63 protein-coding genes, 4 tRNA genes, 2 rRNA genes and 1 pseudogene (1 of these 70 only partly in view) are annotated in these 55,473 nt (G+C 63.5%); all 70 read left to right on the forward strand.

Features of this window, described 5'->3' with window-relative positions:
* Nucleotides 1–973: ribosomal RNA gene (locus AC3LB0_RS00005) — 23S ribosomal RNA — on the forward strand; the annotation flags it as partial.
* A 103-nt stretch (nt 974–1,076) separates the two neighbouring features.
* Nucleotides 1,077–1,193, forward strand: a 5S ribosomal RNA gene (gene rrf, locus AC3LB0_RS00010).
* Between the two features lie 41 nt (nt 1,194–1,234).
* Complete coding sequence (locus AC3LB0_RS00015) at nt 1,235–1,930, forward strand: LysM peptidoglycan-binding domain-containing protein (protein ID WP_488649146.1); 696 nt, start codon at nt 1,235–1,237, stop codon at nt 1,928–1,930.
* A gap of 126 nt (nt 1,931–2,056) precedes the next feature.
* Nucleotides 2,057–3,844 (forward strand): 30S ribosomal protein S1, encoded by a 1,788-nt coding sequence (locus AC3LB0_RS00020; protein ID WP_488649147.1) that lies wholly within the window; start codon nt 2,057–2,059, stop codon nt 3,842–3,844.
* 110 nt (nt 3,845–3,954) lie between these two features.
* A complete protein-coding gene (locus tag AC3LB0_RS00025; protein WP_488649148.1) occupies nt 3,955–6,570 on the forward strand; it encodes an ATP-dependent Clp protease ATP-binding subunit in 2,616 nt (871 codons plus the stop codon).
* 13 nt (nt 6,571–6,583) lie between these two features.
* Nucleotides 6,584–7,978 carry a DNA repair protein RadA gene (gene radA, locus AC3LB0_RS00030; RefSeq protein ID WP_488649149.1) on the forward strand — a complete coding sequence of 465 codons (1,395 nt, stop codon included), beginning with the start codon at nt 6,584–6,586 and terminating at the stop codon, nt 7,976–7,978.
* A complete protein-coding gene (gene ispF, locus AC3LB0_RS00035) occupies nt 7,971–9,218 on the forward strand; it encodes a 2-C-methyl-D-erythritol 2,4-cyclodiphosphate synthase (RefSeq protein WP_488649150.1) in 1,248 nt (415 codons plus the stop codon). Before radA ends, ispF begins: the two co-directional genes overlap by 8 nt.
* Nucleotides 9,215–10,627 carry a cysteine--tRNA ligase gene (gene cysS / locus AC3LB0_RS00040; protein ID WP_488649151.1) on the forward strand — a complete coding sequence of 471 codons (1,413 nt, stop codon included), beginning with the start codon at nt 9,215–9,217 and terminating at the stop codon, nt 10,625–10,627. The genes ispF and cysS overlap by 4 nt, the downstream gene beginning before the upstream one ends.
* Entirely contained in the window at nt 10,624–11,673 is a 1,050-nt protein-coding gene (gene rlmB, locus AC3LB0_RS00045) for a 23S rRNA (guanosine(2251)-2'-O)-methyltransferase RlmB (RefSeq protein ID WP_488649152.1), read from the forward strand. The genes cysS and rlmB overlap by 4 nt, the downstream gene beginning before the upstream one ends.
* Nucleotides 11,674–11,739: 66 nt before the next feature.
* Nucleotides 11,740–11,815, forward strand: a tRNA-Thr gene (locus AC3LB0_RS00050).
* 13 nt (nt 11,816–11,828) lie between these two features.
* Nucleotides 11,829–11,913: transfer RNA gene (locus tag AC3LB0_RS00055), tRNA-Tyr, on the forward strand.
* Nucleotides 11,914–11,957: 44 nt separating this feature from the next.
* Nucleotides 11,958–12,033 (forward strand) — tRNA-Thr (locus AC3LB0_RS00060).
* Nucleotides 12,034–12,114: 81 nt separating this feature from the next.
* A complete protein-coding gene (gene tuf, locus AC3LB0_RS00065; RefSeq protein ID WP_488649153.1) occupies nt 12,115–13,311 on the forward strand; it encodes an elongation factor Tu in 1,197 nt (398 codons plus the stop codon).
* Between the two features lie 3 nt (nt 13,312–13,314).
* Nucleotides 13,315–13,479 carry a 50S ribosomal protein L33 gene (gene rpmG / locus AC3LB0_RS00070; RefSeq protein ID WP_445844801.1) on the forward strand — a complete coding sequence of 55 codons (165 nt, stop codon included), beginning with the start codon at nt 13,315–13,317 and terminating at the stop codon, nt 13,477–13,479.
* 23 nt (nt 13,480–13,502) lie between these two features.
* Nucleotides 13,503–13,578, forward strand: a tRNA-Trp gene (locus AC3LB0_RS00075).
* Between the two features lie 54 nt (nt 13,579–13,632).
* Nucleotides 13,633–13,818: a preprotein translocase subunit SecE gene (gene secE / locus AC3LB0_RS00080; RefSeq protein WP_488649154.1), complete on the forward strand. Its 186-nt coding sequence runs from the start codon at nt 13,633–13,635 to the stop codon at nt 13,816–13,818.
* 37 nt (nt 13,819–13,855) lie between these two features.
* On the forward strand, nt 13,856–14,449 hold the full coding sequence (gene nusG / locus AC3LB0_RS00085; RefSeq protein WP_445844802.1) for a transcription termination/antitermination protein NusG: 594 nt from the start codon (nt 13,856–13,858) through the stop codon (nt 14,447–14,449).
* A 24-nt stretch (nt 14,450–14,473) separates the two neighbouring features.
* Entirely contained in the window at nt 14,474–14,899 is a 426-nt protein-coding gene (gene rplK, locus AC3LB0_RS00090) for a 50S ribosomal protein L11 (RefSeq protein ID WP_488649155.1), read from the forward strand.
* 62 nt (nt 14,900–14,961) lie between these two features.
* Entirely contained in the window at nt 14,962–15,666 is a 705-nt protein-coding gene (gene rplA / locus AC3LB0_RS00095; protein WP_488649156.1) for a 50S ribosomal protein L1, read from the forward strand.
* A 287-nt stretch (nt 15,667–15,953) separates the two neighbouring features.
* The gene (gene rplJ / locus AC3LB0_RS00100; RefSeq protein ID WP_488649157.1) at nt 15,954–16,481 is read left to right on the forward strand and encodes a 50S ribosomal protein L10; all 528 of its coding nucleotides are present in this window, start codon (nt 15,954–15,956) and stop codon (nt 16,479–16,481) included.
* Between the two features lie 63 nt (nt 16,482–16,544).
* Nucleotides 16,545–16,937 (forward strand): 50S ribosomal protein L7/L12, encoded by a 393-nt coding sequence (rplL, locus tag AC3LB0_RS00105; RefSeq protein ID WP_488649158.1) that lies wholly within the window; start codon nt 16,545–16,547, stop codon nt 16,935–16,937.
* A gap of 185 nt (nt 16,938–17,122) precedes the next feature.
* Nucleotides 17,123–20,470: a DNA-directed RNA polymerase subunit beta gene (gene rpoB, locus AC3LB0_RS00110; RefSeq protein ID WP_488649159.1), complete on the forward strand. Its 3,348-nt coding sequence runs from the start codon at nt 17,123–17,125 to the stop codon at nt 20,468–20,470.
* Between the two features lie 26 nt (nt 20,471–20,496).
* Nucleotides 20,497–24,999 (forward strand): DNA-directed RNA polymerase subunit beta', encoded by a 4,503-nt coding sequence (gene rpoC / locus AC3LB0_RS00115; protein ID WP_488649160.1) that lies wholly within the window; start codon nt 20,497–20,499, stop codon nt 24,997–24,999.
* A gap of 145 nt (nt 25,000–25,144) precedes the next feature.
* Entirely contained in the window at nt 25,145–25,576 is a 432-nt protein-coding gene (gene rpsL / locus AC3LB0_RS00120) for a 30S ribosomal protein S12 (protein ID WP_488649027.1), read from the forward strand.
* A 3-nt stretch (nt 25,577–25,579) separates the two neighbouring features.
* Nucleotides 25,580–26,047 (forward strand): 30S ribosomal protein S7, encoded by a 468-nt coding sequence (rpsG, locus tag AC3LB0_RS00125; RefSeq protein WP_488649161.1) that lies wholly within the window; start codon nt 25,580–25,582, stop codon nt 26,045–26,047.
* 9 nt (nt 26,048–26,056) lie between these two features.
* Entirely contained in the window at nt 26,057–28,147 is a 2,091-nt protein-coding gene (gene fusA, locus AC3LB0_RS00130) for an elongation factor G (protein WP_488649162.1), read from the forward strand.
* 53 nt (nt 28,148–28,200) lie between these two features.
* Nucleotides 28,201–29,397, forward strand: a complete 1,197-nt coding sequence (tuf, locus tag AC3LB0_RS00135; protein WP_488649153.1) for an elongation factor Tu — start codon at nt 28,201–28,203, stop codon at nt 29,395–29,397.
* 3 nt (nt 29,398–29,400) lie between these two features.
* Nucleotides 29,401–29,709: a 30S ribosomal protein S10 gene (gene rpsJ / locus AC3LB0_RS00140; RefSeq protein WP_445823293.1), complete on the forward strand. Its 309-nt coding sequence runs from the start codon at nt 29,401–29,403 to the stop codon at nt 29,707–29,709.
* 9 nt (nt 29,710–29,718) lie between these two features.
* Complete coding sequence (rplC, locus tag AC3LB0_RS00145; RefSeq protein WP_488649163.1) at nt 29,719–30,342, forward strand: 50S ribosomal protein L3; 624 nt, start codon at nt 29,719–29,721, stop codon at nt 30,340–30,342.
* Complete coding sequence (gene rplD / locus AC3LB0_RS00150; RefSeq protein ID WP_488649164.1) at nt 30,342–30,956, forward strand: 50S ribosomal protein L4; 615 nt, start codon at nt 30,342–30,344, stop codon at nt 30,954–30,956. Before rplC ends, rplD begins: the two co-directional genes overlap by 1 nt.
* Nucleotides 30,953–31,255, forward strand: a complete 303-nt coding sequence (gene rplW / locus AC3LB0_RS00155) for a 50S ribosomal protein L23 (protein ID WP_445844453.1) — start codon at nt 30,953–30,955, stop codon at nt 31,253–31,255. Before rplD ends, rplW begins: the two co-directional genes overlap by 4 nt.
* A 2-nt stretch (nt 31,256–31,257) precedes the next feature.
* Nucleotides 31,258–32,085 carry a 50S ribosomal protein L2 gene (gene rplB / locus AC3LB0_RS00160; protein ID WP_488649165.1) on the forward strand — a complete coding sequence of 276 codons (828 nt, stop codon included), beginning with the start codon at nt 31,258–31,260 and terminating at the stop codon, nt 32,083–32,085.
* Between the two features lie 16 nt (nt 32,086–32,101).
* Nucleotides 32,102–32,386: a 30S ribosomal protein S19 gene (gene rpsS, locus AC3LB0_RS00165; protein WP_488649054.1), complete on the forward strand. Its 285-nt coding sequence runs from the start codon at nt 32,102–32,104 to the stop codon at nt 32,384–32,386.
* A complete protein-coding gene (gene rplV, locus AC3LB0_RS00170) occupies nt 32,383–32,727 on the forward strand; it encodes a 50S ribosomal protein L22 (RefSeq protein ID WP_488649055.1) in 345 nt (114 codons plus the stop codon). Before rpsS ends, rplV begins: the two co-directional genes overlap by 4 nt.
* Nucleotides 32,728–32,729: 2 nt before the next feature.
* The gene (gene rpsC, locus AC3LB0_RS00175; RefSeq protein WP_488649166.1) at nt 32,730–33,404 is read left to right on the forward strand and encodes a 30S ribosomal protein S3; all 675 of its coding nucleotides are present in this window, start codon (nt 32,730–32,732) and stop codon (nt 33,402–33,404) included.
* A 2-nt stretch (nt 33,405–33,406) separates the two neighbouring features.
* Nucleotides 33,407–33,817, forward strand: a pseudogene (gene rplP / locus AC3LB0_RS00180) (50S ribosomal protein L16); the annotation flags it as partial.
* Nucleotides 33,818–33,963: 146 nt separating this feature from the next.
* The gene (rpmC, locus tag AC3LB0_RS00185) at nt 33,964–34,167 is read left to right on the forward strand and encodes a 50S ribosomal protein L29 (RefSeq protein ID WP_488649056.1); all 204 of its coding nucleotides are present in this window, start codon (nt 33,964–33,966) and stop codon (nt 34,165–34,167) included.
* Between the two features lie 8 nt (nt 34,168–34,175).
* Nucleotides 34,176–34,457 carry a 30S ribosomal protein S17 gene (gene rpsQ, locus AC3LB0_RS00190; RefSeq protein ID WP_488649167.1) on the forward strand — a complete coding sequence of 94 codons (282 nt, stop codon included), beginning with the start codon at nt 34,176–34,178 and terminating at the stop codon, nt 34,455–34,457.
* Nucleotides 34,454–34,822 carry a 50S ribosomal protein L14 gene (rplN, locus tag AC3LB0_RS00195; RefSeq protein ID WP_445844446.1) on the forward strand — a complete coding sequence of 123 codons (369 nt, stop codon included), beginning with the start codon at nt 34,454–34,456 and terminating at the stop codon, nt 34,820–34,822. Before rpsQ ends, rplN begins: the two co-directional genes overlap by 4 nt.
* On the forward strand, nt 34,822–35,202 hold the full coding sequence (rplX, locus tag AC3LB0_RS00200; RefSeq protein ID WP_488649058.1) for a 50S ribosomal protein L24: 381 nt from the start codon (nt 34,822–34,824) through the stop codon (nt 35,200–35,202). Before rplN ends, rplX begins: the two co-directional genes overlap by 1 nt.
* Entirely contained in the window at nt 35,199–35,738 is a 540-nt protein-coding gene (gene rplE / locus AC3LB0_RS00205; RefSeq protein WP_488649168.1) for a 50S ribosomal protein L5, read from the forward strand. Before rplX ends, rplE begins: the two co-directional genes overlap by 4 nt.
* A gap of 10 nt (nt 35,739–35,748) precedes the next feature.
* Complete coding sequence (locus tag AC3LB0_RS00210) at nt 35,749–35,934, forward strand: type Z 30S ribosomal protein S14 (RefSeq protein WP_488649060.1); 186 nt, start codon at nt 35,749–35,751, stop codon at nt 35,932–35,934.
* A gap of 4 nt (nt 35,935–35,938) precedes the next feature.
* On the forward strand, nt 35,939–36,337 hold the full coding sequence (gene rpsH / locus AC3LB0_RS00215; RefSeq protein WP_488649169.1) for a 30S ribosomal protein S8: 399 nt from the start codon (nt 35,939–35,941) through the stop codon (nt 36,335–36,337).
* A 12-nt stretch (nt 36,338–36,349) separates the two neighbouring features.
* The gene (gene rplF / locus AC3LB0_RS00220) at nt 36,350–36,898 is read left to right on the forward strand and encodes a 50S ribosomal protein L6 (RefSeq protein ID WP_488649170.1); all 549 of its coding nucleotides are present in this window, start codon (nt 36,350–36,352) and stop codon (nt 36,896–36,898) included.
* Complete coding sequence (gene rplR / locus AC3LB0_RS00225; protein WP_488649171.1) at nt 36,895–37,260, forward strand: 50S ribosomal protein L18; 366 nt, start codon at nt 36,895–36,897, stop codon at nt 37,258–37,260. The genes rplF and rplR overlap by 4 nt, the downstream gene beginning before the upstream one ends.
* A gap of 12 nt (nt 37,261–37,272) precedes the next feature.
* On the forward strand, nt 37,273–37,806 hold the full coding sequence (gene rpsE / locus AC3LB0_RS00230) for a 30S ribosomal protein S5 (protein ID WP_488649172.1): 534 nt from the start codon (nt 37,273–37,275) through the stop codon (nt 37,804–37,806).
* Entirely contained in the window at nt 37,799–38,083 is a 285-nt protein-coding gene (rpmD, locus tag AC3LB0_RS00235) for a 50S ribosomal protein L30 (RefSeq protein ID WP_488649173.1), read from the forward strand. The genes rpsE and rpmD overlap by 8 nt, the downstream gene beginning before the upstream one ends.
* On the forward strand, nt 38,080–38,673 hold the full coding sequence (gene rplO / locus AC3LB0_RS00240) for a 50S ribosomal protein L15 (protein WP_488649174.1): 594 nt from the start codon (nt 38,080–38,082) through the stop codon (nt 38,671–38,673). The genes rpmD and rplO overlap by 4 nt, the downstream gene beginning before the upstream one ends.
* A gap of 56 nt (nt 38,674–38,729) precedes the next feature.
* Nucleotides 38,730–40,019, forward strand: a complete 1,290-nt coding sequence (gene secY, locus AC3LB0_RS00245) for a preprotein translocase subunit SecY (RefSeq protein WP_488649175.1) — start codon at nt 38,730–38,732, stop codon at nt 40,017–40,019.
* The gene (locus AC3LB0_RS00250) at nt 40,016–40,672 is read left to right on the forward strand and encodes an adenylate kinase family protein (protein WP_488649176.1); all 657 of its coding nucleotides are present in this window, start codon (nt 40,016–40,018) and stop codon (nt 40,670–40,672) included. Before secY ends, AC3LB0_RS00250 begins: the two co-directional genes overlap by 4 nt.
* A 2-nt stretch (nt 40,673–40,674) precedes the next feature.
* Nucleotides 40,675–41,430, forward strand: a complete 756-nt coding sequence (gene map, locus AC3LB0_RS00255; protein WP_488649177.1) for a type I methionyl aminopeptidase — start codon at nt 40,675–40,677, stop codon at nt 41,428–41,430.
* Between the two features lie 121 nt (nt 41,431–41,551).
* Nucleotides 41,552–41,770: a translation initiation factor IF-1 gene (gene infA / locus AC3LB0_RS00260; protein WP_488648522.1), complete on the forward strand. Its 219-nt coding sequence runs from the start codon at nt 41,552–41,554 to the stop codon at nt 41,768–41,770.
* A 37-nt stretch (nt 41,771–41,807) separates the two neighbouring features.
* Complete coding sequence (rpmJ, locus tag AC3LB0_RS00265) at nt 41,808–41,921, forward strand: 50S ribosomal protein L36 (RefSeq protein WP_445823272.1); 114 nt, start codon at nt 41,808–41,810, stop codon at nt 41,919–41,921.
* A 3-nt stretch (nt 41,922–41,924) separates the two neighbouring features.
* Nucleotides 41,925–42,302, forward strand: a complete 378-nt coding sequence (gene rpsM / locus AC3LB0_RS00270; protein ID WP_488649178.1) for a 30S ribosomal protein S13 — start codon at nt 41,925–41,927, stop codon at nt 42,300–42,302.
* Nucleotides 42,303–42,310: 8 nt separating this feature from the next.
* Nucleotides 42,311–42,712 (forward strand): 30S ribosomal protein S11, encoded by a 402-nt coding sequence (gene rpsK / locus AC3LB0_RS00275; RefSeq protein ID WP_488649179.1) that lies wholly within the window; start codon nt 42,311–42,313, stop codon nt 42,710–42,712.
* A gap of 12 nt (nt 42,713–42,724) precedes the next feature.
* Nucleotides 42,725–43,351 (forward strand): 30S ribosomal protein S4, encoded by a 627-nt coding sequence (rpsD, locus tag AC3LB0_RS00280; RefSeq protein WP_488649180.1) that lies wholly within the window; start codon nt 42,725–42,727, stop codon nt 43,349–43,351.
* A 12-nt stretch (nt 43,352–43,363) separates the two neighbouring features.
* Complete coding sequence (locus AC3LB0_RS00285; RefSeq protein ID WP_488649181.1) at nt 43,364–44,371, forward strand: DNA-directed RNA polymerase subunit alpha; 1,008 nt, start codon at nt 43,364–43,366, stop codon at nt 44,369–44,371.
* Nucleotides 44,372–44,385: 14 nt separating this feature from the next.
* Nucleotides 44,386–44,727, forward strand: coding sequence for a 50S ribosomal protein L17 (gene rplQ, locus AC3LB0_RS00290; RefSeq protein WP_445844457.1), 342 nt, complete (start codon nt 44,386–44,388; stop codon nt 44,725–44,727).
* Between the two features lie 9 nt (nt 44,728–44,736).
* Nucleotides 44,737–45,168: a 50S ribosomal protein L13 gene (gene rplM, locus AC3LB0_RS00295; protein WP_445844429.1), complete on the forward strand. Its 432-nt coding sequence runs from the start codon at nt 44,737–44,739 to the stop codon at nt 45,166–45,168.
* Nucleotides 45,169–45,185: 17 nt separating this feature from the next.
* Nucleotides 45,186–45,584 carry a 30S ribosomal protein S9 gene (gene rpsI, locus AC3LB0_RS00300; RefSeq protein ID WP_488648528.1) on the forward strand — a complete coding sequence of 133 codons (399 nt, stop codon included), beginning with the start codon at nt 45,186–45,188 and terminating at the stop codon, nt 45,582–45,584.
* 18 nt (nt 45,585–45,602) lie between these two features.
* Nucleotides 45,603–46,949 carry a phosphohexomutase domain-containing protein gene (locus AC3LB0_RS00305; protein ID WP_488649182.1) on the forward strand — a complete coding sequence of 449 codons (1,347 nt, stop codon included), beginning with the start codon at nt 45,603–45,605 and terminating at the stop codon, nt 46,947–46,949.
* 9 nt (nt 46,950–46,958) lie between these two features.
* On the forward strand, nt 46,959–48,782 hold the full coding sequence (gene glmS / locus AC3LB0_RS00310; protein ID WP_488649183.1) for a glutamine--fructose-6-phosphate transaminase (isomerizing): 1,824 nt from the start codon (nt 46,959–46,961) through the stop codon (nt 48,780–48,782).
* The gene (gene acpS, locus AC3LB0_RS00315; RefSeq protein WP_488649184.1) at nt 48,782–49,321 is read left to right on the forward strand and encodes a holo-ACP synthase; all 540 of its coding nucleotides are present in this window, start codon (nt 48,782–48,784) and stop codon (nt 49,319–49,321) included. Before glmS ends, acpS begins: the two co-directional genes overlap by 1 nt.
* Complete coding sequence (alr, locus tag AC3LB0_RS00320; RefSeq protein WP_488649185.1) at nt 49,318–50,529, forward strand: alanine racemase; 1,212 nt, start codon at nt 49,318–49,320, stop codon at nt 50,527–50,529. The genes acpS and alr overlap by 4 nt, the downstream gene beginning before the upstream one ends.
* Nucleotides 50,526–52,196 (forward strand): hypothetical protein, encoded by a 1,671-nt coding sequence (locus tag AC3LB0_RS00325; protein ID WP_488649186.1) that lies wholly within the window; start codon nt 50,526–50,528, stop codon nt 52,194–52,196. Before alr ends, AC3LB0_RS00325 begins: the two co-directional genes overlap by 4 nt.
* Nucleotides 52,193–52,699 (forward strand): tRNA (adenosine(37)-N6)-threonylcarbamoyltransferase complex ATPase subunit type 1 TsaE, encoded by a 507-nt coding sequence (gene tsaE, locus AC3LB0_RS00330; RefSeq protein WP_488649187.1) that lies wholly within the window; start codon nt 52,193–52,195, stop codon nt 52,697–52,699. The genes AC3LB0_RS00325 and tsaE overlap by 4 nt, the downstream gene beginning before the upstream one ends.
* Nucleotides 52,692–53,219: a hypothetical protein gene (locus AC3LB0_RS00335; protein ID WP_488649188.1), complete on the forward strand. Its 528-nt coding sequence runs from the start codon at nt 52,692–52,694 to the stop codon at nt 53,217–53,219. Before tsaE ends, AC3LB0_RS00335 begins: the two co-directional genes overlap by 8 nt.
* Nucleotides 53,219–53,737: a ribosomal protein S18-alanine N-acetyltransferase gene (gene rimI, locus AC3LB0_RS00340; RefSeq protein ID WP_488649189.1), complete on the forward strand. Its 519-nt coding sequence runs from the start codon at nt 53,219–53,221 to the stop codon at nt 53,735–53,737. The genes AC3LB0_RS00335 and rimI overlap by 1 nt, the downstream gene beginning before the upstream one ends.
* A complete protein-coding gene (tsaD, locus tag AC3LB0_RS00345; RefSeq protein WP_488649190.1) occupies nt 53,730–54,848 on the forward strand; it encodes a tRNA (adenosine(37)-N6)-threonylcarbamoyltransferase complex transferase subunit TsaD in 1,119 nt (372 codons plus the stop codon). The genes rimI and tsaD overlap by 8 nt, the downstream gene beginning before the upstream one ends.
* Nucleotides 54,845–55,473: the beginning of a 16S rRNA (adenine(1518)-N(6)/adenine(1519)-N(6))-dimethyltransferase RsmA gene (gene rsmA / locus AC3LB0_RS00350; RefSeq protein WP_488649191.1), read on the forward strand. Its footprint extends 1,288 nt past the window's final position; 629 of the gene's 1,917 nt are visible here — the first part of the coding sequence; its start codon is at nt 54,845–54,847; its stop codon lies beyond the right edge, outside the window. The genes tsaD and rsmA overlap by 4 nt, the downstream gene beginning before the upstream one ends.

Below are 55,473 nucleotides of genomic sequence, written 5' to 3' on the forward strand. Positions count from 1 at the left end.
AAGGTAGCGAAATTCCTTGTCGGGTAAGTTCCGACCCGCACGAATGGCGTAACGATCTGGGCACTGTCTCAACGAGGGATCCGGCGAAATTGAAATACCAGTGAAGATGCTGGTTACGCGCGCTGGGGCAAAAAGACCCCGTGGAGCTTTACTACACCCTGATATTGAATTGAGGCTCGACCTGTGTAGGATAGGTGGGAGGCTTTGAAACTGGGGCGCTAGCCTCGGTGGAGCCGTCGTTGAAATACCACCCTTGTTGTGTTTCGTTTCTAACCCCGTGCCGTTATCCGGCCGGGGAACAGTGTCAGGCGGGTAGTTTGACTGGGGCGGTCGCCTCCTAAAGAGTAACGGAGGCGCCCAAAGGTCCTCTCAGGCTGGATGGAAATCAGCCATAGAGTGCAAAGGCATAAGAGGGCTTGACTGCGAGACCTACAAGTCGAGCAGGTGCGAAAGCAGGGCTTAGTGATCTGATAACTCCGAGTGGAAGGGTTATCACTCAACGGATAAAAGCTACCCCGGGGATAACAGGCTGATGGTGCCCAAGAGTTCATATCGACGGCACCGTTTGGCACCTCGATGTCGGCTCGTCGCATCCTGGGGCGGAAGTACGTCCCAAGGGTTTGGCTGTTCGCCAATTAAAGCGGTACGTGAGCTGGGTTCAGAACGTCGTGAGACAGTTCGGTCTCTATCCAGCGTGCGCGAAGGGAACTTGAAGGGAGCTGCTCCTAGTACGAGAGGACCGGAGTGGACGAGCCTATGGTGTGCCTGTTGTCCTTCCAAGGGCATCGCAGGGTAGCTAAGCTCGGCAGGGATAAGCGCTGAAAGCATATAAGCGCGAAGCTCGCCCTAAGATGAGGTTCCCCACCGGGTTAACCGGGTAAGACCGCAGGGAGACTACCTGTTTGATAGGGCGCATGTGGAAGGCCAGTGATGGCTGCAGCAAAGCGCTACTAACGGTCGAGGGCTTGACCTCCACGACGCCTCTTCGGCGCCCGTGGTCGTTTTGGATACACCCCCGATGAAACAGATAACTTCTCGATGTTTTCAGTCATGGATTCGGACTTCGCCAAGCGGAGCCCGGTGACATTTGCGGAGAGGCCATACCCGTTCCCATCCCGAACACGGAAGTCAAGCTCTCCAGCGCCGAAAATACTGAGGGGGCAGCTCCTCGGCAAAATAGGTCGTCGCCGGGCTCTTTGGCGTCCTGGGGGGTTTCGTCGGCTATCCTGCGAACGTGGAACCTGTGAACGCAACTCCCTGCCCCTGGCTCCTCGACCCACGCGGAGCGATCACCCTTGCACCATCTCGCACCCTCAGCCGCTGCGGCGCTGAACCCGCGCGCCCCGAGTTAGCCAAGGCTATTCGTGCTGAGCGCTGCATCGTGGGCGGCGCTTGCCAGATTCGCCAGGCGCGTGAGGCGCAGCTCGGCGCCCTCGCCCCAAGCCTCGCCCCGCGCCAGCCGATTGGCGACGCTGCAGTCATCACCAACGCCGCACTGCCGCGCCCATCGAACGGTTCGCCGTGGCTCCGCGTGCTGCTCGTGTTCGTGCTGGCTGGCGTCATCACCGTCGCAAGCGGCCCCGTGGCTGGCGTTGTCGGCCCAATCCTGACCTCCGTCATTGGGTCGCTCACCGCGCCGAGCGACGCCACGCCAACCCCCTCGGTCGAGGCCACCCCAACGGCGAGCCCAAGCGAGTCGCCCTCCCCGAGCCCATCACCAAGCGAGTCGTCGAGCCCATCTCCGTCCCCATCCCCTTCGGCGAGTGCCGCGGCACCAAAGACGTATCTGGTGCGGTCGGGTGACACGCTCTATGACATCGCGATGTCGCTCGGGTTGGGCCCAGAGGGCTATAAGGAGATCGCCGCCCTCAACAACATTGCAGGGCCGGCCTATACGATCTCGCCCGGGCAGGTGCTCAAGCTCCCATAGGCGCCAAGTCGAGTGTGGGGGGGGGCTGTGGTAGGCTCGCCGAACGCGATCGCGAGGTTGCGCCACCTGCTTCCGCTGGCGGCGTCACCTCCTGAGCGCGAATACGTCGTAAGGAGAACTACAAACTTGAACGAAGAACTTACCCCTGGCGCCGCCGATATCGAGGCGGGTGCCGACGCTGGAGCAGTTGCTCCAGTCCGCAAGGCGAAAGCCCCTGCAAAGCCGAAGAGCGTCAAGGTGAAGGCAGCAGATTCGACGGAGGCCCCTGTGGTCGACCTCGCTGATGTCGCACCTGCCGAATCGGCACCAGTAGCTACCGAGGCACCAGTAGCTACCGAAGCACCAGTAGCTACCGAGGCACCAGTCGCAGCGCCAGCCGCTGCGCCAACGCCACGTGTGTGGACCGGCCCTGAGCCAACCACCATGGAAGAGTTGCTTGCCGGTGCAGGTATGCCAATCAAGAATCTGAAGCAGGGCGACGTCCTCGACGGCATCGTTGTCCGCGTCGATAAGGACGAGGTCCTCGTTGACATTGGCGCGAAGAGTGAAGGTGTTGTTTCGAGTCGCGAACTTCACGGCCGTAACGGCGAAGAGGGCCCAGCCCTCACCGTCGGCGACACCGTACTCGTCTACGTCATGCAGCCAGAGTCGGAAGATGGGCACGTTGTGCTCTCAATCCGCCGCGCCGGCATGGAGCGCAAGTGGCGCACGATGCAGGAGCAGCTCGACGCAGGCACCATCATCGAGGCCGCCGTTATCGATCACAACAAGGGCGGACTCATTGTTGACTGTGGCATTCGCGGCTTCGTGCCGATCAGCCAGATCGTCGACTTCCCGCGCCGCCCAGCTGGCGACGCACCGCGTGACGCCATTCAGGAGATTGCCGAGAAGCTACAGCCGTATGTTGGCCGCAAGCTGCGCATGAAGATCTTGGAGGTGAACCGCAAGGGGAACCGCCTGATCCTCTCCGAGAAGGTTGCGCACTATGAGGAGCGCCGCGGTAAGCGCGACGAACTCTTCAGCACCCTTTCGGTTGGCCAGCGCGTAGCCGGTGTGGTGCGCTCGATCGCGCCATTCGGACTCTTCGTTGACCTCGGCGGCATCGACGGCCTCATTCATAAGAGTGAGATCAGCTGGTCGAAGGTCGCGAATCCAGAAGCCGGCTACAACGTTGGTGACTCGGTTGATGCCGAAGTCATCGACATCAACACGGAGCGCGGGCGCATTAGCCTCTCGATCCGCAAGTTGCAGCCAGACCCATGGAACGCCGCAATCGCCGACATCAAGATTGGCGATTTCGTTGAGGGAACTATCACCAAGCTGGTGAACTTCGGTGCCTTCGTGCGCGTGCGCGACGGTCTCGAGGGACTCATCCACATCAGCGAGCTCTCACACAATCGCGTCACCCATCCGGGCGACGTGGTGAAGGACGAGCAGACCCTGAAGCTCAAGGTGATCAGCCTCGACTCAGAGCGTCACCGCCTCGGCCTCAGCCTCAAGCAGGCGGAAGAGGCTCCAGTGCGCGAAACGCCAGCCGCCGAGCCGAAGCGCGAGACGCGTCGAGCTCGACCAGAGCGAAGCTTCTCCATGGATGACGCTGTGCAGGAGCCAGAGGGTGGCATTGACACCACGCTCGCCGCAGCCTTTGCTGGCATCCGCGAGAAGATCGCCGAGACGGCCGATGACGCTGCAGGGAGCGACGGCGAGACGAAGAAGAAGCGTGCCCCGAAGAGGGCCGATGACGGCGAGAGCGCGTCGGAGGCCATTGAAGAGGCCCTCGCCGAAGCCGCCCCAGAGGCCGCTGCCGAGGTTGCTGTAGAGTCCCCTGCCGAAGCCGCCCCAGAGGCCCCCGCCGATGTCGCCCCAGAGGCCCCTGCCGAAGCCGCCCCAGAGGCCCCCGCCGATCAGGCCTAGCCCCGCGGGGGCGCTTGGCCCCCTCGTGAAGCGACGGAGCGGAGTGGTAGACTTACGGTCCGCGAAGTTAGCTGGCGACAAACGCCTGGCAGCGGGGATCGGAGGAGCGCATGGCCACGGCTGACCGCTTCGATCGCTTCACGGACCGCGCCCGCAAGGTGTTGACGCTCGCCCAAGACGAGGCTCAGCGCTTCAACCACAACTACATCGGCACAGAGCACCTGCTGCTCGGCCTTGTCCGCGAGGGCGAGGGCGTTGCGGCGAAAGTCCTCGAGAACCTCAACGTAGAGCTGGCCAAGGTCCGCCAGGCGGTTGAGTTCATCATCGGGCGTGGCGAACGCCCCGTCGTTGGCGAGATCGGTCTCACGCCCCGCGCCAAGAAGGTGATCGAGCTCGCCATCGATGAGGCACGACGCTTGGGCCACAACTACATCGGCACTGAGCACCTCCTGCTCGGCCTCGTTCGCGAAGAGGGCGGGATCGCCTCCGGCGTGCTGGAGTCGCTCGGGGTGAGCCTCGAGAAGGTGCGCCACGAGGTGGTGCGCGTCCTCAGCCAGTCATCGACGCCGACCGCCCAGCCGACCGAGCGCCGCAGCGGCTCAAAGACCCCAACCCTCGACGCCCTCGGCATCGACCTCACCGAAGCGGCGCGCTCCGGTCGCCTCGATCCGGTCATCGGGCGCGAGCGCGAGATTGAGCGCGTCATTCAGGTGCTGGCGCGCCGCACCAAGAACAACCCAGCACTCATCGGCGAGCCGGGCGTCGGCAAGACGGCGATCGCCGAGGGGCTCGCCCAGCGCATCGTTAAGGGCGATGTTCCTGCGCCGCTGCTCGACAAGCGCGTCGTCACCCTTGATATGGGCTCACTTGTTGCCGGCACAAAGTACCGCGGCGAGTTCGAGGAGCGACTGAAGAAGGTGCTCGAAGAGCTGCGCGCCTCGCGCGACGCGATCCTCTTCGTTGACGAGCTGCACACGCTGGTCGGCGCGGGCGCTGCCGAGGGCGCGATTGATGCCGCAAACATTTTGAAGCCGCCACTCGCTCGCGGCGAGATCCAGTGCATCGGCGCAACCACCCTTGATGAGTATCGCAAGCACATCGAGAAGGACCCAGCGCTTGAGCGCCGCTTCGCGAAGGTGTTGGTGGCCGAGCCTTCGGCCGATGAGACGATTGAGATCCTGAAGGGGCTACGCCCGCGATACGAGGCGCACCATAAGGTCCGCATCTCTGACGAGGCACTCGCCTCGGCCGTGGAGCTCTCCGTTCGCTACATCAGCGATCGACAGCTGCCAGATAAGGCGATTGATGTGATTGATGAAGCCTCAAGCCGCGTGATGTTGCGACACTCATCGCCGCCTGCAGACTTGCGTTCGGCGCGCCGCGAGGCGGACGCCGTAGAGCGAGATCAGCGCGACGCCGAAGCCGCTGGCGCCTTTGATCGCGCCCTCGCACTGCGCAACCAGGGCGAAGGACTGAAGAGCCGCATTGAAGAGCTCGATCGCGCCTGGCGCCTGAGCCTGAACCTTCCGCCAGCACCAGGATCAACGGCACCCGCCGCCGCGCCTGCGGTCGCGCCTGATGCGCCACTTGCGATTGCCGCCCCAGCTGCACCTGAGTCGCGCGAAGACACGCGGCCCGTGGTCACCGAAGAGGAGGTGGCCGCTGTCGTCTCTATGTGGACCGGCATCCCAGTGATGCGCTTGGCTGAAGCCGAAACTGTACGACTCCTGAAGATGGAGGAGACGCTGGGCGCTCGTGTCGTAGGGCAGGAGCAGGCGATCACAACGCTGAGCCGCGCCGTGCGACGCGCCCGTGCTGGGCTGAAGGATCCGAAGCGCCCAATCGGCAGCTTCCTCTTCCTTGGGCCAACCGGCGTCGGAAAGACCGAACTCGCGAAGGCGCTCGCCGAGTTCATGTTTGGCACAGAAGATGCGCTGGTCAAGATCGACATGAGCGAATTCATGGAGCGCCACAACACCAGCCGCCTCGTTGGGGCGCCTCCAGGCTACGTGGGCTTTGACGATGGTGGGCAGCTCACCGAGGCAATTCGACGTCGCCCATACTCCGTCGTGCTTCTTGATGAGATCGAGAAGGCGCACAGCGAGGTCTTCAACATCTTGCTTCAGATCCTGGAGGACGGGCAGCTCACCGACGCGAAGGGGCGACGCGTGGACTTCCGCAACGTCATCTTGATCATGACCTCGAATCTCGGGGCTCGACAGATCCAGACCCCGTCGTCGCTCGGCTTCCGCTCGCGCGGCGAGGGCGAGGCGGCCCGCGCTGCCGACGAGTACACGCTGATTAGCGAGAAGGTCGATGAGGAGCTGAAGAAGGCGTTCCGCCCAGAGTTCCTCAATCGCGTCGACTCCCGCATCGTCTTCCGACCGCTCAGCCAAGAGGAGATGCGTCGCATCGTTGACCTGCTCGTGAAGCGGGTGGTGGGGCAGCTGCGCACGCAGGGGCACGACCTTGTCATCACCGACGCGGCGAAGGATCACCTCATCAAGGTTGGGTACGACGTCTCGTATGGCGCACGTCCGCTGCGCCGGACGATCCAGTCGCTCATCGAAGATCCACTCGCCGAGCGCCTCCTACAAGGGGCGGATCTAGCCGGCGCATCGTATGTGGTGGATCTTGTTGACGGCGCGATCGCGGTGATGATTCGCGAAGAGGGGGTAGCTTCGCCCGCCGCTGTGCCGGCTGAGCCGGTCGGCGCAGTCGACTAGGTCCGTTCGCCGCATGGCGAAGAGCAAGAGCGTCTGGCTCTGTCAAACCTGTGCCTTTGAGGCACCCGCCCTCGAGAATCCCTGCCGTAGCTGCGGCTCCTGGAACTCTCTGGTGGAGACCGTGCGAGATCGACCCTCTGCGCGTGTTCGTGCCGCCGGCGGGCGGACTGCTGCCGCCCCCGTGCAGCCACAGCCACTTCGAGCGGCCAGCGCGGATCGCGCACCGCGCCTCCCGCTCGGCGTTCCAGAGCTTGATCGCGTCCTCGGTGGTGGCGCCGTGCCTGGCTCCATCATCTTGCTCGGCGGTGAACCGGGGATCGGCAAGAGCACGCTCTTGCTGCAGGCCGCTGCGGGCATCGCACTCGCCGGCGGGCGCGTCCTCTATGCGTCGGGCGAAGAGTCGGCGGCGCAGATTGCCGATCGCGCCGAACGCCTCGGCCTTATGGCGACCGTTGCAGCCGACACCGTAGAGATTCTCGCCGAGAGCGAAGTCGGCGCAATTGCCGAGGCGGCGCATCGCGACCGCCCGACACTCCTGATCGTCGACTCTATTCAAACCGCAACGCTCGCTGAGCTCGAAGGGCCAGCAGGAAGCGTGGGCCAGGTCCGCGGCAGCGCGGAGGTACTCGCCAGCGTTGCGCGAGCGACTGGGGCCGCAGTGATCCTTGTCGGCCACGTCACGAAAGAGGGGAGCATCGCCGGGCCAAAGACGCTCGAACATCTTGTTGACGCGGTGATCATGCTTGATGGCGACCGCCACGGCACCCTGCGCACCCTGCGTGCCGCAAAGAATCGCTTCGGCTCTACCGATGAGCTCGGGTTGCTTGAGATGGGCGAGAAGGGCCTCGCCGGTATCGATGACCCAGGGCGCGCCTTTATTGATGATCGCGATGAGCGTGCGCCAGGGGCGGTCGTTGCCCCACTCCTGGAGGGGAGTCGCCCCATGTTGGTTGAGGTGCAGGCGCTAGTTGCTGGAACGGCATTCGGCACACCACGCCGCACCGGTCGCGGGCTCGATACCGCGCGCCTCTCTCTCTTGTGTGCCGTGCTCGCGCGTCGCGCAGGGATTGCGTTGAGCGACCGCGATATTTACGCCAACCTGGTCGGCGGCATTGTTCTTGACGAGCCCGCCCTCGATCTGCCGCTCGCCCTCGCGCTCGCCTCATCGCAGAGCGACCGCCCAATCAGTCGCGCGCTCGTCGCTGTCGGTGAGGTCGGACTCCTCGGTGAGCTCCGCCCCGTCTCTGGTCTCGCTCGACGACTTCGTGAGGCTGCGCGCCACGGATTCACCACGGCGATCGTTCCTGCCCCGCGACGTGGCGCCGCGAGCGAGCCGATGCCCGAGGGGATGAAGGTCATTGCCGTGCGCACCTTACGTGAAGCGATCACCGAGGCGCTCGGTGAGTAGCGGCCCAACGTTTGATGTCATTGTCGTAGCGGCAGGCTCTGGCCTCCGCATGGGCGGCGTCGACAAGTCACTCATCCCCATTGCCGGCAAACCGGCGCTGCGCTGGTCGCTCGAGTCGTTCGCAGCAACCACTGGCGTTCGGCGCATCGTTGTGGTCACCGCGCAGGATCGTGTCGCCAATTACGCCGCACTCCCGTGGATCCCAACGGCTGTCGTTGCCGTTGTTCCCGGTGGCGAGACGCGGTCCGCATCGGTCGCTGCTGGCCTGCACGCGTTGGAGCGTGCCCCAGGCGAGGCGGGTGCAGTTCTACTGATTCATGATGCCGCACGCCCTGGCGTTGATGCCGACGTCACGCTTCGCGTGGTGGCTGCCGCCCTGCAGCACGGAGCGGCAGCGCCGGTCATGCCGATCGCCGACACGCTGAAGCGCGTCGCACCAAACGCCACAGGTGCTTCAACAGCACACAGCTCAGGGAGCGTTGATCGCGCTAGCGTTGTCTCGGCGCAAACACCGCAAGGGATCGCCGCGCAACACGTCCCCGCTTTTGCCACCGCGCTTGCCAGCGACACTGCGGCAACCGACGACACGAGTGTTCTTGAATCGATCGGCGTCGCCGTTGAGCTGGTGCAAGGCTCGGCACGCCTACGCAAGTTGACCGAGCCTGATGACATCCTCTCTGTTGGGGCGATGCTGCGACCGTCGGACCCGACGGTCTCCTTTAGCGAGATCCTCTCCTCGCTCCCAGGGAGCCGCATTCGCGTTGGATGGGGGGATGATGCACATCCAGTTGGTACGAGTGGCACGCTGCATCTCGGCGGCCGTGCCTTCCCCGAGAGCCCTGCGCTGGTCGGGCACTCCGATGGCGATGTGGTGCTCCATGCCGTGGCAGATGCCCTCATCGGCGCCGCAGGACTCGGCGACCTGGGGCGGCTCTTCCCCGCAACAGGTGCGACGCCGAAGGGGATTGCGAGTGGAGCCCTTCTCGCCGAGAGCGTTGAGCGTGCCGCCGCCGTCGGCGTGCAGCCGCTCTGGGTCGATCTGCTGATCACCGCCAGCGCCCCAAAACTTGCGCCGTACCTCGACGAGATCGGTGCGAATGTCGCCGGCCTTCTTGGCATTCCCGTCGATCGGGTCAGCGCCAAGGCTTCGAGCGGTAATCTGGTCGGCGACGAGGGTGCCGGCAAGGCGATTCGCTGCGCCGCCATCCTTGTAGCGCAGCGAAGGGGTACCTCGGAGTGAGCCTGCAGTTCCGCGACACGCTGAGCGGGGAGACCCGACCCTTCACGCCCGTCGACCCAAAACAGGTCGGCGTGTATTCCTGCGGACCGACGATTTATGGTCCGGCCCATATCGGCAACTTCCGCAGCTTCCTCTTCGCCGACACGCTGGTGCGTTGGCTCCGAGCGAGTGGCCGCACGGTGCGATGGGTGGTGAACCTGACCGACATCGACGACAAGATCATCCGCACCGCAGCGGCAGAGGGCGTAGAGATTCGCGCGCTCACCGATCGCTGGGAGGCGGTCTTCCGCGCCGACATGACGGCGCTGCGCATGGTGATTCCCGACGAGATGCCCCGCGCGACGGAGCACATTCCTGAGCAGATCGCCCTCGTGCAGCAGCTCCTCGACAAGGGGCACGCCTATCGCACGGAGGACGGATCGATCTTCTTCAAGATCTCCTCATGGCCCGCGTACGGACGCCTCGCGCGCCTTGATCCCGAAGCGATGCGCGTCGGCGAGCGCGTGGAGGCCGACGAGTACAGCAAGGACGACGTGCGCGACTTTGTCTTGTGGAAGGCGGCGAAGCCTGGCGAGCCATCGTGGGACGGACCGCTCGGCGCAGGGCGACCGGGATGGCACCTCGAGTGCTCGGCGATGAGCATGCGCTACCTCGGCGAGTCGTTCGATCTACACACTGGTGGCATCGACCTCATCTTCCCGCATCATGAAGACGAGATCGCGCAGTCTGAGGCGGCGACGGGGAAGCCATTCGTCGGCACTTGGATGCACTGCGCACACTTGCACGTCTCGGGCGACAAGATGTCGAAGTCGCTCGGGAACATCTCGCGTGTGAGCGATCTACTCGCTGGCGGCGCGGAGCCTCGCGCCCTGCGCCTCGCGCTGATCTCCGCGCACTACCGCACGAATCTCAACTACAACGACGACTCGCTCACCGCAGCCGCATCGGCCATCGCGCGCATCGATGCCTTCGTCGCCGCACTGACCACACGTAGCGCGATCACAACCGGTGATGCGGACGCCGACCAGCGTGCAGCGACACTCGCCGATACGAGCTGGAGCAGGTTCGCCGCTGCGATGGATGACGACCTTGCCGTCCCCGAAGCCCTCGCAACGCTCTTTGATCTAGTGCGCGACGGGAATCGCCTCCTCGACGCCAACTGCAGCGGCGCAGGCGCGCAGTCGCTGATCGCCGTTCTCGAGAAGATCAACGCTGTGCTGGCCGTGCTGCCAGATCGCGCGGTGCTCCCAGCGGGTGCCGAGGCGCTGCTTGCGGAGCGCATCGCCGCACGCGCCGCCAAGGATTGGGCGCGCTCCGACGCACTGCGCGACGAGTTGGCGAGCCTCGGCGTGCTGATTGATGACGGTCGCGATGGGCAGCGTTGGCGACTGGCTGGGCCGCAGGCATGAACGACGACCAGCGACCGCGACCACCACGCCCTGCTGGATTCCGCCCCGGCGGTCCGCGACCAGGTGGTCCCGGTGGACCGGTCGGACCACGCCCTGGCATGGCGCGCCCAACCTTTAGTGCAGGTGGTGCCCGGCAGTGGGCATCGCGACGCGCTATCTCCCTCCAGGTTGCGGGCATGGTCGGCCCTGAGCACGAGGTCGTCGCTGGGCGTCGGCCGGTAGAGGAGGCGTTCGCCGCCCGCCGTGAGGCGGTTCGCCTCCTGGTGGTGCCGCAGCGACGTGACGCCCTGCAGCAGATGGTCCTGCACGCCACCGCCCTGCGCATCCCGATTATTGAGGTCGAGGGTGCCCTTATCGGCCAGCTGTCAGGGTTCGATGGACACCAGGGGGTCGCCCTGGTCGTGAAGCGGCGCCCCGAGGCCGCCCCCGAGGACCTCCTCGCCCGCGCCGTGGCGCGCGGGGAGCCCCCATTCCTCCTCGCCCTCGACGGGGTAGAGGACCCCCAGAACTTCGGCAGCCTGATCCGGAGCGCCGAGGCGGTGGGGGTGCATGGCCTCCTGATCGGCAGCAAGGGGGCCGCCCCCCTCTCGCCAGCCGCCATTAAGGCCAGCGCCGGAGCGGTCGAGCACCTGCTGGTCGCCCGCGTCGAGAACCTCGCCGACGAGCTCACCGCCCTGCGCCTGCGGGGCATTCGGGTGGTCGGCGCCGAGGCCGAGGCGGCCCAGGGGTATCGCGAGGCGGCCCTGCGCGGGCCACTCTGCATCGTGATTGGGGCCGAGGGGCGGGGGCTTTCGCCCGCCGTGCGTCGGCGGGTCGACCTCTTCGTCCGCATCCCCATGGCTGGCAAGGTCGCCAGCCTGAACGCCGCGGTGGCCGGCTCCATCCTGCTCTTCGAGGCGCTCGGTCAACGCCCAGCAGCGGCACAGCCTGTGCCAGCCCCTGAGGCCCCGCTGGTCGCGCCAAGCGAGCCTGTCGCGCCAGTCTCAGCCGACACCGAAGCGCCAGCCGCCCCTGAAATTGACGATCTTCCGCACGTAGGCGGTTGACCCCCACGCCCGTAGGGGGCTATGATCACGCCTCACCGACGGACCGCAAGGTATCCCGACGTGGGCGCCGACATAGCTCAATTGGTAGAGCAACGGTTTTGTAAACCGTAGGTTCCGGGTTCGAGTCCCGTTGTCGGCTCCAGCACTGGACACAAGGGTAGGTTGAGCAGGTGGTGAGCTCCGCTGACTGTAGATCAGCCGTCTTCGACTGTGGGGGTTCGATTCCCTTCCTGCCCACCAGAACTGGAGCAAAAAGAGAAGCAACAGGATCGGAAATAGGACTGGCCCACGTAGCTCAGTTGGTAGAGCACGTCATTGGTAATGACGAGGTCACCGGTTCAAGTCCGGTCGTGGGCTCCACCTTCGGGTGGGAGTAAAAAAGCGGTAACCGTCAACGCTATTAACAAGTGACGGTAGTAAGAAATCGGAGAGAGAATCGAGATGGCAAAGGCAAAGTTCGAGCGGTCCAAGCCGCACGTCAATATCGGCACGATCGGGCACATCGACCACGGCAAGACGAGCCTGACCGCCGCGATCTCGAAGTACCTCGCCCTGAAGGGGAGCGCGGAGTATCGCGCCTTCGACTCGATCGACAACGCCCCAGAAGAGCGCGAGCGCGGCATCACGATCGCGATCTCGCACGTCGAGTACGAGACCGAGGCGCGACACTATGCGCACGTCGACTGCCCAGGGCACGCCGACTACATCAAGAACATGATCACCGGCGCGGCCCAGATGGACGGCGGCATCCTCGTGGTCGCCGCCACCGACGGCCCGATGCCCCAGACGAAGGAGCACGTCCTGCTCGCCAAGCAGGTCGATGTGCCGTTCATCGTCGTCTTCCTCAACAAGTGCGACATGGTCGATGACCCGGAGCTCTTGGATCTCGTCGAGCTCGAGGTGCGCGAGCTCCTCAGCAAGTACGACTTCCCCGGCGACAAGATTCCGGTCGTGCGCGGCTCCGCACTGAAGGCCATCGAGGCCCCAGACGATGCCAGCAACCCAGCCTACGCGCCGATCCAGGCGCTGATGGATGCGGTCGACTCGTACATCCCAACGCCGGTCCGCGAGATCGATAAGCCGTTCCTGATGCCGGTCGAAGACGTCTTCGGCATCAAGGGTCGCGGCACCGTCGCCACGGGCCGCATCGAGCGCGGCATCGTCAAGGTCGGCGACGAGGTCGAGCTGGTCGGCATTACCGCCACCCGCAAGATCGTCGTCACCGGCGTCGAGATGTTCAAGAAGCTCTTGGACGAGGGTCGTGCCGGCGATAACACGGGGCTCCTGCTCCGCGGCATCGAGCGCGAGGAGATCCAGCGCGGCCAGGTCTTGGCCAAGTCGGGCTCCCTGACCCCGCACACCAAGTTCAACGCCGAGGTCTACGTCCTCACCAAGGACGAGGGCGGCCGTCACACGCCGTTCTACAACGGCTACCGTCCGCAGTTCTACCTGCGCACGACCGACGTCACCGGCTCGATCGGCCTCCCAGCGGGCGCCGAGATGATCATGCCGGGCGACAACGTCGAGATGACGGTTGAGCTCATCACCCCGATCGCCATCGAGGTTGGTCAGCGCTTCGCGATTCGCGAAGGCGGCCGCACCGTTGGCGCCGGCTCGATCACGAAGATCACCGAGTAGCAGATGGCGAAGGCAGAGAACCGACCGACGCTGCAACTCGCGTGCACGGAGTGCAAGGAGCGCACGTACACGACGCGTAAGAACAAGCGCAATGACCCGAATCGTCTCGAGTTGATGAAGTACTGCCCGCGATGTCGCGTGCAGCGCATGCATCGCGAGACGAAGTAGGTTAGGAGCAAGGAGTCATCAGTAGGGGCGTAGCTCAATTGGTAGAGTCCCGGTCTCCAAAACCGGTTGTTGTCGGTTCGAGTCCGGCCGCCCCTGCCAGCCTCTCGGCTACGGCCGCAGAGGGAGTGAAGTGAAGCGAAGGAGCAAACGAGCGTGAAGCGAATCCGAAAGTTCTTCTCGGAGGCGATCTCGGAACTGCGCAAGGTGGCATGGCCAACGAGCGCACAGGTCCGCGTGCTTACCGTGCTCGTCTTCATCGCCTCGCTGGTCGTGGGCTTCTACATCGCCTTCTGGGACCTGCTCTTTACCGAAGTCCTCAAGCTGATCAACCCCGCCTGAGTATCTGGACGACGAGGAGAAACCTGTGACTGATGCACTGAGCCCCGAGACCGGAAGCGCCGCCGCTGAGAAGCCGGCGCCAACGGCGAAGCGACACTGGTACGCCATCCACACCTACTCAGGATTTGAGAACAAGGTGAAGGCGAACCTCGAGCACCGCATTGAGTCGATGGATATGTCGGACCGCATCTTCCAGGTCGTTGTGCCGATGGAAGACGAGATCGTCATTCGCAGCGGCGTTCGTACGACCGTGCAGAAGAAGATCTATCCGGGCTACGTGCTCGTCGACATGATCATGGAGCCGGAGAGCTGGTACGTCGTGCGCAACACGCCGGGCGTCACAAGCTTTGTCGGCGGTTCCGCAATCCCAGGCATGAAGGCCGACCCAGTGCCGCTCACCGAGACTGAGGTGAAGCAGATCCTGCGACAGCTCGGCGTCGGTCAGGCGCCAACGGTCAAGGTTGCCTTCGTCAAGGGTCAGTCGGTCCGCGTGAACGACGGCCCATTCTCAGACTTCGTTGGCACGGTCGAGGATATCGACCCAGAGCGAAGCAAGGTCAAGGTGTTGGTCTCGATCTTCGGGCGCGAAACGCCTGTGGAACTCGACCTGCTCCAAGTATCGAAGCTGTAATCCGAGAGTAGAGAGGAGCGCACCATGGCACAGAAGATTCGCGCAACCGTCACGCTGCAGCTCCCCGCGGGCGGGGCAACTCCAGCGCCACCTGTCGGCACGGCCCTCGGGCCTCACGGCATCAACATCGTCGAGTTCACGAAGTCGTATAACGAGAAGACCGCCGACCGCAAGGGCGAGGTTATTCCTGCCGTTATTACGATCTTTGAGGATCGTTCGTTCACCTTCGTTCTTAAGACGCCACCGGCTGCGGACATGATCCGCAAGGCGGCGGGCATTGAGAAGGGTGCTGGCGATCACAAGGCCGGCAACGTTGGCAAGATCACGCGCGCACAGGTGCAAGAGATTGCAACCAAGAAGATGACGGACCTCAACGCCCCAACGATTGAGGCGGCCTGCAAGATGATTGAAGGATCAGCAAAGTCAATGGGAGTAGAGGTCGTCGCCTGACGATCGCCGCAACCCCGCGGTGAAGGGGGAGGCCGACGAACGGCCGACAAGGAGGAAACACGATGGCAAAGCACGGTAAGCGTTACATCGAAGCGGCAAAGCTGGTTGATCCAGAGAAGCAGTACGAGCCAACCGAGGCCGCTGCCCTGGTGAAGAAGACCGCGACCGCGAAGTTTGACCAGACGATCGAGGTACACATTCGCCTCGGCGTCGACCCACGACAGTCCGATGAGATGGTGCGTGGCACCATCGGCCTCCCGCACGGCACTGGTAAGCGCGTGCGCATCGCCGTCTTCGCCCAGGGCGAGAAGGCGAACGAGGCGACCAAGGCCGGCGCAGATGAGGTCGGCGCTGCCGATCTAATCGCCAAGGTTGACGGTGGCTGGATCGACTTCGACGTTGCTATTGCTACGCCAGACATGATGGGTCAGGTCGGTAAGCTCGGTAAGGTGCTCGGCCGCAAGGGCCTGATGCCGAACCCGAAGGCTGGCACGATTACCAACGACCTCGAGCGCACCATCGCTGAGTTGAAGTCGGGCCGCGTGGAGTTCAAGGTCGATAAGGCCGCGATCATCCACCTCGGCTTCGCCAAGGCGAGCTTCACCGAAGCGCAGATAGTCGGAAACCTGGCGACCCTGCTTGACGCGGTGAACCGCTCCAAGCCAACGGGGCTCAAGGGCACCTTCATCAAGGGCGTCAGCATCTCAGCCTCCATGGGGCCTGGTGTTGCCGTTGACGTGCCAGCACTACTGGCGGTCGCGGGGTAGACTCCCCATCCGCGTCGGGCCGGTTGGCCGACCGAAACAGAAGCGCCCGAGTGGAGACGCTCGGGAGACGAAATACGACGATTCGCCGAAGAGGGCCTGTGACCCCCGCCGTGAGGCAGGGGACTTAAGCCACTCAGAGGTCAACCGCAAGGTCGACCAACGAGTGGGCATGCTGAGGCAGAGGGTTTCTCGCGGAACGCGCGACCCCCTGTGACGCGAAGAGTTGCAGGGGTGCCAGCTGCATCCGCCGAGACGCACCGGCCTGTGCGTCCAGAGAAGGAGGAACCGTGCCAACGCAGAAGAAGCGCAGCACGATCGATTCGCTCGCGAATGAGCTGTCGAAGAGCCGCGGGCTCATCCTTACCTCGTACCGAGGACTTACGGTGTCGGATTTCGCCGCCATCCGTAACACGCTTCGGCCGTTGGGGATCACGTACCGGGTGGTGAAGAACCGCCTGATGCGTGTCGCCGCAAGCGAGGCGGGGAACGCCACCCTTCCGTCACAGCTCGTAGGGCCGACGGCAATTGCCTTCGGCACTGGGGATGAGGCGGTTCTGGCCAAGACGGTACTGGCGGCCCTGAAGGCCTACCCATCCGCTGAGGTCAGGGGGGCCATCCTGGGGACGTCGATTCTCGACCTCGCCCAGTTGACGGCGCTCTCGAAGCTCCCAAGCCGCGAAGTGCTCTTGGCCACGGTGGCTGGGGCATTCCAGGCACCGGTCCAGAAGCTCGCTATCCTCTTCAACGCTCCGCTGCAGAAGCTGGGCTACGCCCTCGGTGGGCTGAAGACGAAGCGCGAGTCCGAAGGGGCCTAACCGCCGGTAGTCCGGTCCATTTTGTAACAATACAGCCCGCTTGGGCTGAAGAAGGAGAGAACCATGTCGAAGCTCACTACCGATCAGCTGCTCGAGGCCGTCAGCGAGATGACCGTCCTAGAGCTTTCCGAGTTCGTGAAGGCGTTCGAGGAGAAGTTCGGCGTTAGCGCCGCCGCTCCAGTCGCCGTTGCCGCCGCTCCAGCCGCCGGTGGCGCCGCAGCAGGTGGAGACGCCGCAGCAGGCAGCGACTCCGTCTCGGCCGTCCTTACAGAGGTCGGCGCGAACAAGATCCAGGTCATCAAGGTGGTGCGTGAGCTCACCGGTCTCGGCCTCAAGGAGGCGAAGGACCTGGTGGACGCCGCTCCAAAGCCGGTCAAGGAGGGGATCTCCCAGGCCGACGCCGAGAAGATCGTCGCCGCGCTCGCCGAGGTTGGCGCCAAGGTCGAGATCAAGTAACAATCCGGCGAATACCCCCCGCCCCAGCTTGGGGCGGGGGGAGCGCCACCCGCTCCCGGGAGGGGCTCCAGGGTGCCCCGCTTGCCAGGTTTGGCTCTGGGGTCTAGTATTTCCTTTCGCCCTCGGGCGACCACTTAACAGCGTCAATATCGCCGAGCGTCCAGGATCGACGAAGGAGCTGCCGCATGCCGACTCGCACCGCCGCTAGCGCCAGCGCCACCGGAGGCCGCAAGTTCTATTCGCGCATCCCTGAGATCCTCGAAATTCCAAATCTTATCGATCTGCAGACCAACTCATTCGCCGCATTTGTCGGCCCTGAGTGGATCCCTGGCGCGTCACCGCTGCCAAAGGGGACAAAGACCTTCCTCGCCGAACTCCTTGAAGAGATCAGCCCAATCCGTGACTTCACCGGCAAGCGCTTGGAGCTGAACTTCCTCGATTACGAGTTCAAGGATGAGAAGGTCACCGAAGATGACGCCCGCGCAAAGGACCTCACGTACGCTCGCCCACTGATGGTGAATGCGGAGCTGAAGGTTCTTGAGACCGGTGAGATCCGTCGTCAGCAGATCTACATGGGCGACTTCCCATGGATGACCACACAGGGCACGTTCATCATCAACGGCGCAGAGCGCGTTGTTGTATCGCAGCTCGTGCGCTCGCCTGGCGTCTTCTACACCGACACCGTAGATCCTGTTTCGGGTCGCGGTCTCTGGTCGGCGAAGGTTATTCCGAACCGCGGCGCATGGCTCGAGTTTGAGACGAGCGGCAAGGATCAGCTCTACGTCAAGGTTGATCGCAAGCGCAAGATTGCTGCCACGTCGCTGCTTCGCGCCGTTGGCTACGAGACCAACGATGAGATCGCCGGGCTCTTCTCGCGACTAACAAGCAATCCTGAGCATCCGTATCTTGCAAACACGCTCGAGAAGGATGGCACCGCAACGCGCAGCGAGGCACTCGTTGAGGTGTACAAGCGACTGCGACCTGGCGATCCACCAACGGGCGACAACGCACGATCACTCGTCGAGAACCTCTTCTTCAATGGTCGGCGCTATGACTTGGGTCGCGTCGGTCGCTACAAGTTCACCCAGCGCCTCAGCGAGACAGCAGAGCGCATGGGCATCGAGCTTCCAGGCCCAGAGGTGCGCACGCTCACGCGCGAAGACCTCGCAGCAATTGTTGGCCACCTGATCCTGGCGAACGAGGGTGGCGCACATCGTGACGTTACCGACCACCTTGGTAACCGCCGCGTGCGCGCCAACGGCGAGTTGATCATGAACGCCTTCCGCGTCGGCCTCCTGCGCATGGAGCGCGTCATCAAGGAGCGCATGACCATTCAGGAAGACGACAAGGCAACGCCAAGCGCCCTCGTCAACGTGCGCCCAGTTGTGGCCGCAATGAAGGAGTTCTTCGGCGGCTCGCAGTTGAGCCAGTTCATGGATCAGACGAACCCACTCGCCGAACTCACCAGTAAGCGACGCCTCTCGGCCCTCGGGCCAGGCGGACTCTCGCGAGAGCGCGCCGGCTTCGACGTTCGCGACGTCCACCACAGCCACTACGGCCGCATCTGCCCAATTGAGACTCCAGAAGGCCCGAACATCGGCCTGATCGGATCGCTCGCAACCTTCGGCCGGGTCAACGAGCTCGGCTTCATTGAGTCGCCGTATCGCCGCGTCAAGGAGGGTCGCGTCACGACCGACGTCATCTATCTCGCCGCCGACGAAGAGGAGCGCTACGCGATCGCCCAGGCAAACGCCGAACTCGATAGCAACTCCCACCTCGTTGGCGAGCGCATCTACTGCCGTAAGGGCGATGGCTTCGAGCTTGTTGAGCCGACCCGCGTCGACTTCATGGACGTATCGCCAAAGCAGGTGGTTTCAGTAGCCACCGCGCTCATTCCGTTCCTTGAGCATGACGACGCAAACCGCGCCCTAATGGGTTCGAACATGATGCGTCAGGCGGTTCCGCTCCTACAGCCACATGCTCCAGTTGTTGGCACCGGTGTTGAGGGTCGCGCCGCGCGCGACTCCGGCCAGGTGGTCATCGCGCGCCGCCCAGGCGTTGTCACATCCGTTGCCGCCGACCTGATCGTGGTTGAGCCAGACGACGCTGCAAACAAGAAGGACATTGATCACTACCCACTCCTGAAGTTCGTGCGATCGAACCAAGGGACCTGCTTGAACCACCGCCCAGCCGTTGAGGTTGGCGACCGAGTGACTCCCGGCCAGGTGATCGCCGACTCCATGTCGACCGAAGGGGGCGAACTCGCCCTCGGCCAGAACATCGTCGTTGCGTACATGTCGTGGGAGGGGGCGAACTACGAGGACGCCATCATCATCAGCGAGCGACTCGTGCGCGAGGACGTATTCACCTCAATCCACATTGAGAAGCACGAGATCGAGGCGCGCGACACCAAGCTCGGGCCAGAAGAGATCACGCGCGACATCGCCAATGTTCCTGAGGAGCTCCTCGCGAGCCTCGACGAGCGCGGCATCATCAGTGTGGGCGCCGATGTGCGCCCTGGCGACATCCTGGTCGGCAAGATCACGCCGAAGGGTGAGACCGAAGTCACCGCTGAAGAGCGACTCCTCCGCGCGATCTTCGGCGAGAAGGCGCGCGAGGTGAAGGACTCCTCGCTGCGACTCCCTCACGGCGAGCGCGGCACCGTTGTGGAAGTGCGCGAGTTTAATCGTCAAGAGGTTGACCTGGCCCCAGGCGTGAACCAGTTGGTGCGCGTCTCTATTGCGCAGAAGCGCAAGATCTCGGTCGGCGACAAGATGGCCGGTCGACACGGCAACAAGGGCGTCGTTTCGCGCATCCTGCCGGTCGAAGACATGCCCTATCTGCCGGACGGCACCCCCGTCGACATCATCCTCAACCCGCTCGGCGTGCCGAGCCGCATGAACATCGGCCAGCTCCTCGAGACGCATCTTGGCTGGGCGCTCGCGAAGCAGAACCTGAAGGGGGCGACCCCAGTCTTCGACGGCGCCACCGAGGATAACATCATCGCCGAGCTTCAGGCTGCAGGCCTGCCAACTGACGGCAAGATCACGTTGCGTGACGGTAAGAGTGGCAAGGAGTTCGATCGCCCGATTACGGTGGGCGTGACCTACATGCTCAAGCTGCACCACCTTGTTGAGGACAAGATCCACGCGCGCTCAACCGGCCCATACAGCTTGATTACACAGCAGCCACTCGGCGGCAAGGCCCAGTTTGGCGGCCAGCGTTTCGGCGAGATGGAGGTCTGGGCTCTCTATGCCTATGGCGCCGCAAACATTCTGCAGGAAATTCTCACGGTGAAGTCCGACGACGTTGTCGGCCGCGTGCAGGCATACGAGGCGATCGTCAAGGGCGAGCGCATTCAGGCGCCAGGTGTGCCTGAGTCGTTCAAGGTTCTCGTGAAGGAGTTCCAGAGCCTTGGCATCAATGTCGACATCTTGAATAAAGACGATGGGACCATTGATTTGCTCGAGGATCCGGCTGGCTATGCCACGCCGAACCTCGGGATCAACCTCTCTGGCTTCGAAGACAATTGAGCGCGGCGTAGGGGCGAGGAGAGACCATGATTGAAGTAAACAATTTTGATTCGATCCGCGTAGCGCTGGCGAGCCCTGAGCAGATTCGCGGCTGGTCGAAGGGCGAGGTCACGAAGCCCGAGACGATCAACTACCGCACGCTGAAGCCAGAGAAGGACGGCCTCTTCGACGAGCGCATCTTCGGGCCAACGCGCGACTGGGAGTGCTACTGCGGTAAGTACAAGCGCATTCGCTATAAGGGCATCATCTGCGATAAGTGCGGCGTTGAAGTCACACGCAGCAAGGTGCGCCGCGAGCGCATGGGCCACATTCAATTGGCGAGCCCGGTCTCGCACATCTGGTACTTCAAGGGGACCCCGAGCCGCTTGGCCACCCTCCTGGAGATCTCGCCACGCAACCTCGAGAAGGTTCTCTACTTCGCGCAGTACATCGTCACCAGCGTTGACGAGGATGCCCGCAAGGAGGCCCTGAAGGGTCTCGACGACGAACTCGCCGGACGTGGCGGTGGCGCAACGGCCGAAGAGGAGAGCGAGATCAATGCACGACTGAAGCGCCAGCTCACCGAGCTCGAGCGTGAAGTTCGTGCCCGACTTGAGCAGGTTGAATCTGACCGCGCCGAGCGCGCCCAGGCGATGGGCGAGGCCGCACAGGTCACCGAGCGCGCCATCAACGACCTCGGCGAAGAGAAGGCCGACGGCGCCATCGTCTTTGATACCACCGCAGAGATCATCGTCGCCGATGGCGCACTTGGCGGCAAAGAGGGAAAGGCGCGACTACGCGCCGTGCTCACCCAGGCCTCTATCGACGACGAGCAGAACTTCACCGCACTCAAGGAGTCGATCGCCAAGGAGGGGGAGCAGAAGAAGGCCGACCTGAAGGCGCTCGCCGAGGGCGAAGTCGGCGCACTGCGCGCCAACGCTAAGACATCGGCACAGAGCCGCAAGGAAGAGATCGCCAAGGAGAAGAAGTCGCTGCTCAGCTTGAAGGCATTTCAGTTGCTCCCAGAAATTGGCCGCGAGGACGAGCTCGACAGCTTCCGTACCCTTGACGCCAAGTTCGGCAGCGAGCGCCCACGCGGCGCGCGCATCTTCCGCGCCGGCATGGGTGCCGAGGCGGTGCGAGAGCTCATTGAGCGCATGGACCTTGATACCGAAGCGAAGGAGCTCGCCGTTGAGGTGCGCAACACCGCTGGCATGCGCCGCAAGAAGGCGATCAAGCGTCTCCGCCTCCTCGAGGCTTTCCGCCGCTCCGGGGCACGACCAGAGTGGATGATCATGTCGGTGCTTCCGGTGATCCCACCAGACCTGCGCCCAATGGTGCAGCTCGACGGTGGCCGTTTCGCCACCTCCGACCTGAACGACCTCTATCGTCGCGTCATCAACCGCAATAACCGTCTCAAGCGCCTGATTGAGCTCGGCGCCCCTGAGATCATCGTGCGCAACGAGAAGCGCATGCTCCAGGAGGCGGTCGACGCCCTCATCGACAACGGCCGACGTGGGCGCGCCATCTCCGGCACCGGCAATCACCGACTCAAGTCGCTCAGCGACATGCTCAAGGGGAAGCAGGGGCGATTCCGCCAGAACCTTCTCGGCAAGCGCGTCGATTATTCGGGCCGCTCCGTCATCGTGGTTGGCCCAGAGCTGAAACTGCACCAGTGCGGCATCCCAAAGAAGATGGCGCTCGAACTCTTCAAGCCATTCGTCATGCGCCAGCTTGTTGAGTTGGGCCATGCGCACAACATCAAGAGCGCCAAGCGCCTCACCGAGCGTGCCACCGACGTGGTGTGGGAGGTGCTCGCCAACGTGATCAAGGATCACCCGGTGCTGCTCAACCGTGCCCCAACCCTGCACCGACTCGGCATCCAGGCATTCATGCCGGTGCTCGTCGAGGGTTCCGCAATCCGCATCCACCCGCTCGTCTGCACGGCGTTCAACGCCGACTTCGACGGCGACCAGATGGCGGTCCACGTGCCGCTCTCCGAGGCGGCGCAGCAGGAGGCACGCGAGCTGATGCTCTCGTCAAACAACCTTCTGTCGCCAGCCGACGGCACACCAATCGTTTCGCCGACCCAGGACATCGTGCTCGGCTGCTTCTACCTCACACAGGAGACGGCCTTAGCCGACGGCGCCACGCGACGCCGCTTCTCCGACGAGACCGAAGCGCTCCTCGCCTATGACCTCGGTCAGATCGCCATCCACGCACCGATCGACGTGGTTGCCAAGGTGTGGGACGAGAAGAGCGAGGGGCTCGTTGAGCAGCGCATCGAGACCACCATTGGTCGCGTGAAGTTCAACGAAATCCTTCCAGACCGACTTCGTTTCGTGAACCGCTCGCTGGCGCGCACCGATCTTCGCGAGTTGATCAGCCGCTCGTTCCAGTTGCTCGGCAAGGTCGAGACCGCACTCCTCGCCGACGGCATCAAGCGCGTCGGCTTTGAGGCGGCAACCCGCGGCGGTATGACGATCTCCGTCTTCGACATTGCCATGGCACAGGGGAAGAAGGCGATCATCGCCGAGGCCGACAAGGATGTCGCCAAGGTTGGTGACCAGTACACCCAGGGCCTCATCACAGACGAGGAGCGTTACAAGAACGTGATCCGCGTCTGGCAGAAGGCCACCGGCGACATCGGCACCGCCATGATGGAGGAGCTGAACACGAAGAAGGGCGGCCGCGATCCGCAGTTCCATCCACTCCTCATGATGACGAACTCCGGTGCCCGTGGAAACAAGGGCAACATCGGCCAGCTCGGCGCAATGCGCGGCCTCATGGCCGATCCATCGGGTCGCATCATCGACGTTCCCGTGAAGTCAAACTTCCGCGAGGGGATGACGGTGCTCGAGTACTTCATCTCCACACACGGTGCGCGTAAGGGTCTTGCCGACACGGCGCTCCGAACCGCAGACTCCGGCTACCTCACGCGCCGTCTCGTTGACGTGGCGCAGGATGTCATCGTGCGCATCGAGGATTGTGGAACTGCAGAGGCGACGCACATCACACTCGCCGATACGGCCGACGTAACGGGCACCGAGTGGCCAATCGTCGCTGACCACCCCGACATGAAGGAGCTGCGTGGCACATTCGCGCGTCGACTCCTCGGCCGCATTGCAGCGGAAGAGATCAAGTTGGATGCAAGTCACTCCATCATGCGCGGCGAAGAGATCAACGAGGCATATTCGGCGAGCATCGCCGCTGCCACAAAGGTTGATGTTGTAGCCGTACGCTCGCCACTCTCCTGTGTCGCCCCTGCTGGCGTCTGCCAGGCCTGCTACGGCCGGAATCTTGCCACGGGCAAGCTCATTGAGATGGGCGAGTCGGTCGGCATCATGGCGGCGCAGTCGATCGGCGAGCCGGGCACACAGCTCACGATGCGTACCTTCCATACCGGCGGCGTCGCCGGGCTCGACATCACCGCCGGTCTGCCACGCGTCGAAGAGCTCTTTGAGGCACGCAAGCCGAAGGGTAAGGCCGAGATCAGCCGCATCGATGGCGTCGTCGAAGTGATCCGCAGCGATGCGGGCACGATCGTTGAAGTCACCCACAGCGAGAAGTACGAGATTGAACTTGACCTGCCGATCGATGGGGCACTGACCGTACGCGAGGGCGACCTCGTCGAGGCTGGCCAGCTCATCGGCACCTCAGCAACGACGGGCGACCTCACCGCTCCGGTGAAGGGCCTGCTCGTCAAGTCGAAGGACGGCCTCGTGATTCGCGCCGAAGACGTTGTCCCGGCATCGAAGTACCCAATCCCGCACAACGCCAAGCTCTTGGTGAAGAGCGGCGACCGCGTCCGCGCGGGCGACCCGCTCACCGATGGCCCGCTCGACCCTCAGGAGCTCCTCGAGGTTCGCGGCCGAGCCGAGGTGCAGAACTACCTCGTCAAGGAGGTCCAGAAGGTCTACCGAAGCCAGGGTGTAACAATCTCCGACAAGCACATCGAGATCATCGTCCGCCAGCTCCTGCGCAAGGTGCGGGTCGACAACCCAGGCGACACGCACATGCTCCCAACGGAGCTCGCCGACCGTCTCGCCTTCGAGCGCGAGAACGCCCGAGTCCTCGCCGAGGGCGGCGAGCCGGCAACCGCGGCCCCGCAGCTCCTGGGTGTAACAAAGGCCTCCCTGAACACGGAGAGCTTCCTCGCGGCGGCCTCCTTCCAGGAGACGACCCGCGTGCTCACCGAGGCGGCGATCACCGGTGCCCGCGATTACCTCGTGGGGCTCAAGGAGAACGTCATCATCGGCAAGCTCATCCCAGCCGGTACTGGTGCCCCAGACAAGGTTGCCGCCCGCAAGGAGGCCGAGAAGCTTCGTGCTGCGGCCGCCCTGGCCGGTGGCGACCTGCCAACCGACTTCGGCAAGGACGACTTCAACGTCTTCCTCGAGTCCGAAGAGGGTGGAGCGAGCCAGGACGACGTCTCCCAGCTGGTGGCCCTCCTCACCGAGGAGAAGCCGGCAGCCGAGGGCGAGACCGAGGCAAACCCCTTCTTGGCGGACGCCGCCGAGGCCCCAAAGGGCGACGAGGGGGGAGCCTAACGGCGGATCTCAGCCGTCCCGCAAGGGGGGTGCTTTGACACCTTTCGTGCTTGACTGCTACGCTCCGCGACCGTGCACAACGGGCAATTCCGCCCTGACATCACGCCAGTAGTGGAATCGAATAGAGAAGGAGCGCGCGTAAAACGTGCCTACGATTAGTCAGCTCGTTCGAAAGGGTCGCAAGCCGAAGGTCTCGAAGATCAAGGCTTCAGCGTTCCGCAAGAACTGGAACGGCATTAAGCAGCGTCAGGAGTCCGCAGAGGGCGCCCCGATGAAGCGTGGTGTCTGCTTGATCGTGCGCACCATGACCCCGAAGAAGCCGAACTCCGCTCTTCGTAAGATCGCCCGCGTGAAGCTCACCAACCAGATGGAAGTCACCGCCTACATCCCAGGCATTGGCCACAACCTCCAGGAGCACAGCGTTGTGCTCGTTCGTGGCGGCCGCGTGAAGGACCTTCCTTCGGTCAAGTACCACATCGTTCGCGGCGCACTCGATGCCGCCGGCGTGAAGGATCGCAAGCAGAGCCGTTCTAAGTATGGCGCGAAGGCTGAACAAGCCGTCGCCAAGAAGAAGTAAGCGATGCCACGTCGTACAACGGTCCCACGCAAGCTTAAGTACGAAGTTGTTCCGCTGAACAAAACCGTTGACCGCTTTGTGGTCAAGGTGATGTTGGGCGGCAAGCGCGGACTCGCAGAGCGCATCCTTCGCGAAGCGCTTGCACGTGTTGAGTCACAGGCAAACCGCCCAGGCCTTGAGGTGCTCGACCTCGCCCTGCGCAATGCAACACCACTGATCGAAGTGAAGCCGCGCCGCGTTGGTGGCGCCACCTATCAGGTCCCCGTCGAGATTCGCGGCGAGCGCCGCTTGAGCCTCGGCGTTCGCTGGTTGGTGCAGGCTGCACGCAAGCGCAACGGGAAGAGCATGTCTGACAAGCTCGCCGCTGAGTTCCTCGATGCATCGAACAACCTCGGCGCCGCAGTGAAGCGACGCGAAGAGACCCACAAGATGGCGGAGGCGAACAAGGCCTTCAGCCACTTCCGGTTCTAGGGGCGAGAGATGGCACGAGCAGCGTCGCTCCTTCAAACGCGAAACATCGGCATCATCGCGCACATTGACGCCGGTAAGACCACGGTCACCGAGCGCATCCTCTTCTACACCAAGAAGATCCATAAGATCGGCGAGGTCCACGAGGGCGCCGCAACGATGGACTGGATGGAGCAGGAGCAGGAGCGCGGTATCACCATTACCGCCGCCGCTACGACCTGCGCCTGGAAGGATCACGTCATCAACATCATCGATACGCCCGGGCACGTGGACTTCACCGTTGAGGTGGAGCGCTCGCTCCGCGTCCTCGACGGCGCGGTCGTCATCTTCGACGGCGTTGCCGGCGTAGAGCCACAGTCCGAAACCGTCTGGCGCCAGGCTGACCGCCACGCCGTTCCACGCTTCTGCTTCATCAACAAGCTTGACCGAACCGGCGCCGACTTCTGGCGTTGTTTCGACATGATCAAGGATCGCCTTGGCGCAAACGCCGTCCCACTTCAGCTCCCAATCGGCCTCGAAGATAAGTTCGAAGGCGTCATTGACCTGATCGCCATGGAAGAGATCGTCTACCTCGACGACAAGGGCGAGCAGAGCGAGCGCCGACCGATCCGCGCCGAGCTCAAGGCTGAGGCCGACAAGTGGCACGCCTTCCTGCTCGACCAGGCGGCCGGCCAGACCGACGCGCTCACCGAGACCTACCTTGAGACGGGTACCCTGAACGCAGAGCAGGTCCGCGAAGGGATCCGCGTCGGCACCCTCGGCTACAAGATTGTTCCGGTCTTGACCGGCTCAGCCCTGAAGAACAAGGGCGTCCAGCCGATGCTCGACGCCGTTGTGGAGTACCTCCCAAGCCCGCTCGACGTACCTGGGATCCAGGGGACGGACCCGCGCAACTTTGAGAACAAGATGTCACGACCAGTTGAGGACGAGGCACCGTTCGCAGCACTCGCTTTCAAGATCGCCGCTGACCCATTCGTCGGGAAGCTCGGCTTCTTCCGTGTCTACTCTGGCGTTCTTAAGGCCGGTTCGTACGTGCTCAACCCATCAAAGGGGAAGAAGGAGCGCATCGGCCGCCTGATCCGCATGCATGCCAACCACCGCGAAGAGATCGACGAGGTTCGAACCGGCGACATCGCCGCAGCCGTCGGCCTCAAGGACACCTTCACGGGCGATACCCTCTGCGATCCAGAGCACCCAATCGTGCTCGAGTCGATGACCTTCCCAGATCCAGTGATCGAGCTGAGCGTTGAGCCGAAGACGAAGGCCGACCAGGAGAAGATGGGCGTCGCCCTGCAGCGTCTCGCTGAGGAGGATCCAACCTTCCGCGTGCACACTGACCAGGAGTCGGGCCAGACCCGCATCGCCGGCATGGGCGAGCTCCACCTCGACATCATCGTCGACCGCATGGTGCGCGAGTTCAACGTCGCCGCCAACATCGGCCGACCATCGGTCTCGTACCGCGAAACGATCCGCAAGCGCGCCAACGGCGAAGGCCGATTCGTGCGCCAGTCCGGCGGTAAGGGCCAGTACGGCCACGCCGTCATCGTGGCTGAGCCGGGCGAGAAGGGGAGCGGCTACGTCTTCATCGACAAGATCGTCGGCGGCTCCGTGCCCCGCGAATTCATCAAGCCAATCAACGAAGGCATCCGCGAGGCCCTGCAGACCGGCATCTACGCCGGCTTCCCAGGCGTTGACGTGACCGTCACCCTGGTCGACGGCTCGTACCACGACGTTGACTCCTCAGAAATGGCCTTCAAGATCGCTGGCTCCATGGCCCTCAAGGACGCCTTCCCGAAGGCCGATCCAGCCGTGCTTGAGCCGGTGATGGATGTTGAAGTCACAATGCCAGAGCAGTTTCTCGGCGACGTGATGGGCGACCTCAACAGCCGACGCGGACAGGTACTGGGCATGGAGAATCGCGGCACGACGCAGGTCGTCAAGGCGAACGTCCCGCTCGCGACCATGTTCGGGTACGCTACGGACCTCCGATCGATGACCCAGGGCCGAGCGGCCTTCTCGATGGAGCTCTCCCACTACGCCGAAGTTCCGTCGCATATCGCGCAGGAACTGGTGGCGAAGTCCAAAACTGCGGCGCAGGCGTAGTCGGCGCGCGGTTGTTAGCAGAAGCGTAAGAAAGAAAGAAGGAGGAGTTCGAGATGGCAAAGGCAAAGTTCGAGCGGTCCAAGCCGCACGTCAATATCGGCACGATCGGGCACATCGACCACGGCAAGACGAGCCTGACCGCCGCGATCTCGAAGTACCTCGCCCTGAAGGGGAGCGCGGAGTATCGCGCCTTCGACTCGATCGACAACGCCCCAGAAGAGCGCGAGCGCGGCATCACGATCGCGATCTCGCACGTCGAGTACGAGACCGAGGCGCGACACTATGCGCACGTCGACTGCCCAGGGCACGCCGACTACATCAAGAACATGATCACCGGCGCGGCCCAGATGGACGGCGGCATCCTCGTGGTCGCCGCCACCGACGGCCCGATGCCCCAGACGAAGGAGCACGTCCTGCTCGCCAAGCAGGTCGATGTGCCGTTCATCGTCGTCTTCCTCAACAAGTGCGACATGGTCGATGACCCGGAGCTCTTGGATCTCGTCGAGCTCGAGGTGCGCGAGCTCCTCAGCAAGTACGACTTCCCCGGCGACAAGATTCCGGTCGTGCGCGGCTCCGCACTGAAGGCCATCGAGGCCCCAGACGATGCCAGCAACCCAGCCTACGCGCCGATCCAGGCGCTGATGGATGCGGTCGACTCGTACATCCCAACGCCGGTCCGCGAGATCGATAAGCCGTTCCTGATGCCGGTCGAAGACGTCTTCGGCATCAAGGGTCGCGGCACCGTCGCCACGGGCCGCATCGAGCGCGGCATCGTCAAGGTCGGCGACGAGGTCGAGCTGGTCGGCATTACCGCCACCCGCAAGATCGTCGTCACCGGCGTCGAGATGTTCAAGAAGCTCTTGGACGAGGGTCGTGCCGGCGATAACACGGGGCTCCTGCTCCGCGGCATCGAGCGCGAGGAGATCCAGCGCGGCCAGGTCTTGGCCAAGTCGGGCTCCCTGACCCCGCACACCAAGTTCAACGCCGAGGTCTACGTCCTCACCAAGGACGAGGGCGGCCGTCACACGCCGTTCTACAACGGCTACCGTCCGCAGTTCTACCTGCGCACGACCGACGTCACCGGCTCGATCGGCCTCCCAGCGGGCGCCGAGATGATCATGCCGGGCGACAACGTCGAGATGACGGTTGAGCTCATCACCCCGATCGCCATCGAGGTTGGTCAGCGCTTCGCGATTCGCGAAGGCGGCCGCACCGTTGGCGCCGGCTCGATCACGAAGATCACCGAGTAGCAGATGGCGAAGCAGCGGATCCGCATTCGGCTCAAGGCGTATGACCACCGCCTCATCGATCAGTCTGCCCAGACGATCGTTGAGACGGCTCAGCGCACTGGTGCCGATGTGATCGGTCCGGTGCCGCTGCCAACGCGCATTGAGAAGTTCACCGTGCTGCGCTCGCCGTTCATCGATAAGGACAGCCGAGAGCAGTTCGAGATTCGAACACACAAGCGCCTGGTAGACATCATTGATCCGACCCCAAAGACGGTCGACGCGCTGATGCGACTCACACTCGCAGCCGGCGTCGACATTGAAATTAAGATGTAGGTGAGTGGAATGACGATTGGACTGCTCGGCCGTAAGGTCGGGATGACTCAGATCTTCGCCCCGGACGGCACCTCTGTGCCCGTTACCGTGGTGTCGATCGAGCCAAACACCGTCACGAAACTCCGCACGCCAGACCAGGACGGCTACACCGCTGTGCAGCTCGGCATTGAGGCTGGGAAGCGCCGACTGAACAAGCCCGACCAGGGCCAGTTCAAGGGCGAGTTGCCAGCCTGCTCCGTTGTCCGCGAGTTCCGCGTTGAGTCGACCGAGGGGATGACCCTGGGCCAGACGCTTGACGTCAGCCTCTTCGCCGATGGTGACCTGGTCGATGTGACCGGCATCTCAAAGGGGAAGGGCTTCGCCGGAACGATCAAGCGCCACAGCTTCGCAAGCGGACCTGAGACCCACGGCGCCGACCATCACCGCGAGCCAGGCTCGATCGGTGCCGGTACGACCCCAGGTCGTGTCTACCGCGGCACCCGCATGGCTGGCCACATGGGTGTGGATCGCACCACCATTCAGAAGGTCACCATCATTCGCTCCGACGGCGCGCAGAACCTGCTGCTCCTCAAGGGCTCGGTTCCTGGCGCGAAGAACGCACTCGTCATGGTGAGCAAGGCGGAGCAGATCTAATGACTACTGTTGACGTCTTCTCGAAAGCTGGAGCCAAGGTGGGAACCGTTGAGTTGCCTGCCGCCTTCTCTTCGCCAGTGAACGAGGCGCTCATCCACCAGGCTGTTGTCTCGCAGCTTGCGGGCCGACGCACGGGCACGCACGCTACGAAGAAGCGCGGTGCCGTTGCTGGTGGTGGCCGCAAGCCATGGAAGCAGAAGGGGACCGGTCGCGCACGACAGGGTTCCACGCGCTCCCCACAGTGGAAGGGCGGCGGTGTTGTCTTCGGGCCACAGGTCCGTTCACACGAGATTCCATTCCCGAAGCGCATGCGCCGCGCAGCCCTCTTGGGTGCACTCGCCGCCAAGGTTGAAACACTCAAGATCATTGACGTGCTCGGCATCGAGACGCCAAAGACGCAAGTGATCGCCGGTATGTGCTCCGCCCTCAAGGCCGGCAAGCATGTGCTCGTGGTTTCGCCAACTGTCGGCACCGCGCTGGTGAAGTCTGCCGCGAACATCCCGTACCTCTCGGTACTGCGCGCCGACTCGCTCAATGTTGTTGACCTCGTCAACGCCGACACGATCATCGTTGAGCAGGCAGCCCTTGCCGAGATCCAGGAGGTGTACGGATGAACCGCACCCCACACGAGACGATCCTTCGCCCCGTGATCTCCGAGAAGTCGATCCTGCAGTCGCAGACCGGCACGTACACCTTCGCCGTGCACGCCGACGCCTCCAAGATTGAGATCGCCGCCGCCATCGCCTCGCTCTTCACCGTCAAGGTGAAGGAGGTCAACGTGCTCACCACCAAGGCGAAGGAGACGCGTGGCACACTCGCCCGCAGCCGTTTCCCAGGTAAGACGACCCCATGGCGCAAGGCCATGGTCACCCTCGCCCCTGGCGAGAAGATTCAGTTCTTCGAAGGAGTCTAACCATGGCACTTCGTCGATTGAAGCCAACCAGCGCCGGCGTCCGCGGCATGACCATGCCAACGTTCGACGAGATCACGACCGATGAGCCGCACAAGCCGCTCACCGAGAAGCTCGTGCGTGGTTCAGGGCGTAACTTCCAGGGGAAGATCACCGTTCGTCACCGCGGTGGTGAGCAGAAGCGCCTCTATCGCAAGATCGACTTCCGCCGCAACAAGTTTGGCGTGCCAGCTCGCGTGGCGACCGTTGAGTACGATCCAAACCGCTCGGCGCGCATCGGCCTCCTGAACTACGCCGATGGCGAGAAGCGCTACATGCTCCTGCCAAACGGCCTCTCAGTTGGCGACAACGTGGTCTCGGGTCCCGACGCTGAAGCGAAGGTCGGAAACGCCCTGCCGCTCGGTCGAATGCCGCTCGGTACAACCGTCCACAACATCGAGTTGGTTCCTGGGAAGGGCGGCCAGATGGTTCGCTCCGCCGGAACCGCCGCACAGCTCGTCGCCAAAGAGGGCACATGTGCCACCATTCGTATGCCCTCCGGCGAGATGCGTCTCGTCCCACTTCTCTGCATGGCAACCGTGGGCCAGGTGTCGAACCTTGACCACGAGAACATGGCGATCGGTAAGGCCGGGCGCGCGCGACACATGGGCAAGCGCCCAGAGGTCCGTGGCTCTGCAATGAACCCGGTCGATCACCCTCACGGCGGTGGCGAAGGCAAGGCCCCAACGGGTATGCCTCCGAAGACGCCTTGGGGCAAGCCTGCGATGGGTCTTCGTACCCGCCGCAACAAGTTGACGCAGCGGCTGATCGTCCGCTCGCGACACGCACGCTGATCGAGGAGGAGGCTTAATGTCACGTTCGTCTAAGAAGGCTCCGTTCATCGAGAAGCGGCTCCTTGCGCGCGTTCAGGCAATGAACGCGATCAATGAGAAGCGCGTCGTGAAGACCTGGTCGCGCGCATCGGTCATCTATCCAGACTTCATCGGCCACACCGTGGCGGTCTACAACGGCCGCAAGCATGTGCCGGTCTTCATCACCGAGAACATGGTCGGGCACCGCCTCGGCGAGTTCTCGCCAACGCGCACCTTCAAGGGCCACCAGCGCGTGGACCGCACGACGGCGGTGGCCTCGTGAGCATTCGCGTGAAGGCAACGGCGAAGTACGTGCGTGGTTCGACCCGCCGTGCTCAGCTCGTGGTGCGAGCGATCATGGGGAAGTCTGTGGCTGATGCCACGGCGATCCTGCGCTTCCTGCCGCACTCCTCGGCCCGCGATGTCGCTTCGGTGCTCAAGAGCGCAACGGCAAATGCAGAGGCCAACCACAGCATTCCGGCCGACCGCCTCTTCGTGGTCGACGCTAGTGCCGACGAAGGTCCAACCTTGAAGCGCTTCCGACCTCGCGCACAGGGTCGAGCCTTCGCCATTCATAAGCCAATGACCCACATCACCGTCGTCGTAAGCGCAAAGGAGGCCTGACCATGGGACAGAAGGTTCACCCAGTAGGCTTCCGACTCGGCATCACGAAGACGTGGTCTGCCCAGTGGTACGCCGACAAGGATTACACGAAGCTCCTCCAGGAAGACCTGCGCATTCGCAAGTTGATCGACGTGAAGTTGGCTGCGGCCAGCATCTCGAAGGTTGAAATCGAGCGCGGCTTGAACTACGTCACCGTGACCGTCCACTCGGCCAAGCCGGGTGTGGTGATCGGCAAGGGTGGTCAGAACGTCGAAGTGCTCCGCGCTGCGATCGGTGAGATCAGCGCCGGCAAGGTGAAGCTGGAGATCAAGGAGATCCGACAGCCAGACCTCGACGCCTATCTCGTTGCCGCATCCATCGGCGCACAGTTGGTCCGACGCATCGCCTTCCGCAAAGCGCTCAAGCAGGGGATCCAGCGTTCGATGAAGGCTGGCGCTAAGGGCGTGAAGATCATGGTCTCCGGTCGACTTGGCGGCGCTGAGATGAGCCGCACCGAGTGGGACCGCGACGGCCGACTACCGCTCCACACGCTTCGCGCCGATATTGACTTCTCTGTCTTCCATGCCACGACCACCTTCGGTCAGATTGGCGTGAAGGTCTGGATCTACCGCGGCGACGCTCCGGCCGATGTGCTGAAGCCGAAGCCGCTCTCTGAAAACGTAGGATCGGGGGCATAACGATGTTGATGCCGAAGCGAGTCAAGTGGCGCAAGGTTCAGCGAGGCCGCATGTCCGGCCCTGCTAAGTCTGGTCGCACCGTGGCCTTCGGCGACTTCGGCATTGCCACGACCGAGCCAGCCTGGGTCACCGCCCGCCAGATCGAAGCTGCCCGTCGCGCAATGACGCGCCAGATCAACCGCGGTGGCAAGGTCTGGATCCGCATCTTCCCCGACAAGCCAATCACCAAGAAGCCTGCCGAAACCCGCATGGGTTCCGGTAAGGGCGCCCCAGACCAGTGGGTTGCCGTGGTGAAGCCAGGGCGCATCCTGTTCGAAATGGCCGGCGTTACGCGCGCAGAGGCCGTTGAGGCCTTCCGCCTCGCCGGCATGAAGCTCCCTGTGAGCACGGTGATCGTGGAGCGCTCGGCCGACCTCGGCGAGGTTGTCTTCGGCAAGAAGTTCCTGCAGAAGGTGGCCCTCGGACTACCAACGACGGAAGAGGCACCCGCCGCTGGAGCTGCTGCACCGAAGGAGCCTGAGCTCGTGAAGCCGGTGAAGCCTGCCAAGGAGGTCGAGGCATGATTGAGATCGCCCAGGTCCGCAACATGACTGATGCTGAGTTGGTCCAGGCTATCGCTGACGCGAAGCGCGACCTTTGGCAGGCTCGATTCGAGCTGTCGACCCGCCAGCTGAAAGACACGAGTGTCGTAAACAAGACGCGCAAAACCATCGCGCGCCTGCTGATGGTCCTGGCCGAGCGCCAGGCCGCACAGAAGGCATAGGGGGAGTTATGAGCGAGCAGCATCTAGGAAAGCGCAAGACACAGACCGGCCGTGTTGTCAGCGATAAGGGTGACAAGACGATCGTGATCTCTGTAGAGCGCCTCGCGCAGCACCCTGTCTACAAGCGCGTCATTCGCCGCACCGCTCGATTCATGGCGCATGACGAACTCAACGACGCCAAGATCGGCGACCTCGTGACCGTTGAAGAGTCCCGACCACTCAGCGCCCGCAAGCGCTGGACGCTCGTCAAGGTTGTCAAGCGCGGCGAGTCACAGGAGGGGGCACTGTGATTCAGACCGGTACCCGCCTCCGCGTCGCCGACAACTCTGGCGCCAAGGTCATTGAGTGCTTCCGCATCCTCGGGCGCGGCCGGGCAACCACCGCCTACGTTGGCGACGTGATCGTCGCTGCAGTGAAGCAGGCGACACCAAACGCTGGCGTCAAGAAGGGCGATGTCGTGAAGGCAGTCGTCGTGCGCACCGTTAAGGAGATCTCGCGGCCTGATGGCAGCGTGATCCGCTTCGACGAGAACGCCGCCGTGCTGATCGCCGCTGACGGCAACCCACGAGGCACCCGCATCTTTGGGCCAGTCGCGCGCGAGCTGCGCGATCGGGACTACATGAAGATCATCTCACTCGCGCCGGAGGTGCTCTAATGCGTTCGGTTTACGAGACGACCACAGAGATTCGCGTCGGCGACACCGTTTCGGTGCTCAGCGGCAAGGATGCAGGGAAGCGTGGCAGCGTTGAGCGCCTCGTGGCTCCAGGCAAGGTTGTTGTGACCGGCCTCAACATCGCCAAGAAGCATCAGAAGCCACGCCAGAAGATGGCGAACGGCTCACAGGCGCCAACGGTTGAGCCTGGTGGCATCATTGAGATTGCCATGCCGCTCGCCCTCGCCAAGGTCGCTGTGGTCTGCCCGAAGTGCGACCGACCGATCCGCCTCAAGGCGGGACGAACCGCGGATGGCAAGAAGCAGCGCCTCTGTGGCCGCTGCGGCACCGTCATCGGTGGCAAGAAGGAGGCTGCTAAGTGAGCCAGCTGAAGCAGCGCTATACGACTGAAGTGATTCCGGCCCTGAAGAGCGAGTTCGGCTACACGAACGCGATGCAGGTGCCACGCCTCCAGAAGATCGTGGTCAACATTGGCCTCGGCGAGGCACTGACGAACGCCAAGGCCATCGATGCGGCCGTGGGCGATCTCGCCCTGATCACCGGCCAGCGCGCGATCGTCACCAAGGCGAAGAAGTCCATCGCGACCTTCAAGGTCCGCGAGGGGAACCCAATCGGCGCGAAGGTCACCCTGCGTGGCGAGCGCATGTGGGACTTCCTTGAGCGACTCACCCGCGTCGCCCTGCCACGCATCCGAGATTTCCGCGGCGTGTCGGGCAAATCATTCGATGGCCGTGGCAACTACACCCTGGGCATGAAGGAGCAGCTCTCCTTCCCTGAGGTGGAGTTCGACAAGATCGACCGACTTCGAGGTCTCGAAGTCACAATCGTAACGACGGCGAAGAGCGATGAGGAGTCTAAGAAGCTCCTCTCTCTGCTCGGCATGCCGTTCGGGAACTGAGGGGGCTGAGATGGCGAAGAAGTCGTTGGTACTAAAGTCGGCAGCGCCGGCAAAGTTTTCTACGCGGAAGTACAGCCGTTGCGCCCTCTGTGGGCGCCCACGTGCATTCATCCGTCGATTCGGCCTCTGCCGAATCTGTTTCCGAGAGCGCGCCCTGGTCGGAATGATCCCGGGCGTCACGAAGTCGAGTTTCTGAGAATATGAACGTCACTGATCCAATTGCAGACATGCTCACTCGCATCCGGAACGCGTCGCGCGCCCGGCATGCTGAGGTGCTCGTCCCGGCCTCCAAGCTGAAGCTCCAGATGGCGCGCATCCTTGTGGATGAGGGGTTCGTCGCCTCCTTCATGGAGACCAAGAAGGGCCCTGAGAACTACCTCCAAGTCACCCTGAAGTACGTCGATGGCAAGGTGCCAGTCGTCTCCGGGCTCAAGCGCATCAGCAAGCCTGGGCTAAGGGTTTATGCTGGTAAGACAGAGATTCCGCGCGTGCTCGGCGGCCTCGGTGTTGTCATCCTGAGCACATCAAAGGGGATCATGACCGGAGCGCAGGCCCACAAGGCCCAGCTCGGCGGCGAGATCCTCGCCTACGTCTGGTAGAGGAGGGGACTGATGTCACGAATCGGACGCAAGCCCATCGCCGTACCAGCAGGGGTGAAGGTCACTTTTGAGGGTCGAACCGTTTCGGCCACCGGGCCGAAGGGGACCCTCTCCCGTGAGATCCCTGGCGCAATCACGTTCACCCTCGAGGCGGATGTGATTATCGTGGCGCGTCCCGATGACAGCAAAACCAACCGCGCGATGCACGGCCTCTGCCGCACGCTCATCGCCAATATGGTCGAGGGTGTTGCCACCGGCTTCCGCACCGATCTTGAGATCAACGGCGTCGGCTATCGCGCCGCGAAGGCGGGGAACAAGTTGACCCTGGCCCTCGGCTACAGCCACCCAATTGAGATCGACCCACCGGCCGGGATCACCTTCGAAGTGGACGGCCAGACGAAGGTTGCCGTTCTCGGCGCAAACAAGGAGCTCGTCGGGCAGATCGCCGCAGAGATTCGCTCGCTTCGTAAGCCCGAGCCATACAAGGGGAAGGGCATAAAGTACGTCAACGAGGTCATCCGCCGCAAGGCCGGTAAGGCCGGAAAGGTTGGTGCCAAGTGAGCCGCGCAACGACACGCGTCGCGTCGCGTAAGCGCCGCCACTTCGGAATTCGACTGACCGTTGAGGGCTCAGCCGCACGACCGCGACTCGCGATCTTCCGCAGCCTGAACCACATCTACGCACAGGTCATTGATGACGCAACCGGGAAGACCCTGGCGGCGGCCTCTACCCTTGACGCAACAGTGAGGGGCGACGCCAAGCGCACGAAGGTGCAGGAGGCTGCCGAAGTTGGAACACTCGTTGCTGAGCGAGCTAAGACCGCTGGAGTGGCGAAGGTTGTCTTCGACCGCGCTGGATTTAAATATCATGGGCGCCTTAAGGCGCTCGCAGACGCTGCCCGGGCTGCCGGGCTTGAGTTCTAGGAGGGCACTGAGATGGCGAGAATTGACGCGTCGAAGCTGACCCTCGCGGAGAAGGTCGTGCAGATTAATCGAGTAGCGAAGGTAGTTAAGGGCGGACGACGCTTCACCTTCTCTGCGCTCGTCGTCGTTGGCGATGGCCAGGGACACGTTGGCGTTGGCATCGGCAAGGCCGGCGAAGTGCCAGAGTCAATCCGCAAGGGGACCGAAGACGCGAAGAAGAACCTCATCCGCGTGCCGTTCCTTGGCACCACGATTCCGCACGAGGTGTCGGCCGAGCACTCCGCCAGCCGCGTGATGCTGAAGCCAGCCTCACAGGGAACTGGCGTGATCGCTGGCGGTGCAATTCGCGCGATCATCACCGCTGCGGGCATCCACGACATTCTCTCCAAGGTCTACGGCTCCTCAAATCCCGTGAACGCAACCCGCGCCGCGATTGAGGCGCTCTCGCAGCTGCGCACCGCTGAGCAGATCTCAGCCGCACGTGGCAAGCGCGTCCGCATCCGCGTCGGCGGCCAAGAGTCGACGCCAGAGGTGCACCATGGCTGAGAACTACATCAAGGTCACCCAGGTCAAGAGTGAGCTCGGGCATGTTGCGCGAAACCGCGGCACGATTCGTGCGCTCGGCCTCGACCGCATCGGTGATACCAACCTGCTCCCTGACAATCCAGCTGTTCGCGGCATGGTGCGCCAGGTGAACTTCCTCGTCTCGGTCGATGAGTTGACCGGTGACGAGGCTGCGACCGCGGCAACCGCGGTCGCAACGAAGAAGGCACAGAAGGCGAAGAAGCCTGCCAAGGTGAAGAAGGCGAAGGTGACCAAGTGAAGCTCCATGATCTGCAGCCAGCACCAGGGTCGAAGAAGAAGCGTATTCGTGTCGGCCGCGGTGTTGCCGCTGGACGCGGTAAGACTGCCGGTTACGGCACGAAGGGCCAGACCTCGCGAAGCGGTGGGAGCATTCCAGCGTGGTTCGAAGGTGGCCAGACGCCAATCCATCGCCGCATTCCAAAGCTTCGCGGCTTCCGCAATGTTCTGCGCGTTGAAGTCGCGGTCGTCAATGTTGGTCGGATTCAGCAGTGGATCGACGCTGGCCGCCTGAAGGGCGAAGGCCCGCTCAGCGTGAACGCCGACATCCTTGCCGCAGCGGGCCTCCTCAAGACTCGAGGGAAGCCGTTGAAGGTGCTCGGCACCGGTGAGATTTCGACGAAGATCCTCTTTGCCGCCAACTCGTTCACCGACAGTGCCGTGGCCAAGATCAGGGCCGCTGGCGGTGACATCACGGTGTATGAGAGCGCCACTCCAGCCTCAGCGGCCCCAGTCGGGGTTAAGGCGGGGAAGAACGCTCCGACACCAGGGAAGAGGGCTCCAGCAAAGCGCGCAACCAAGGCCGCACGGGCCGACGGCGCAGACGCCTAAGGTAAGGTCGCACGTAGGCACGTTGCTCCTACGTATAGCGGGGAAGGAGACGAACGATGATTGACACCCTAGTGAACGCGTTCCGAACCCCCGAGATCCGACGCAAGCTCCTCTTCGTCGCCGGGATGCTCATCGTCTTCCGCCTTTTGAGCCATGTTCCCGTGCCAGGAGCCGATCCGGCGGCCCTCTCAAACTTCTTCAAGGACAACGCCCTCTTCGGCCTCCTCGACCTCTTCTCCGGCGGCGGTCTGGCGCGATTCAGCGTCGTCGGCCTTGGCCTGAACCCATACATCAACGCCTCGATCATCATGCAGCTCATGAGCGGCGTGGTGCCGCGCCTGATCGAACTCAGCCGTGAGGGTGAGTACGGCCGCAACAAGATCAACCAGTACACCCGCTACCTGACCGTGCCGCTCGCGGCGCTGCAGAGCTACGCCTTCCTCGCGCTGTTGAATAGCCAGAACGTGCTCAAGACGCGCTTTGACCTGGCCAGCCCAGAGACCCTCGTACAGATCGTGATCCTCACGACCGGTTCGTTGCTACTCATGTGGATCGGCGAGCTCGTCACCGAGCGAGGCATCGGCAACGGGATCAGCTTCATCATCTTCGCCGGTATCATCGGCCGCGTGCCGGGCGCCATTCAGGAATTCTTTAGCGCGCCGGATCTCGCCGTACTGCTTGCCTTCGCCGTTCTCGGCGCTGCGGCCGTTGCTGCGATCATCTTGATCACCGAGGGGCAGCGCCGCATCCCGGTCGAGTATGCGAGCCGCGTCCGCGGCAATCGCGTCTACCAGGGTGGCCGCACCTTCCTGCCGCTAAAGGTCAATCAAGCCGGCGTGATTCCAATCATCTTTTCCATGAGCATCTTGCTCTTCCCAGCGCAGATCGCGGGCTATTTCACTGCCTCGGAGGTTGAGTGGGTCAAGGGCGGCGCACAATGGATCGTTGACACGCTTGGGCCACAGAACGAGCTCGTCTATCTTCCGTTCTACTTCATCCTCACGGTGGCGTTCACCTACTTCTACACAGCCTTCACCTTCAAGCCTGATGAGACCGCAGACCAGCTGCGGAAGAACGGCGGCTACATCCCAGGCATTCGCCCAGGGATGCCAACGCAGGAGTATCTGGGGAAGGTCGTCACACGCATCACCCTGCTTGGGTCGCTCTTCCTCGGACTGGTTGCCGTCTCGCCGTATGCCCTCGGCACACTCTTCGGTGATCTCGGTGGCCTCGGCGTCAGCCTTGGCGGTACCGGGCTCCTTATTGCGGTGAGCGTTGTTGTGGAGACGATGAAGCAGCTCGAGGCACAGATGCTGATGCGAAATTACGAGGGCTTCATTAAGTGATCCTCGTCCTTCTCGGCGCCCCCGGCGCAGGGAAGGGGACGCAGGCGGAGGCACTCTCCGCAGCAACGGGGGCAGCCCACGTTGCGACTGGCGACCTCTTCCGTGCAGAAATTGCCACTGGCTCGCCGCTCGGCCTTGCCGCACAGCAGTTCATCGACGCAGGGCAGTTGGTCCCCGACGAGGTCACCATCAACATGATCCAAGCGCGTCTCGCCAAGGGGGATGCAGTGAACCGCGTCATCCTTGACGGCTTTCCGCGCAATCCTGCACAGGTGGCTGCATTAGATGCGGCGTACGCGGCGAGCGGTCGTTCGATCCGCGCCGTACTGCTGAAGGTGGACGACGCGATCCTTGCAGAGCGCCTCACCGCGCGCCGAGTCTGCCCGTCATGTGGGCGCTCGTACCACCTCCTCAGCCGTCCGCCGCAGAGCCTCGGGGTGTGCGACGTGTGCGCCACGGCGCTGGTTACCCGGAGTGACGACGCCCCCGAGACCGTTGCGGCGCGACTGGCAAATCAGCTCGCCGCCCTTGGCTCGGTTGTCGAGCTGTATCGCGCAACTGGCCGCCTTACGGAGGTGAGCGGCGTTGGAACCATTGATGAGGTGCAAGGTCGCCTAGCGGCGGCCGCCGCTGCCGCTGGGCTGACGGCCTAGCGATGGGGGCAATCACCCGCAAGAGCCCAGCCGAGATCGCGCTGATGCGACGTGCCGGCGCCATCGTTGCCGAAATTCATGAGCTCGTACAGGAGGCGGCGGTTCCAGGGGCGAGCACCGCCGAGCTGAACGCGATCGCCGAGCGCTGTATTGAACGCCACGGCGCAGCCTCCAATTTCAAGGGCTATCACGGCTTCCCATCCGTCATCTGCATCTCGCTCGATAGCGAGGTGGTGCATGGCATCCCCGGCGATCGTGAGATCAAAGAGGGGGCGCTCGTATCCATTGACGCGGGTGCCATTTGGGACGGCTGGCATGCCGACGGGGCCCGCAGCTTCGTGGTCGGCGAGGGGTCCCCAGAGGCGAAGCGCCTGGTGGCGGTGACCCGCGAGGCGCTGGATGCCGGCATCGCCGCCGCCCGCCCGGGGGCCACCATCGAAGAGATCTCTGGCGCAATTGAGGATGTCGCCCTGCGCGCGGGGTATGGGATCGTGCGCCCCTACGTCGGCCACGGCATCGGCCGTGCCATGCATGAGGCCCCACAGGTGCCCAACTACCGCACCGGCCGCAAGAGTCTGACCCTGGCGGAGGGGCACTGCCTGGCGATCGAGCCGATGCTCACCCTCGGGTCACCTGAGGTTGGGGTGATGGAGGACGAGTGGACAGTTGTAACAATTGACGGGAGCCTGGCGGCACATTGGGAGGAGAGCATCGCCATCGTGGCGGGGGGCTCCACCATCCTCACGAGGGGGTCATGAACGCCCCTTTCGTGCGTGGATCGTGGGGCTCTGCTACTCTCTCCCTTCGCGCGTCTGCGGACTCCGTAGCGCGCCGTCTCGGTCTTCCGAGACCCAGTAACGCGTTCTGATCGGGGGTTTGTTGGCGAAGAAAGATTCGATCGAGGTCGAGGGGACCGTTGTTGAGCCGCTACCGAACACATCGTTCGTGATCGAGCTTGAAAATGGCCACCGGATCCGCGCCTACATCAGCGGAAAGCTTCGGACGAATTTCATCCGAATCCTTCCAGGTGATCGGGTGAAGGTCGAACTCTCGCCATACGATCTGACCCAGGGTCGGATCACCTACCGGTTGAAGTAGCAGCACGAGCGGTGCGCCGCTCACAGCAGGAGAACGAGTGAAAGTATCTGCGTCGGTCAAGGTTCGTTGCGACAAGTGCCTCGTGATTAAGCGGCACGGCCGCGTCATGGTCATTTGCGAAAACCCGAAGCACAAGCAGCGACAGGGTTAGCTGATGGCTCGTATTGCAGGGGTCGATATTCCGCGCGAGAAGCGCGTTGAGATCGCCCTTACCTACATCTTCGGCGTTGGCCTGACCACCAGCCAGAAGATCTTGGCGCAGACCTCCATTAATCCCGACACGCGCGTGCGCGATCTCACCGAAGACCAGGTCAACCGACTTCGTGAAGTCGTCGACAAGGGTCGCAAGGTCGAAGGCGACCTCCGCCGCGAGATTGCCATGAACATCAAGCGACTAATCGAGGTTGGCACCTACCGTGGCACCCGACATCGCAAGAACCTCCCGTCGCGCGGTCAGCGCACGAAGACCAACGCACGACAGCGCCGTGGCGCACGCAAGACCGTCGCCGGCAAGAAGATTGAGAAGAAGTAGGCAGAGAGATGGCTGAAGAGAAGAAGAAGCGCGCACCGAAGACTCGACGTCGCGAGAAGAAGAACGTGCCAGTCGGGCATGTGCACATCGCCGCGTCGTTCAACAACACCCTCGTATCAATCACCGACCTAACGGGCGCGGTGCTTTCGTGGGGCTCGGGTGGCGTCGCTGGCTTCAAGGGCTCACGCAAGAGCACCCCGTACGCCGCATCGCTCGGAGCTGAGTCGGCCGCACGCAAGGCGATGGAGCACGGACTTCGCTCCGTGGCCGTCTTCGTGAAGGGTCCAGGCGCCGGACGCGAGCAGGCAATCCGTGGCCTACAGACAGCGGGCCTCGACATCACTGCAATTACCGATGTGACGCCGCTGCCACACAACGGCTGCCGTCCTCCAAAGAAGCGCCGAGTCTAGGGGAGTAGAAGCATGGGTCGAGATACCGGACCAGTCTGCCGCCAGTGCCGTCGAGAGGGCGCGAAGCTCTTCTTGAAGGGTGCGCGATGCTATACGAAGAAGTGCTCGTTCGAGAAGCGCCCGACCCCTCCAGGCATGCACATGATGCGCCGCCGCAAGGTTGGCGACTACGGCCTGCAGCTGCGCGAGAAGCAGAAGATGCGCCGCGTCTATCGCATTGGCGAGACCCAGTTCCGCCGCCTCTTTGAGGCCGCTGAGCGTGGCACCGACGTGACAGGCGAGAACCTGCTCCGCCTCCTTGAGCTGCGATTCGACAACGTCGTCTACCGACTCGGACTCGCCAGCTCGCGAGACCAGGCACGCCAGTTGATCACCCACGGCCACCTCTCCATCAATGGTCAGGCGGTAAACATTCCGTCGTACTCACTGAAGCCAGGCGATGTCATCTCGGTCCGCGAGGGGCGAGCCGACATCGGGCCATTCAAGGAAGCCGCAGGCTCCCTTTCAGGCAATGGCATTCAGGAGTGGCTCCGCGTGGATGCCACAAAGTTGACCGGTACGGTGGTCGCTGCTCCGCGGCGCGATCAGATGCCGGGCGACTTCAATGAACAACTCGTCGTCGAGTTCTACTCGCGGTAAGAGGGAGAGAATATGTCCGATGCACTGACCACCAAGATCGCCCCGCTCGAGGAGCTCGGCTCGTACGGCAAGTACGAGGCTGGCCCATTCGCGCCAGGCTACGGCGTCACCCTCGGCAACGCGCTGCGCCGCGTCCTCCTTGGATCGCTGGAGGGTGCCGCAGTCACCGCCGTGCAGATCGACGGAGTCATGCAGGAGTTCTCCTCGCTGCCAGGCGTCCGTGAAGACGTCGTGCAGATTCTCCTCAACGTTAAGAAGATTCGCCTTCGCAGCTTTGCGAAGGAGCGCATCGAGCTCACCCTTTCGAAGAAGGGGGCAGGCCCGGTCACCGCTGGCGACATCAAGCCGAACGGCCAGATTGAGATCGTCAATCCAGAGTTGGTTATTGCAACGCTCGACTCCGACAAGGCGTCCATTGAGGCCACCCTCGTCGTTGAGACCGGCGTTGGCTACGTTTCCTCAGACCGCGTTGATGCGGACCCTGAGGGCGAGGTACGACCACGTGGCGTGATGAGCGTCGACGCCATCTTCACCCCAGTCCGCAAGGTCAACTTCACGGTTGAGAACACGCGCGTCGGCCAGGATGTCGACCGCGAGAAGCTCATCCTTGAGATCGAGACCGACGGCACGATTACGCCAGAGGCTGCTGTCCGCAAGGCTGCGGCAATCCTCGTCAGCCAGTTCACCGCCTTCTCCGGCCTCGGCGAGGTCCCGGCGGCTGTGCCAGCGGCAGAGGCTGGCGGCAACCTTCTTGACGTTTCAATTGAGGATCTTGATCTGCCGATGCGCGCCTATAACGCGCTGAAGCGCGCCGGTATCCTCAAGGTCCGCCAGCTCCTCACCGCCCTTGATGGTGGAGAGATGGAGCTCCTCAAGTTGCGCAACTTTGGCCAGAAGAGCCTCAACGAGGTTCGCGAGAAGCTCGTCGAGCGCGGCTTTGATGTGCCTGAGAGCAGCATCCCTGCTGACGCCATCTTCGACGAAGATGAGAGCGACGCCGACGACGAGGAGAAGGCCTAATGACCTCGCACGCGATTGGCGGACGTAAGCTCTCCCGCAAGCAGGGGCCGCGCCTCGCGCTGTATAAAAACCTGATTGTCTCCGTGTTGCGCTACGAGCGTATCCAGACGACTGAGGCCAAGGCCAAGGAGATTCGTCCGCAGGTTGAGCAGATCATTACGCTCGCCAAGAAGGGTGGCCTCTCAGCCCGACGTGCCGTGATTGCAGCCCTCCCGGAAGAGCCGCTCGTCGTTGAGAAGCTCTTTGATGAAATCGTTCCGAAGTATGCGAACCGCACCTCGGGCTACTGTCGTATCACCAAGATTGGCATTCGCCAGGGTGACTCGGCGCCGCTTGTGCAGCTTGAATTGATCTAGGAGGATCAGATGAACACGAAGACCTGGACACCTCGCGCCGCTGAAATCGAGCGCCGCTGGTTCGTGATCGATGCCGAGGGCCAGACCCTAGGCCGACTCGCGACGAAGGTGGCCTCAACGCTGATGGGGAAGGGGAAGCCAACCTTCGCTGACCACCTCGACTCGGGCGACTTCGTGATCGTGATCAACTCCGCGAAGCTGGTTGTGACCGGTGACCGACTCCTCTCAAAGAAGTACCACTCGCACTCTGGGCAGCCAGGCGGTTACCGCATGGAGGTTCTCGGCGATTTGCTGAAGCGCAAGCCGAATGAGGCGATTCGCCGCGCCGTCAAGGGAATGCTCCCAAAGACGAAGCTTGGCAATGCACAGATTCGTAAGTTGAAGGTCTATGCCGATGCAGATCATCCGCACGCTCCCCAGAAGCCAGAGCCCCTCGCGTGAGCCCGAAGGAGAAGAACGTGGCAAGTCTGCCGTATTACCAGGGAACCGGTCGACGCAAGACCTCTGTTGCACGCGTTCGCCTCGTTGCTGGTGAGGGCCAGATCGTCATCAATGGACGCACCTACGAGCAGCACTTCGGCGGCGCCATTCCGCAGTCTGAAGTATTCGCGCCATACCGAGTCACTGGCACCGAGGGTCGCTTCAATGCGATGGTGAAGGTTGAGGGCGGCGGCATCTCTGGCCAGGCAGGCGCAATTCGCCACGGCATCTCACGCGCACTCCTCTCCGCTGATCCAGAGGCGTACCGACTACCACTCCGCCAAGCTGGATTCCTGACGCGCGACCCGCGCGCCAAGGAGCGCAAGAAGTATGGTCTCGTCCGCGCACGCAAGGCGAAGCAGTTCACCAAGCGCTGATCTAACGCAAGGACGCCCGTGACCACGGTTCGCTTCGGCACCGATGGGATCCGCGGGATCGCTGGTGACACACTCACCGTTGAGATGGCTGCGGCACTCGGTGTCGCCCTGATGCAGCAACATCCGGCCGGGCTAGTGCTCCTTGGGCGCGACACGCGTCCGAGCGGCCCCGAGCTCTCCGCCGCGCTCGCAGGCGCCATTGAGGCGCACGGCGGAACCGTGATTGATGTTGGCGTTATCCCAACGCCTGGACTCGCCTCACTCGTTGCAGGCGAGCCACACGCCGCCTGCGGCGTGGTAGTCACCGCATCGCACAACCCCGTCGAGTACAACGGCCTAAAGGTGCTCGCGCGTGACGGTCGCAAGATCCCCGATGCCGAGGAGCGAGCGCTTGAGGCGGCAATGGAGCGTGCCCTAGCGGGGGGTCTGCTGATAGTTGCGCCATCGGCATCGCACGCAGACGAGGCCCAGGCGTATCGAGAGCGATATGAGCGAACCCTGGCGGAGCTTGCGCACTCTGTGAGTGCAAGCGCGCTGAGTGTGGTGGTCGATGCGGCACATGGTGCGGCGTCACCATTCGCCGTTGCGGCGCTCGCCGCCACGGGTGCCACGGTCCTGCCGTTCGCAATGGGGGACGGCATCATCAATGACGGCGTTGGCGCCACCGACCCCGCCGCACTCGGCGAGCAGGTGCGCGCGCACGGCGCCGACCTCGGCATCGCGCTCGATGGTGACGCTGATCGCTGCGTCGTCGTGGATGCTGGCGGGCGAGCCATTGATGGTGACGTCTTGATTGCCCTCATCGCCCTGGATCGGAAGGGGCGGGGGGTCGCCGGGTCTGAGCGCGCAGTTGCAACGGTGCTGACCAACAGCGGTGTGGAGCGCCACCTTGCCGCCCACGGGATCACCTTGGAGCGCACCCCCGTCGGCGACCGACACATTGCTGACCGGCTCGCCGCTGGCCAGGGCGGCTTCGGTGGCGAGAAGAGTGGCCACCTCCTCTTCACGGAGCTCTCACCGACCGGTGACGGGCTCCTCAGTGCGATCACCGTGCTCGGGCTCATTGCCCGCGCGGGGATCCCCGTGGGCGAGATGGCTGATGCGGTCCCCCTCGACCCCCAACTGCAGCGAACGGTGCCAGTGCCTCCAGGTGAGGGGGGGCGACTCCTCGCAGAGCCTGATCTCCAGAACGCCATTCGCCAGGCTGAGGCGGCCCTCGCACAGACAGGTGGGCGCGTCCTTGTGCGCCTCTCTGGGACTGAGCCCCTGCTCCGAGTGATGGGCGAGGGCCCCGATCGCGCAGCGGTCACGGCCGCCGTTGAGCACCTGCTGGAGGTAGCCGCGAGCCTCGTACGCGGGCGGTAGACTACCGCCATGTGCGGGATCGTCGGTTACATCGGCTCACGCGACGTCTCGACGACGTTGATAGAGGGGCTGCGCCTCCTTGAATACCGCGGCTACGACTCCGCAGGGATCGCCGTCGCGGCAACGGGGGGCGAGATCTCCATGCGCAAGCGTGCGGGCCGCCTCGCCAACCTCGAAGGTGTCGTTGGCGAACTACCAACCGGTTCGATCGCCGGGATCGCCCACACGCGTTGGGCCACCCATGGTGCGCCAACTGACCTGAACGCCCACCCCCACATGGATGAGCACGGCGAGATCGCCATCATTCACAACGGGATCATTGAGAACTACGCCGAGCTGCAGCGGGAACTGGCGGGGAAGGGGCACACCCTTTCGAGCGACGTCGACACCGAGGTGATCGCCCACCTGATTGAAGACGCCTACCAGGGCGATATTCGCCTTGCAGTTGCGGCCATCCTCCCCCAACTGCGCGGGCAGTGGGCGCTCGTGGTGATGCACCGCAGCGAACCAGGTCGCATCATTGCCGCCCGCCGCGAGGCGCCGCTTGCCGTTGGCATCGGTGAGGGGGAGCAGTTCCTCGCCTCCGATCCTGTCGCCATGCTGGAGCACACCAACAAGATCATCTTCCTTCGAGACGGCGACCTAGCCGACCTACAGCGCGACGGGGTCACCCTCTACGACGCAACTGGGGAAACGTTCGCCCCAAAGATTGAGACGATCACGTGGGATGGCGCCGCGGCGCGCAAAGAGGGGTACGACCACTTCATGCGCAAGGAGATGGATGAGCAGCCGCGAGCACTCTCGGCGGCAATGCTCGGTCGAGTCTCGGCCACTGGAATCGCCATTGGTGAACTTGATCCCTTGAGTGCGGCGCTCACGGCGACGCGTTCCATTGAATTCGTGGCCTGCGGCTCGGCGTATCACGCCTCACTCACCGCGGCGACGCTCGCTGAGCGCCTGCTGCGCATTCCAGTGCGCGTCACTGTCGCGAGCGAGTTTCGCTACGATCCGCCCGCACTCGGGCCAACTAGCCTTGTGATTGCCGTTTCGCAGTCCGGGGAGACCGCAGACACACTTGGTGCCGTGCGCATCGCGAAGGCTGCTGGTGCACCAGTTCTCGCGATCGTGAATGCGGCCGGCTCGTCGCTCACGCGTGAGGCGGATGCCGTTGTGCTGCTGCAGGCTGGAACAGAGATCTCCGTAGCCGCGACAAAGAGCTACACCTCGCAGGCGCTCGTCACCCTTCTGGTAACGCTTGACCTAGCGCGGCGCACGGGAGCGCTGACCGCTGCAGATGCGCGTGCATGGGCGGAGGAGCTCCTCCGCGTCCCTGCGATGGCCTCAGCCGCACTCGATGCATCAGATGCGCTGCCAAGCATCGCCGCGAAGTATTTCGGCGCGAGCGGGTTCATGTTCGTCAGTCGCGGTGCAGGGATTGCAACGGCGCTGGAGGGGGCACTCAAGCTGAAGGAGATCTCCTACATCCATGCCGAGGGGATCGCCGCCGGTGAGATGAAGCACGGCCCGATCAGCCTTCTCGGTGCCGATCACCCTGTGGTGGCGGTGGTGCTGAACTCGCCAGTCCTGCCAAAGCTTGTGAGCAACCTAATGGAGTCACGCGCGCGCTCGGCGCCAGTGATCGCGATCCTCTCTGGCGTCGATGATTGGTCTAGCTTCGCTACCGATGCAATCGTGATCCCCGCCGCACGGCCTGAGATCGCCGCACTGATCGCAACAATCCCGCTGCAGCGCTTCTCATATGAGATGGCGCTCCTTGCCGGTGCCGATATTGATCAACCGAAGAATCTCGCAAAGTCCGTCACCGTCGAGTGATGGACGGGGGAGAGCACTCCACGAGCACGCCGGAGATCGGCATTGACATTATTCGCGTGGACCGAATTGCAAACGTCTTGCGCCGTCATCCAGAGCGATTTGAGCTCCGAGTGCTGACCGCCGCAGAGCGTTCATACGTTCGTGGTCGCCCCGAGACGATGGCTGGGCGCTGGGCCGCAAAGGAGGCTGTCTCAAAGGTGCTCGGCCTCGGCGTGCGTGGCATCGGCTGGCAGGAGATCGAGGTGGAGCGCCTGCCAACCGGGCAGCCCTCCGTTCGTCTCCACGATCGCGCCGCGGCACGGGCGACGCAGCTCGGCATCCAGCACATCGCACTCTCGATCAGCCACGAGCGCGAGTATGCGATCGCGATCGCCTATGCCGTGCGAACGGCTGGCGGGCGCTACCTCTTCCCGCCGCAAATCGGCGCAGACCTCGATGCCACCGAGACGGCACTCCTGGCACGGATCGAGCGCATCAAGGCACTTCGGCGCGAGGAGCTGGCCCTGTTGGCGGAGCCGGCTGGGAAGGCCCAAGGATGAGCGGGCTCCCCGAACGTATCCAGAAGGTTGGCCTGCCTGCGCTCGGGCGTGATGCCTGGGTAGAGGTGCGGCTCGACGCGATCGCAACGAACGTTCGCGCGCTCAAGGGGAAGCTCCCGACTGGCGGCCACCTCGACGTGGTGTTGAAGGCCGACGCCTACGGCCTGGGCGCCGTGCCCGTCGCGCGTGCCGCACTCGACGCTGGCGCGCGAGCCGTTCTTGTCGCCACCTTTGATGAGGCGCAAGAGTTGCGCGACGCCGGAATCACTAGCCCCGTCCGGGTCCTCTGGCGTGTGGCGCCTGCGCACCTGCGCGACGCGGCCGCTACAGGCATTGGCGTTACCGCATCGTCGTCAGCAGTGGTTCGCGAGCTGATCGGCGCCGATCTGGCTGGGCTCTCCCCACTGAGCGTCGATATTGAAGTTGATACTGGACTCGGTCGCGACGGCATCCTGCCGGGCGATCTCGCCAACCAGCTCGCTGCGTTGCGCAGTAACCCGAACATTCTGCTGCGGAGCATCTGGAGCCATCTCAGCGCAGCTGAGAACGTTGATCGATCACGTCTGCAGGAGGAGGTACTCGAGCAGGCTGCAGCCCAGGCCCCCGAGCTCGAAGCGCATCTCGTCGGGTCGGGAGGGCTGCTCACCATGGGGGAGACGCAGCAGGTTGCGCGCGTTGGCATTGCGCTCTTCGGCGTTGTGCCGAACGCGCTGCGACCGACGATGACCGCCGCAACGATCGGCATTGGCCGGGTATATGGACTCGCCGCACGGCCTGTGCGCATCGCGACACTCCCCGTCGGTCATGGCGTGGGGTACGGGCCAGCATTCACCGCAGAGCGCGTATCAAGGATCATCACCCTGCCGATCGGCTACGCCGATGGCATCTCGTATCACGAACGGGGAGTCGCCGAGGTGTTGATACGCGGCGTGCGCCTGCCAGTTGTTGGCACGATTGCGATGGACTCCATCACCATTGATGCCACAGATCACCCGGCCACCGACCTGACCGAAGCCGATGAGGTGGTTTTCATCGGTGACTCTGGTGCTGATCTGATTGAGCCCGTCGACGTTGCCAAACGCCGAAAGACGATTACCAATGAGGTCTCAACGAGCTTCACCAGTCGACTTGCGCGGGTGTATACGGTGAGCGGCGAACCGGTGGCGCTGCGCGACCTGCGCGGGTATCACTACGTGAACCAGAAGTGACGCAATCGTCGTATCTCTTGATTCGCGAGGATCTCGATCGCAGCTTTTATGCACTGATGTCTGACGCGGAGCCTACACGGCTGCTTAGTAGCATCACGCTGCCTACGGGAGCTGATAGCGAGGCGGCAGAGACGATGTTGCAGAGCTCTGCTGGAGCGGAGCAGAGCGGTGCGATCTCTACCTCGCTTCGCGGTGATCCGAGCTCCCTCGGCCGTGCGGCGAGCCGCTGCGCAGAGGCGCTCGGCGTCCCCGTGAAAATTCTTGATATTGCGCATGATGCTGGCAGAATTGCGTGGGCCACCCCAGGAACGGCTGGCGAGCTGTTGCGGATTGATGAGGCCGCACTCGTCCCTGCAGATGCAACGGAGCGTCGACGCCGCTGCGATGCGGTCTTGCGTGCACTTGGCGAGCGCGATCGCGCCGCCGTTGCCGACCGGCTTGGAGACATCGCAGATCGGCCGATGTCGGGGCGTGATGAGATTGGCGACCAGACTCGTGCTGCTGCGTGCATTGATGCGATCCAGTCAATCGCGGAGCGGTCGAGCGGTCAAGGTGATCCGATGAGCGGCGAGGTGTTCATTGCTACGGGTCAGCTTGCGGCGTATCTCTCTTCAGGCGCCGTGCCACTCGCCGCACTTTCGCCACTGATTCCACCTGGGCGAACCACGGTGCTGCTTGATGTTTCGGGAGTACTGGCGGCGCTGGGCACTGAGCAGCTCACCGAGACGACGGGGGCAGATCTGGTTCGTGCGACCGCGGATCAACTACTCGTGCCCGCTGGCGATCTGCTGGTTATCGCAGATCACCCTGACGAGGAGGTGCTTGTTCGAGCCGGTGCGGAGGAGCATGCGCTGTCAGCGGATGGAGCACTGGAGTTTGACCTTCGGGCGGGGGAGTTGGTCGACGTTGAGGTTGCGATTGATGGGCACCAGGTTCTGGCCTCGCTGCGCGGCGGTCTCGCCGGTGTTGCTGTTGTGCGTGGTGCCCCACTAGTTGATCTCCCACTCATGCCCGTGGCTGTGAGGCCCGCAAAGGTGCTCCCCATTGAGGCGCCACTGGCGCTGCTACCGCGATCCGCAAGCGCGACGGGTGGCCTCGGCGGGCGCCTTCTGCTTGGCGACGAGGTCGAGGGGAGCCTCTACTTCTCGGCTACAGAGCCAGACAGCCGCGGGTGGGCGGCGGCGCACGAGGCGGGAGTTCTGGCGGTTGTCTCGGTCTCCCCTGAGACCGTGCTGCGAGCTCGGGCTGTCGGCATTCGAGGTCTCGTTGTGGGCAGCCTGAGTGATGGCGAGCGCGAGGCACTCAGCGCCTCCATTGATCGACGTATTGCCGCCGGTGTCGCCCTCGCCCCATTTGGGCTCCTGATCCTCGGCGGGCGCCGCGAGAGCGATGAATGGGCTGCAGAGCTAGGGAAGGCGCTCCAGACCCTGAACGGCAGCGACGTTCGCCTTGAGCGGCACCCCGCCGGCCTCACCGCCTCGACGGCACGGCGCGGAGGGGCGCGCCTCGACGTGGATACCGTTGTGATCGGTGGCCCCCTAGCGGGCTCTTATGGCACATGGCGCGGCCTGGCCGACGCACAGTCGTCAGACCCGCAGGGTGCAGTCGAGATCAAGGGCGATCTTGTCGTGCTCTCCATTGGTGACCTGCAGCGCCTTACAGCGTGAACGTCGTCACCATTACGCTCGGTAGCCTTGCAGCAACGACCTCGCTCGGCGCGGCGATTGGCGTCTCACTCCGTCCGGGTGACCGGGTCCTTCTTGCGGGCGACCTGGGGAGTGGCAAGACAACACTCGCTCGTGCCATCGGAGCCGCACTCCATGCAGAGCCGGAGCTCACCTCGCCAACGTTCGTCCTCATCTCTGAACACCGCGGCGACCTGCCGATCTGGCATGTTGACGCCTATCGACTCCCCGTGGGGAGTGACGCGCTGCGTGCTGGGGTGATTGATGAGCGACAGCAGCACGGCGTCAGCCTCATCGAGTGGCCCGAGCACCTTGAAGGACTCGGGGTAGCGGGCACCGGCGTGCTGAGCATTCATCTCGAGGCGGCCGCCGACGAGGGCACACGCATCGCCGTGATCCGCGGCGCGCGACCAGACCTCCTTGCGGTACTCGGTTCGATGTCTGACAGCATTCAACGCATCACATCGGGCGATGCACGTGAGTAGCCTACGAATCCTCGTGCTTGATGGGTCGCTCGGCTTCAGCATCGTCGCGATCGTAGAGGAGCGCGATGGTGTGCTCGTGTGCGTCGCCGAAGACTATCTCTACGAACAGCCACTACTGCAGCGCATTACAAATCTGATTCCGAATCAGGCCGAACGCACCGCGCTCACTAGTGTGGTGGTGGGGAACGGCCCTGGAAGCTACAGCGGCGTCCGCGTTGCAGCCTCGGCTGCCGCCGGCATTGCTGCCGCGCTAGCGCTCCCACTACGAGAGAGTGCGTCAGATCGCGCACTCTGGCAGGCGGCGCAGCGATCGTTCTCTATAGCGCTCGGAACACGTGAGTCGCTCGAGGTATCGCAGAGTGGCTCGGTCGTCGCGGCTCGGGAGGACGCCTCCCCGCACCTTACGCAGGAGGAGAGCAGAGGAGTTGCTGCGTGCGCGCTCGTCCGTGAGGCTGGACCCGTAGCTTCGCATGTCACTCTGCGCTATCCGGCTCCTGCTCGCGGAAGCGAGGCGGGATGATGCGTGCACCCGTTCTGGCACCACTCACCATTAAGGACCTTGCCGAGGTTGCGGTAATTGAGAACGTCTCGTTTACGGCACCGTGGCCAACAAGCGCCTACACCACGGAGCTCACCACAAATCGTCTAGCGCGATATGTTGGCGCCCGAATGAGTGGCGCGCTCATTGGCTTTGGTGGCATCTGGCTGATGGTTGACGAGGCGCATGTCACCACGATGGCGGTGCTCCCCGCGAATCGACGGTCGGGAGTTGCGACGATGCTGCTCCTTGAGCTCCTGCAGGAGGCGCGGCGCGGCGGCGCCCGAGTCGCAACGCTAGACGTGCGCGTATCAAACGTTGACGCGCAACGACTCTATCTAGCGTTCGGCTTCATCGAAGTCGGCCGCCGCATTCGCTACTACGACGATAACGGCGAAGATGCGTTGATAATGACCACCGCCGAGCTTGAGAGCCCAGAGCAGCAGGCGATTGAAGCGGCGCTGCGCGCCCGCGTTCAGGAGCGCTTCGGCCATGAGTGAGCGGCTACTGCTGGCGATTGAATCGAGCTGCGACGAGAGTGCCGTTGCCCTTATTCGCGGCGGTCGTGAGGTGATCGCTGAGCGTGTGGCAAGCCAGACGGCGATCCATGCACCGTTTGGCGGTGTGATTCCAGAGGTCGCAGCGCGCGCCCACCATGAGTGGCTGCCCCGCCTCCTCAACGAGGTGCTGCAGGAGGCTGAGGGGCTCGGGATTGCCAGCACGATTGAGGGGGTGGCACTGACGACCGGCCCCGGCCTCGTTGGCTCACTCCTCGTGGGCGCCGGCATTGGCAGCGCCTGGGCGTGGGCGCGCGGCCTCCCCGTGCTGCCGGTAAATCATCTTGAGGGGCACCTGCGCGCCGCATGGCTACGCGAGGCGGCAGACGTCGACGCGCCGACGCTCCCCGCGATCGGGCTCGTGGTCTCTGGTGGTCACACGTTGCTGGTGCGGATCGAGCGTGACGGGACCGTGCAGCGCCTCGGCGGCACGATTGACGACGCGGCGGGCGAGGCCTTCGACAAGATCGCACGCCTCCTTGGCGCTCCATATCCAGGAGGGGCTGCGCTCTCAGCGCTCGCCGCGAAGGCGCCACGCGGTGCCCGAATCACGCCGCTGCCGATTGCGAAGACCGAGCAGCCCTACGACTTCTCGTTCAGCGGGGTGAAGACCGCGGCGATTCGGCAGGCGCTCGTCGCCAGTGGGCTCAACGACCGTAGCCCCGGCCGTGCCGCCACGCTCACACGCCAGTTCGCCGAGTATCCACTTCCAGAAGAGGGAGCGATTGCGATCGCTGCCGCAACGGAGCAGGCCATCGTCGGTGCACTGCGCGCCGGTGTGCAGCGTGCCCTTCGTGCCAACCCAGACTGCTCGCTCATCGTTGGTGGTGGTGTGGCGGCGAATGGACCGCTGCGCTCGGCACTTGCAAGTGTTGCGACCGAGGAGCGCCGCGTACTCGTCGTGCCCCCAATGAAGTGGTGCACCGATAACGCGGCGATGATCGGCGCCGCAGGTGACGCCCTGCTACGTGACGAACGAGGCTCCTACCAGGAACCCAGCGCCGGCCTCGAGGTTCATGCGCAGTGGCGCATCGGATCGGCGGTACCCGCATGAGCCCGAAGTATCGCCAGGCACCGAGCCGCGGGCGTGTTGATGGCCATGCGGCAAAGAAGCGCCTCAGCCAGAACTTCTTGCACGATTTGAACGTTCGAGATCGCATCGTGCAGGCTGGTGTGCCGACTCCTGGGGAGCTCGTCTTGGAGATTGGCCCAGGGCTTGGATTCTTGACCGAGGCACTCCTTGCTAGTGGCGCCAACGTGGTCGCTGTGGAGCTCGATAGCGATCTGATCCCTCGCCTGCAGCATAAGTTTGCGGCACAGATCAGTGCGGGGCAGCTGACCCTTATTCACGGCGATGCGCTCACCGTTGATCTCGAGTCACTCGCGCCAACCAGTGGGAGCTGGCGCGTCATTGCCAACATTCCGTATCACGTCACGAGTCCACTGCTGCATCGGCTCCTGCTGCTGGCAGCGCCCCCTGCACGCATCGTCTTGCTGGTGCAGTTGGAGGTGGCGGAGCGCGTCGCGGCCGCACCCGGTGACTGGTCATACCTCACCGCATTTGTGCAGGCGAGAACGGTGGCCTCTGTCGTTGTACGGGTGCCCCGCGAGGCGTTTGACCCAGTGCCTGGCGTGGACTCTGCGATCTTGCTGCTCGAGCATCGAACGGGTGACGATGC

Origin of the sequence: Candidatus Limnocylindrus sp. (genome assembly GCF_040397235.1) — a bacterium.
Lineage (GTDB): Bacteria > Chloroflexota > Limnocylindria > Limnocylindrales > Limnocylindraceae > Limnocylindrus.

What these genes read in the sequence shown, in the direction of transcription:
- rplL (WP_488649158.1), top strand. Translation starts at nt 16,545, where the DNA reads ATGTCGAAGCTCACTACCGATCAGCTGCTCGAGGCCGTCAGCGAGATG.
- secY (WP_488649175.1), top strand. Translation starts at nt 38,730, where the DNA reads ATGATTGACACCCTAGTGAACGCGTTCCGAACCCCCGAGATCCGACGC.
- rplW (WP_445844453.1), top strand. Translation starts at nt 30,953, where the DNA reads ATGAACCGCACCCCACACGAGACGATCCTTCGCCCCGTGATCTCCGAG.
- rplD (WP_488649164.1), top strand. Translation starts at nt 30,342, where the DNA reads ATGACTACTGTTGACGTCTTCTCGAAAGCTGGAGCCAAGGTGGGAACC.
- radA (WP_488649149.1), top strand. Translation starts at nt 6,584, where the DNA reads ATGGCGAAGAGCAAGAGCGTCTGGCTCTGTCAAACCTGTGCCTTTGAG.
- rpsJ (WP_445823293.1), top strand. Translation starts at nt 29,401, where the DNA reads ATGGCGAAGCAGCGGATCCGCATTCGGCTCAAGGCGTATGACCACCGC.
- rplF (WP_488649170.1), top strand. Translation starts at nt 36,350, where the DNA reads ATGTCACGAATCGGACGCAAGCCCATCGCCGTACCAGCAGGGGTGAAG.
- rimI (WP_488649189.1), top strand. Translation starts at nt 53,219, where the DNA reads ATGCGTGCACCCGTTCTGGCACCACTCACCATTAAGGACCTTGCCGAG.
- rpsD (WP_488649180.1), top strand. Translation starts at nt 42,725, where the DNA reads ATGGGTCGAGATACCGGACCAGTCTGCCGCCAGTGCCGTCGAGAGGGC.
- rpmD (WP_488649173.1), top strand. Translation starts at nt 37,799, where the DNA reads ATGGCTGAGAACTACATCAAGGTCACCCAGGTCAAGAGTGAGCTCGGG.
- rplC (WP_488649163.1), top strand. Translation starts at nt 29,719, where the DNA reads ATGACGATTGGACTGCTCGGCCGTAAGGTCGGGATGACTCAGATCTTC.
- rpmG (WP_445844801.1), top strand. Translation starts at nt 13,315, where the DNA reads ATGGCGAAGGCAGAGAACCGACCGACGCTGCAACTCGCGTGCACGGAG.
- acpS (WP_488649184.1), top strand. Translation starts at nt 48,782, where the DNA reads ATGGACGGGGGAGAGCACTCCACGAGCACGCCGGAGATCGGCATTGAC.
- rplB (WP_488649165.1), top strand. Translation starts at nt 31,258, where the DNA reads ATGGCACTTCGTCGATTGAAGCCAACCAGCGCCGGCGTCCGCGGCATG.
- rpsG (WP_488649161.1), top strand. Translation starts at nt 25,580, where the DNA reads ATGCCACGTCGTACAACGGTCCCACGCAAGCTTAAGTACGAAGTTGTT.
- rplA (WP_488649156.1), top strand. Translation starts at nt 14,962, where the DNA reads ATGGCAAAGCACGGTAAGCGTTACATCGAAGCGGCAAAGCTGGTTGAT.
- glmS (WP_488649183.1), top strand. Translation starts at nt 46,959, where the DNA reads ATGTGCGGGATCGTCGGTTACATCGGCTCACGCGACGTCTCGACGACG.
- fusA (WP_488649162.1), top strand. Translation starts at nt 26,057, where the DNA reads ATGGCACGAGCAGCGTCGCTCCTTCAAACGCGAAACATCGGCATCATC.
- rpsK (WP_488649179.1), top strand. Translation starts at nt 42,311, where the DNA reads ATGGCTGAAGAGAAGAAGAAGCGCGCACCGAAGACTCGACGTCGCGAG.
- AC3LB0_RS00210 (WP_488649060.1), top strand. Translation starts at nt 35,749, where the DNA reads ATGGCGAAGAAGTCGTTGGTACTAAAGTCGGCAGCGCCGGCAAAGTTT.
- rpsC (WP_488649166.1), top strand. Translation starts at nt 32,730, where the DNA reads ATGGGACAGAAGGTTCACCCAGTAGGCTTCCGACTCGGCATCACGAAG.
- rplK (WP_488649155.1), top strand. Translation starts at nt 14,474, where the DNA reads ATGGCACAGAAGATTCGCGCAACCGTCACGCTGCAGCTCCCCGCGGGC.
- rpsS (WP_488649054.1), top strand. Translation starts at nt 32,102, where the DNA reads ATGTCACGTTCGTCTAAGAAGGCTCCGTTCATCGAGAAGCGGCTCCTT.
- rpmC (WP_488649056.1), top strand. Translation starts at nt 33,964, where the DNA reads ATGATTGAGATCGCCCAGGTCCGCAACATGACTGATGCTGAGTTGGTC.
- rpsM (WP_488649178.1), top strand. Translation starts at nt 41,925, where the DNA reads ATGGCTCGTATTGCAGGGGTCGATATTCCGCGCGAGAAGCGCGTTGAG.
- rplX (WP_488649058.1), top strand. Translation starts at nt 34,822, where the DNA reads ATGCGTTCGGTTTACGAGACGACCACAGAGATTCGCGTCGGCGACACC.
- map (WP_488649177.1), top strand. Translation starts at nt 40,675, where the DNA reads ATGGGGGCAATCACCCGCAAGAGCCCAGCCGAGATCGCGCTGATGCGA.
- rpoC (WP_488649160.1), top strand. Translation starts at nt 20,497, where the DNA reads ATGATTGAAGTAAACAATTTTGATTCGATCCGCGTAGCGCTGGCGAGC.
- rpsE (WP_488649172.1), top strand. Translation starts at nt 37,273, where the DNA reads ATGGCGAGAATTGACGCGTCGAAGCTGACCCTCGCGGAGAAGGTCGTG.
- rpsQ (WP_488649167.1), top strand. Translation starts at nt 34,176, where the DNA reads ATGAGCGAGCAGCATCTAGGAAAGCGCAAGACACAGACCGGCCGTGTT.
- tsaD (WP_488649190.1), top strand. Translation starts at nt 53,730, where the DNA reads ATGAGTGAGCGGCTACTGCTGGCGATTGAATCGAGCTGCGACGAGAGT.
- tuf (WP_488649153.1), top strand. Translation starts at nt 12,115, where the DNA reads ATGGCAAAGGCAAAGTTCGAGCGGTCCAAGCCGCACGTCAATATCGGC.
- tuf (WP_488649153.1), top strand. Translation starts at nt 28,201, where the DNA reads ATGGCAAAGGCAAAGTTCGAGCGGTCCAAGCCGCACGTCAATATCGGC.
- rlmB (WP_488649152.1), top strand. Translation starts at nt 10,624, where the DNA reads ATGAACGACGACCAGCGACCGCGACCACCACGCCCTGCTGGATTCCGC.
- rpsH (WP_488649169.1), top strand. Translation starts at nt 35,939, where the DNA reads ATGAACGTCACTGATCCAATTGCAGACATGCTCACTCGCATCCGGAAC.
- AC3LB0_RS00025 (WP_488649148.1), top strand. Translation starts at nt 3,955, where the DNA reads ATGGCCACGGCTGACCGCTTCGATCGCTTCACGGACCGCGCCCGCAAG.
- rpoB (WP_488649159.1), top strand. Translation starts at nt 17,123, where the DNA reads ATGCCGACTCGCACCGCCGCTAGCGCCAGCGCCACCGGAGGCCGCAAG.
- AC3LB0_RS00285 (WP_488649181.1), top strand. Translation starts at nt 43,364, where the DNA reads ATGTCCGATGCACTGACCACCAAGATCGCCCCGCTCGAGGAGCTCGGC.
- alr (WP_488649185.1), top strand. Translation starts at nt 49,318, where the DNA reads ATGAGCGGGCTCCCCGAACGTATCCAGAAGGTTGGCCTGCCTGCGCTC.
- rplM (WP_445844429.1), top strand. Translation starts at nt 44,737, where the DNA reads ATGAACACGAAGACCTGGACACCTCGCGCCGCTGAAATCGAGCGCCGC.